Source organism: Streptomyces sp. NPDC021224, assembly GCF_044332905.1.
Taxonomy (GTDB): domain Bacteria; phylum Actinomycetota; class Actinomycetes; order Streptomycetales; family Streptomycetaceae; genus Actinacidiphila.
Window position 1 is genome coordinate 168476 of sequence record NZ_JBIRPW010000008.1, and the last position, 56949, is coordinate 225424.

48 protein-coding genes and 1 riboswitch (2 of these 49 only partly in view) are annotated in these 56949 nt (G+C 73.5%); of the genes, 23 read left to right on the forward strand and 25 right to left on the reverse strand.

Going from position 1 to position 56949, the window contains the following annotated elements:
• A protein-coding gene (locus tag ACH4PY_RS21675) for an SWIM zinc finger family protein (protein WP_398185131.1) crosses the window boundary here: on the forward strand, positions 1–562 show its final stretch. 785 nt of this gene lie to the left of the window's left edge; the window shows 562 of its 1347 coding nt (coding positions 786–1347); its start codon lies off the left edge, out of view; it ends in the stop codon at positions 560–562.
• Between the two features lie 71 nt (positions 563–633).
• Positions 634–2232, forward strand: a complete 1599-nt coding sequence (locus tag ACH4PY_RS21680) for a DUF5691 domain-containing protein (protein WP_398185133.1) — start codon at positions 634–636, stop codon at positions 2230–2232.
• Positions 2233–2603: 371 nt separating this feature from the next.
• Here the strand turns inward: ACH4PY_RS21680 and ACH4PY_RS21685 are convergent, their stop codons facing one another.
• Together ACH4PY_RS21685 and ACH4PY_RS21690 are read right to left on the reverse strand one after the other, a co-directional pair.
• Positions 2604–4085, reverse strand: coding sequence for an FAD-dependent monooxygenase (locus tag ACH4PY_RS21685; RefSeq protein WP_398185136.1), 1482 nt, complete (start codon positions 4083–4085; stop codon positions 2604–2606).
• Between the two features lie 236 nt (positions 4086–4321).
• Entirely contained in the window at positions 4322–4732 is a 411-nt protein-coding gene (locus ACH4PY_RS21690; RefSeq protein WP_398185139.1) for a cobalamin B12-binding domain-containing protein, read from the reverse strand.
• 402 nt (positions 4733–5134) lie between these two features.
• Here ACH4PY_RS21690 and ACH4PY_RS21695 point away from each other — a divergent pair, with 402 nt between their 5' ends.
• Complete coding sequence (locus tag ACH4PY_RS21695) at positions 5135–6097, forward strand: esterase/lipase family protein (protein ID WP_398185143.1); 963 nt, start codon at positions 5135–5137, stop codon at positions 6095–6097.
• 139 nt (positions 6098–6236) lie between these two features.
• The gene (locus ACH4PY_RS21700) at positions 6237–7685 is read left to right on the forward strand and encodes a M23 family metallopeptidase (RefSeq protein WP_398185146.1); all 1449 of its coding nucleotides are present in this window, start codon (positions 6237–6239) and stop codon (positions 7683–7685) included.
• Between the two features lie 46 nt (positions 7686–7731).
• Here the strand turns inward: ACH4PY_RS21700 and pcrA are convergent, their stop codons facing one another.
• A complete protein-coding gene (pcrA, locus tag ACH4PY_RS21705) occupies positions 7732–10185 on the reverse strand; it encodes a DNA helicase PcrA (protein ID WP_398185149.1) in 2454 nt (817 codons plus the stop codon).
• 199 nt (positions 10186–10384) lie between these two features.
• Here pcrA and ACH4PY_RS21710 point away from each other — a divergent pair, with 199 nt between their 5' ends.
• The 3 genes from ACH4PY_RS21710 to ACH4PY_RS21720 all read left to right on the forward strand — a co-directional run bounded on the left by ACH4PY_RS21710 (position 10385) and on the right by ACH4PY_RS21720 (position 14325).
• Positions 10385–11515, forward strand: coding sequence for an NlpC/P60 family protein (locus ACH4PY_RS21710; RefSeq protein ID WP_398185152.1), 1131 nt, complete (start codon positions 10385–10387; stop codon positions 11513–11515).
• Between the two features lie 140 nt (positions 11516–11655).
• Positions 11656–11814, forward strand: a riboswitch (cyclic di-AMP (ydaO/yuaA leader).
• Positions 11815–11820: 6 nt separating this feature from the next.
• On the forward strand, positions 11821–12861 hold the full coding sequence (locus ACH4PY_RS21715) for an NlpC/P60 family protein (RefSeq protein WP_398185155.1): 1041 nt from the start codon (positions 11821–11823) through the stop codon (positions 12859–12861).
• A gap of 354 nt (positions 12862–13215) precedes the next feature.
• A complete protein-coding gene (locus tag ACH4PY_RS21720) occupies positions 13216–14325 on the forward strand; it encodes an NlpC/P60 family protein (protein ID WP_398185158.1) in 1110 nt (369 codons plus the stop codon).
• A 63-nt stretch (positions 14326–14388) separates the two neighbouring features.
• On the opposite strand, the gene ACH4PY_RS21725 is transcribed toward ACH4PY_RS21720, so the two are convergent.
• Both ACH4PY_RS21725 and ACH4PY_RS21730 read right to left on the reverse strand, forming a co-directional pair.
• Positions 14389–14973: a hypothetical protein gene (locus ACH4PY_RS21725; RefSeq protein ID WP_398185161.1), complete on the reverse strand. Its 585-nt coding sequence runs from the start codon at positions 14971–14973 to the stop codon at positions 14389–14391.
• A gap of 94 nt (positions 14974–15067) precedes the next feature.
• Complete coding sequence (locus ACH4PY_RS21730; protein ID WP_398185163.1) at positions 15068–15562, reverse strand: hypothetical protein; 495 nt, start codon at positions 15560–15562, stop codon at positions 15068–15070.
• A gap of 103 nt (positions 15563–15665) precedes the next feature.
• Here ACH4PY_RS21730 and ACH4PY_RS21735 point away from each other — a divergent pair, with 103 nt between their 5' ends.
• The gene (locus ACH4PY_RS21735) at positions 15666–15887 is read left to right on the forward strand and encodes a hypothetical protein (protein WP_398185166.1); all 222 of its coding nucleotides are present in this window, start codon (positions 15666–15668) and stop codon (positions 15885–15887) included.
• A 139-nt stretch (positions 15888–16026) separates the two neighbouring features.
• Here the strand turns inward: ACH4PY_RS21735 and ACH4PY_RS21740 are convergent, their stop codons facing one another.
• Positions 16027–16956, reverse strand: coding sequence for a transglutaminase-like domain-containing protein (locus tag ACH4PY_RS21740; RefSeq protein ID WP_398185169.1), 930 nt, complete (start codon positions 16954–16956; stop codon positions 16027–16029).
• Positions 16957–17095: 139 nt separating this feature from the next.
• On the reverse strand, positions 17096–17752 hold the full coding sequence (locus ACH4PY_RS21745) for a TetR/AcrR family transcriptional regulator (protein ID WP_398185172.1): 657 nt from the start codon (positions 17750–17752) through the stop codon (positions 17096–17098).
• 112 nt (positions 17753–17864) lie between these two features.
• Here ACH4PY_RS21745 and ACH4PY_RS21750 point away from each other — a divergent pair, with 112 nt between their 5' ends.
• Entirely contained in the window at positions 17865–18650 is a 786-nt protein-coding gene (locus tag ACH4PY_RS21750) for an SDR family oxidoreductase (protein ID WP_398185175.1), read from the forward strand.
• 87 nt (positions 18651–18737) lie between these two features.
• On the opposite strand, the gene ACH4PY_RS21755 is transcribed toward ACH4PY_RS21750, so the two are convergent.
• Positions 18738–19424 carry a LuxR C-terminal-related transcriptional regulator gene (locus ACH4PY_RS21755; protein ID WP_398185178.1) on the reverse strand — a complete coding sequence of 229 codons (687 nt, stop codon included), beginning with the start codon at positions 19422–19424 and terminating at the stop codon, positions 18738–18740.
• Positions 19421–20821, reverse strand: a complete 1401-nt coding sequence (locus ACH4PY_RS21760; protein ID WP_398185181.1) for a PspC domain-containing protein — start codon at positions 20819–20821, stop codon at positions 19421–19423. The genes ACH4PY_RS21755 and ACH4PY_RS21760 overlap by 4 nt, the downstream gene beginning before the upstream one ends.
• 168 nt (positions 20822–20989) lie before the next feature.
• On the opposite strand from ACH4PY_RS21760, the gene ACH4PY_RS21765 reads away from it, so the two are divergent.
• A complete protein-coding gene (locus tag ACH4PY_RS21765) occupies positions 20990–22342 on the forward strand; it encodes a PspC domain-containing protein (RefSeq protein WP_398185184.1) in 1353 nt (450 codons plus the stop codon).
• Positions 22339–22557, forward strand: a complete 219-nt coding sequence (locus ACH4PY_RS21770) for a hypothetical protein (RefSeq protein ID WP_398185187.1) — start codon at positions 22339–22341, stop codon at positions 22555–22557. Before ACH4PY_RS21765 ends, ACH4PY_RS21770 begins: the two co-directional genes overlap by 4 nt.
• Here ACH4PY_RS21770 and ACH4PY_RS21775 read toward each other — a convergent pair.
• Complete coding sequence (locus tag ACH4PY_RS21775; protein WP_398185189.1) at positions 22505–23059, reverse strand: DoxX family protein; 555 nt, start codon at positions 23057–23059, stop codon at positions 22505–22507. The genes ACH4PY_RS21770 and ACH4PY_RS21775 overlap by 53 nt on opposite strands.
• A gap of 164 nt (positions 23060–23223) precedes the next feature.
• Positions 23224–24840: a glutamine-hydrolyzing GMP synthase gene (guaA, locus tag ACH4PY_RS21780; RefSeq protein ID WP_398185192.1), complete on the reverse strand. Its 1617-nt coding sequence runs from the start codon at positions 24838–24840 to the stop codon at positions 23224–23226.
• Positions 24841–25097: 257 nt separating this feature from the next.
• Between guaA and ACH4PY_RS21785 the strand changes: the two genes are divergently transcribed.
• Positions 25098–25379, forward strand: coding sequence for a chorismate mutase (locus ACH4PY_RS21785; protein WP_398185195.1), 282 nt, complete (start codon positions 25098–25100; stop codon positions 25377–25379).
• A gap of 434 nt (positions 25380–25813) precedes the next feature.
• Here the strand turns inward: ACH4PY_RS21785 and ACH4PY_RS21790 are convergent, their stop codons facing one another.
• Together ACH4PY_RS21790 and ACH4PY_RS21795 are read right to left on the reverse strand one after the other, a co-directional pair.
• Complete coding sequence (locus ACH4PY_RS21790; protein ID WP_398185198.1) at positions 25814–27709, reverse strand: GMC oxidoreductase; 1896 nt, start codon at positions 27707–27709, stop codon at positions 25814–25816.
• Between the two features lie 10 nt (positions 27710–27719).
• Positions 27720–29384: a succinic semialdehyde dehydrogenase gene (locus ACH4PY_RS21795; protein WP_398185201.1), complete on the reverse strand. Its 1665-nt coding sequence runs from the start codon at positions 29382–29384 to the stop codon at positions 27720–27722.
• Between the two features lie 212 nt (positions 29385–29596).
• Between ACH4PY_RS21795 and ACH4PY_RS21800 the strand changes: the two genes are divergently transcribed.
• Together ACH4PY_RS21800 and ACH4PY_RS21805 are read left to right on the forward strand one after the other, a co-directional pair.
• Positions 29597–30577, forward strand: a complete 981-nt coding sequence (locus ACH4PY_RS21800) for a quinone oxidoreductase family protein (RefSeq protein ID WP_398185203.1) — start codon at positions 29597–29599, stop codon at positions 30575–30577.
• A gap of 9 nt (positions 30578–30586) precedes the next feature.
• Positions 30587–31189 carry a TetR/AcrR family transcriptional regulator gene (locus tag ACH4PY_RS21805; RefSeq protein ID WP_398185206.1) on the forward strand — a complete coding sequence of 201 codons (603 nt, stop codon included), beginning with the start codon at positions 30587–30589 and terminating at the stop codon, positions 31187–31189.
• Here the strand turns inward: ACH4PY_RS21805 and ACH4PY_RS21810 are convergent.
• The 5 genes from ACH4PY_RS21810 to ACH4PY_RS21830 form a co-directional block, all read right to left on the reverse strand.
• Positions 31179–32684 (reverse strand): serine/threonine-protein kinase, encoded by a 1506-nt coding sequence (locus ACH4PY_RS21810; RefSeq protein WP_398185209.1) that lies wholly within the window; start codon positions 32682–32684, stop codon positions 31179–31181. The genes ACH4PY_RS21805 and ACH4PY_RS21810 overlap by 11 nt on opposite strands.
• 454 nt (positions 32685–33138) lie before the next feature.
• Entirely contained in the window at positions 33139–35232 is a 2094-nt protein-coding gene (locus ACH4PY_RS21815) for a protein tyrosine kinase (protein ID WP_398185212.1), read from the reverse strand.
• Positions 35233–35349: 117 nt separating this feature from the next.
• Entirely contained in the window at positions 35350–37215 is a 1866-nt protein-coding gene (locus ACH4PY_RS21820) for a serine/threonine-protein kinase (protein ID WP_398185215.1), read from the reverse strand.
• A gap of 121 nt (positions 37216–37336) precedes the next feature.
• Positions 37337–39112: a serine/threonine-protein kinase gene (locus ACH4PY_RS21825; protein WP_398185218.1), complete on the reverse strand. Its 1776-nt coding sequence runs from the start codon at positions 39110–39112 to the stop codon at positions 37337–37339.
• A gap of 60 nt (positions 39113–39172) precedes the next feature.
• Positions 39173–40879 (reverse strand): glycerol-3-phosphate dehydrogenase/oxidase, encoded by a 1707-nt coding sequence (locus tag ACH4PY_RS21830; protein WP_398185221.1) that lies wholly within the window; start codon positions 40877–40879, stop codon positions 39173–39175.
• Between the two features lie 289 nt (positions 40880–41168).
• On the opposite strand from ACH4PY_RS21830, the gene ACH4PY_RS21835 reads away from it, so the two are divergent.
• Positions 41169–42440 (forward strand): nucleotide sugar dehydrogenase, encoded by a 1272-nt coding sequence (locus tag ACH4PY_RS21835; RefSeq protein ID WP_398185224.1) that lies wholly within the window; start codon positions 41169–41171, stop codon positions 42438–42440.
• A gap of 318 nt (positions 42441–42758) precedes the next feature.
• Complete coding sequence (locus tag ACH4PY_RS21840; protein ID WP_398185227.1) at positions 42759–43388, forward strand: hypothetical protein; 630 nt, start codon at positions 42759–42761, stop codon at positions 43386–43388.
• A 75-nt stretch (positions 43389–43463) separates the two neighbouring features.
• On the opposite strand, the gene ACH4PY_RS21845 is transcribed toward ACH4PY_RS21840, so the two are convergent.
• From ACH4PY_RS21845 to ACH4PY_RS21860, 4 genes are all read right to left on the reverse strand, one after another.
• Positions 43464–44585, reverse strand: a complete 1122-nt coding sequence (locus tag ACH4PY_RS21845) for a GuaB3 family IMP dehydrogenase-related protein (RefSeq protein WP_398185231.1) — start codon at positions 44583–44585, stop codon at positions 43464–43466.
• A gap of 138 nt (positions 44586–44723) precedes the next feature.
• Positions 44724–46223 carry an IMP dehydrogenase gene (gene guaB, locus ACH4PY_RS21850; protein WP_398185234.1) on the reverse strand — a complete coding sequence of 500 codons (1500 nt, stop codon included), beginning with the start codon at positions 46221–46223 and terminating at the stop codon, positions 44724–44726.
• Positions 46224–46373: 150 nt separating this feature from the next.
• Positions 46374–47000 carry an RNA polymerase sigma factor ShbA gene (gene shbA, locus ACH4PY_RS21855; RefSeq protein WP_398185858.1) on the reverse strand — a complete coding sequence of 209 codons (627 nt, stop codon included), beginning with the start codon at positions 46998–47000 and terminating at the stop codon, positions 46374–46376.
• Between the two features lie 350 nt (positions 47001–47350).
• Positions 47351–47962 (reverse strand): response regulator transcription factor, encoded by a 612-nt coding sequence (locus ACH4PY_RS21860; RefSeq protein WP_003948568.1) that lies wholly within the window; start codon positions 47960–47962, stop codon positions 47351–47353.
• Between the two features lie 421 nt (positions 47963–48383).
• On the opposite strand from ACH4PY_RS21860, the gene ACH4PY_RS21865 reads away from it, so the two are divergent.
• Positions 48384–48686 (forward strand): WhiB family transcriptional regulator, encoded by a 303-nt coding sequence (locus ACH4PY_RS21865; protein WP_398185237.1) that lies wholly within the window; start codon positions 48384–48386, stop codon positions 48684–48686.
• A 36-nt stretch (positions 48687–48722) separates the two neighbouring features.
• On the opposite strand, the gene ACH4PY_RS21870 is transcribed toward ACH4PY_RS21865, so the two are convergent.
• Entirely contained in the window at positions 48723–49640 is a 918-nt protein-coding gene (locus ACH4PY_RS21870) for a LysR family transcriptional regulator (RefSeq protein ID WP_398185240.1), read from the reverse strand.
• An 84-nt stretch (positions 49641–49724) separates the two neighbouring features.
• On the opposite strand from ACH4PY_RS21870, the gene ACH4PY_RS21875 reads away from it, so the two are divergent.
• The 6 genes from ACH4PY_RS21875 (at position 49725) to groL (ending at position 55645) form a co-directional block, all read left to right on the forward strand.
• A complete protein-coding gene (locus ACH4PY_RS21875) occupies positions 49725–50804 on the forward strand; it encodes an aminotransferase class V-fold PLP-dependent enzyme (RefSeq protein ID WP_398185243.1) in 1080 nt (359 codons plus the stop codon).
• A 218-nt stretch (positions 50805–51022) separates the two neighbouring features.
• Positions 51023–51826, forward strand: coding sequence for a GNAT family N-acetyltransferase (locus tag ACH4PY_RS21880; protein WP_398185247.1), 804 nt, complete (start codon positions 51023–51025; stop codon positions 51824–51826).
• Positions 51827–51893: 67 nt separating this feature from the next.
• Entirely contained in the window at positions 51894–52550 is a 657-nt protein-coding gene (locus ACH4PY_RS21885; protein WP_398185250.1) for an MOSC domain-containing protein, read from the forward strand.
• 29 nt (positions 52551–52579) lie between these two features.
• Entirely contained in the window at positions 52580–53362 is a 783-nt protein-coding gene (locus tag ACH4PY_RS21890; protein ID WP_398185254.1) for an SDR family NAD(P)-dependent oxidoreductase, read from the forward strand.
• A 213-nt stretch (positions 53363–53575) separates the two neighbouring features.
• Complete coding sequence (groES, locus tag ACH4PY_RS21895; protein WP_031516465.1) at positions 53576–53884, forward strand: co-chaperone GroES; 309 nt, start codon at positions 53576–53578, stop codon at positions 53882–53884.
• Between the two features lie 135 nt (positions 53885–54019).
• Complete coding sequence (groL, locus tag ACH4PY_RS21900; RefSeq protein WP_398185258.1) at positions 54020–55645, forward strand: chaperonin GroEL; 1626 nt, start codon at positions 54020–54022, stop codon at positions 55643–55645.
• Positions 55646–55753: 108 nt separating this feature from the next.
• Here the strand turns inward: groL and ACH4PY_RS21905 are convergent, their stop codons facing one another.
• The gene (locus tag ACH4PY_RS21905) at positions 55754–56371 is read right to left on the reverse strand and encodes an NYN domain-containing protein (protein WP_398185261.1); all 618 of its coding nucleotides are present in this window, start codon (positions 56369–56371) and stop codon (positions 55754–55756) included.
• A gap of 217 nt (positions 56372–56588) precedes the next feature.
• Positions 56589–56949, reverse strand: the end of a protein-coding gene (locus ACH4PY_RS21910) for an SAM-dependent methyltransferase (RefSeq protein ID WP_398185264.1). Its footprint extends 821 nt past the window's final position; 361 of the gene's 1182 nt are visible here — the last part of the coding sequence; its start codon lies off the right edge, out of view; the stop codon is at positions 56589–56591.

Genomic DNA, 56949 nt, shown 5'->3' on the forward strand with positions numbered 1-56949 from the left:
GCGGATCCGCGGGCAGTGGCTGGTCCTCGCGCAGTACGACACGCCGGACGAACGGCTGACCACCCGCCGGGTCTGGCTCCATGACGCCGCGTCGGGCCGCTTCGCCCTGCTCCTCTCCTTCGGCGCCGCGGGCCGCGCCCCCGAACTGACGCTGCCCGTCGGCTCGGTCCTCGACGCGGAGCTGGCCTACCACCCGGCCGCGGTCCCGCTGCGCGCGGTGCTCGGCGAGGTGTTCGCGACGACCGCCCCCGACGGCACCCCGCCGGGCACCTCGGTGGCCGCCGCCCTCGACGCGTACGGCACCGCGCTCGCGGACGACCCCTGGCTGGACGCCTTCCCCGTCGTCCTCGCCGACGTCGTGCCGCTTCCCGGCCAGGACCACTGGCAGGTCGCCGACGCGGCGTCCGACGCCGCCGCCCCGCTCACGAGCCCCACCCCGCTGTGGCGGCTGGCCGCCATATCCGGCGGCCACCCCGTCACCCTCTTCGCCGAGGCCACCCCGGCCGGCCTCCACCCGCTGGCCGCCTGGCCACCGGAATCACCCGTCCCGCTGCCCGTGTAAGAGGACGGCCCGTCAGACGACCACGCAAGGCGAGGAGCCAGGCCCGCGGCCGGCTCACGGAGGGAGGCCTCATGGACATGAGGTGGGACGACCTCGTCGGCATCGCACTGCTCGGCACCGAGCGGCGCCGCCCGGCCGGAGTCATAGGCGACGCCGCCGACGCCGCGTCGAGCCTGCTGGACGCCGCGGCGACCGGCGTCGTCCGGCGACGCGCCGGGCTGCTGCCCGGCACCGCCGGACCACGGCCGAGACCCGCCGCCCCCGACCGGCGGCCCGAACTGCCGCCCGCCGCCCGCCGACGGCTCGCCGCCCTCCTCGCCGACCGCTCCGGCTCCGGCTCCGGCGGCGGCAACCGGCGCGGCGCCGCCCCGAACCTGGCCGAGCTGCTCCCCCAATGGCTCGCGGCCGCCCGCCACGAGGGCTACGCCGTACCCCCCGAACTGCTCCCCGCGCTGCTGGACGTGGCCCGTGCCCGTACCGACCTGCGCGCCGACGCCCTCGCCTTCGCCGGTCGGCGCGGACGGTGGCTCGCCCGGCTCAACCCCGACTGGGCCTACGCCCTGCGGGCCGGCGCGGCAGCGGTCCCCGAACCCGGCACCCCCGGCGCCACGCCTGACCAGGACCAGGAGGAAGCCGCCCGGCTCTGGGAGGAAGGGCTCTTCGCCGAACGCGTCGCCCTGCTCACCCGTCTGCGGATGAGCACCCCCGACACCGGGCTCGCCCTGCTCGCCGCGACCTGGAAGAGCGAACGCGCCGAGGACCGGCTCATGTTCCTCGACTCCCTGCGCACGGGCCTGTCCGCCGCGGACGAGACCTTCCTCGAACAGGCCCTCTCCGACCGCAGCCGCAACGTCCGGGCGACCGCGGCCGAACTGCTCTCCGCCCTCCCCGGATCCGCGCTCGCCGCACGCATGGCCGTACGCGCCCGCACCTGCGTCTCCCTCGGCCCCGACGGCATCGTCGTGGAAGCCCCCTACGAATGCGACGCCGCCATGGAACGCGACGGAGTCGCCCCCCGCCCCCCGAACGGCCGCGGCGAACGTGCCTGGTGGCTCGGCCAACTCGTGGACGCCGCACCCCTCGCCATGTGGCCCGCACGCTTCGGCGGCCGCACCCCCGAGCAGATCATCGCCCTCCCCGTCCTGGACGACTGGCAGCCCGACCTGCACGCCGCATGGTGCCGGGCCGCCGTCCGCCAACGCGACGCGCCCTGGGCCCGCGCCCTCCTCGGCCCCCCGCCCGCACCCACCGCACCCGTCGTCGCCATCGGCGACCCCGCCAAACTCCTCTCCATCCTCCCCGCGGGCGAACGCGCCGACTGGGTCGCGGCATTCGTCGCCGCACACGGCCTCTCCGAGGCCTTCCAGATGCTCGGGGTCTGCGCCGTTCCCTGGGCGCCGCCCCTCGGACGGGCGGTCGTCGACGCGCTCGACATCGCGCGGGACGCGGGCAGCTACCCCTGGAGCTTCAGCGGCGTCATGGGACTCGCCGAACGCTGCCTCGACCCTGCGGGGGCCGAGCAGGTCGCCCTCCTCGCCGCAGCCGGCGAGGACACGGCCAACAGCGCGCCCGGCGCCTCCGCGTACTGGTCCGAGGCCTTCCAACGCCTCGCCGGCACCCTCCGCCTCCGGGCCACCATGCTCACCGAACTCCGCCCGCCCAACTCCTGACCCCGCCGGGGCCACACCCGTCCTTCGCCAGAAGCTGCCACTTGCGGTGGCGTTCGCGCCTGGGGCCCCACGCAGCCCCTCAAGAACGAGACCCCCCACCGGCAGGCAGCCGCTAGTCCGGCCGGAGGGGGACGGTGCGGGGTGCCCCCGCAGGAATGCGCTGGGAGTGCCTCACCAACCAGGTAAGAGGGCGAACGCGCATTCCGAGGAGGTGCCCCGTGGCGGCCCCCGCCCCACCGGCGGCGGCGCCGCGTAAGGGGCGCGTGGGGGCACCTCCCAGGCGAAGCTCTGGGGGAGAACGGCGCGAGCAACCACCCACCGGCAGAAGGTCGCACGACAAACCGAACCACCCACCCCGAAGCGCCCCCGCCTCACCCCAAACCCGCACCGAACCACCGCCCCAGCGCCCCTGCCAGCCCCGACGGAGTGGCCCCCGCCCACGCCACATGCCCGTCGGGACGCAAAAGCACCGCCGGTGCGGGAAGGTCCGCGGCCCCCGCCGGGAGAACGTCGACGCGGTCGGACCAGCCCGTGGCGTCCAGCGCGTCCGTGGAGTCGAGCAGGATTCCGCGTCCCGACCGCATCCGCTCGTACAGGCGGGCGCCCCCGGGGAGCGGGATGTCCCGCAGCCTCCGGCCGAGCAGGCCGGATCCGTCGTCCTCGCCGCCGAGGTCGTACCGTACCCCCACCCCCGTGGCGACGCCCGTCATGTACGCGTTGACGTCCTCGAAGTCCATGAGCCGTGACAGCAGCGCCCGCAGGGCGACCGCGCCCGGTTCGGTGCCGAGGAGCATGATCTGGGCGCGGGTGTTGTCGAGGACGGCCGCGCCCACCGGGTGCCGTTCGGCCTCGTACGTGTCGAGCAATTCCTCGGGGGCCCGGCCCGCGAGCTGCGCGGCGAGTTTCCAGCCGAGGTTGAACGCGTCCTGGACGCCGATGTTGAGGCCCTGTCCGCCGGTCGGCGGGTGGATGTGCGCGGCGTCGCCCGCAAGGAACACGCGGCCGACCCGGTAGTGCTCGGCCTGTCGGGTGGCGTCGGTGAAGCGGGAGAGGAAGGTCGGGGTGTGTGCCCCGAAGTCCGTTCCGGCGTAGGCGCGCAGCCGGGTGCGGAATTCGTCGAGGGTGGGAGCGGCCCGGTCTTCCGAGACGGCCTCGGCGGGCACGATGATGCGGTAGATGCCGTCCCCGAGGGGGTGCGCCCCGAAGCGCAGTTGGGTCTTGCGCACCTCGGCCACGACCGCGGCGATCGTCTCCGGCTCCTCCGTGAGCGTCATGTGGCCGAGCAGTGTCTCGACGGTGGCGGGCTCGCCGGGGAAGCCGATGCCGACGGCCTTGCGGACGGCGCTGCGCCCGCCGTCGCAACCGACGGCGTACCGCGACCGCAGCCGGGTGCCGTCCGCGAGCCCGACGGTGACGCCGTCCGCGTCCTGGTCGACGGCGGCGACCTCGCTGCCGAAGCGGATCCGGGCGCCGAGCCGCTCCGCGTGCTCGCGCAGCAGCCGCTCGGTGGCGGGCTGCGAGACGGCGAGGCCGTAGGGGTGTGCGGTGTCGAGGGTCGCGGGCCAGTCCTTGTGGATGCCGCCGAAGAAGCCGCCGACCTGGAATTTCTCGCTGATGGCGAGGAAGCGGTCGAGCAGGCCGCGCTGGTCCATGATCTCGACGCTGCGGGTGTGCAGGCCCTGCCCGCGGGGCTGGTCGACCGGTTGGGGCGTCTTCTCCAGGACGAGCACGTCCACGCCGTGCAGCCGCAGTTCACCGGCGAGCATGAGGCCGGTGGGCCCGGCACCGATCACGATCACGTCGGCGGTGGGGTGGGCGGTACGGGGGGAGTCCGTCACGTCAGTCATCACCATGGCCCGTTCGAAGAGGGTGTGTTTCCGACCGCGGCGCCGACCGGGAATGCGCGTTTCCGCAGCCCAGAGCACCTCGGGCCGGTCATTGTGCGGTATCGAACGGGCCTTGCCGCAAGCCCCCCTGTGCGCTATAAGTTAAGAGTGGCAAGGAGAGCGTGACGTCCTTGCCGTTCTTTTTTTGCCGAGACGGCCGCTCGCCCGCCGGCGCGAGCGACGGCCACCCCGCCGCGCGGCGCCTACGCCGCGGTCGTCGCGACGTTCGCGGTGACCCACTGGACGACGTCACCGGTGGGCGTTCCGGGGGTGAAGATCGCGGCGACGCCGAGCGCCTTGAGCGGGGCGATGTCGGCCTCGGGGATGATGCCGCCGCCGAAGACGGTGATGTCGGCGGCGTCGCGCTCCTTGAGGAGTTCCACGACCTTCGCGAAGAGCGTCATGTGGGCGCCGGAGAGGATGGACAGGCCGATCGCGTCGGCGTCCTCCTGGATGGCGGTGTCGACGACCTGCTCGGGTGTCTGGTGCAGGCCCGTGTAGATGACCTCCATACCGGCGTCCCGGAGGGCGCGGGCGATGACCTTGGCCCCGCGGTCATGGCCGTCGAGCCCCGGCTTGGCGACCACCACGCGGATCGGACCGGACACACCCATCTCTGCCTCCATGCGTACGCGGCCCCCGTGCCGACCCTTCCGGCCGCCCGTGGACCGCACTGTGCGCGAACCGTGTGAACGAACGTTATCTCCACCCTCCGCCGGGCGTCAGTTTTACGGACGGCACCGAGGGGGAAATCACACAGTGGGACACATTCCCCGCAAGGTCGGGCCGGTGGGGCCGCCCCCGGGCACGGGACACGCCCGAGCGGTACGCCGACTCGTCTGGTTCTGAGGAGCCGCTGTCAGGACGCCGCATTGCCGCGCTCACAGCCGCAGAGCGCGGCGGTGCGGCATCCGCGGCAGCGCCCGCGGGCACACCGCGGACGCCCCGCCCGAGCGGCGGTTTCTCCGGTGCGCGCCCGGGTCGGTGCGGATTCGGGCCGCGACGGGAGGTGGGCCATGGCCGGCCCCGACGGCACGGACCGCTCTGACCGCCCGAACAGCCCCGACACGCCCGGCAGCCCCGATTCCCCCGGCCCGTCGGTGAGCCGCCTGTGGCACAGCGTGGGCCTGGCCAGGGCCACCGCGGCCGACCTCGCGGTGCTGGCCCGCCACCTGGTGCTCTACCCCACCGGCATCCTCCCCGAGCACGAGCACGAGCACGAGACCGAGACCGAAAACGGCCGCGAGCGCGAACGCGGAGGCGGCCAGGGCCACCGGCACGGCCCCCCGCCCGTCCGGGAGGGCGATCCCGCGGGCACGCACGGGCGGCGATCCGGCGGGGCGGCGGCCCGCGGGCGCCCGCCCGTCCTCCTCCTGCACGGCTTCGTCGACAACCGCTCCGCGTTCTCCGTCCTGCGCCGCTCGCTGCACGAGAACGGCTGGCCGCAGGTCCAGGCGCTGAACTACTCGCCGCTCATCGGCGACATCCGCACCGCGGCCGAGATGCTGGGCCGCCATGTGGAGGAGGTGTGCGCGCAGAGCCACCGCCGCCGGGTGGACGTCGTGGGGCACAGCCTCGGCGGCCTGATCGCCCGCTACTACGTCCAGCGGCTCGGCGGTGACCACCGGGTCCGCACGCTGGTCACCCTGGGGACCCCGCACACCGGCACCCGCGCGGTGCCGGTGCTCGCGCCGCACCCGATCGTCCGGCAGATGCGGCCGGGCTCGGAGGTGCTGCGGGAGCTGGCCGCGCCGTCACCCGGGTGCCGGACGCGGTTCGTGGCTTTCTGGAGCGATCTGGACCAGCTGATGATCCCCGCGGAGGCGGCCCAACTGGTCCATCCGGATCTGCCGGCGGAAAATGTCAAGGTCAGCGGCGTGGGCCATCTGGCCCTGCCGGTGCACGGCACGGTGGTGGCGGAGATCCGCAGGGCGCTGCTGGGCGCCGGTCCGCTGCGCCCGGCGATCGACGCCGCATAACGGACACATAACGGTCGAATATCGACCGAACACCGGGCAAGGCGGACGTCACGTTCCGGGCAGAGATTGTCCCCGTCCCCTACCGGCAGCTACAGTCACCGCTAATTCTCCTGCTGCCGAGGCGAAAGAGAAGCTGGCGGTGAACGAACGTCACCTGTCGGGTCACACCCCCGACTACGACGCCTACGCGTACGACGCCTATTCCACGGGTGCCTACCAGGCTGTCGGCACCGCCTTCGCGGAGGACACCGCGACCGGCACGTACGGCTACGTCCCACAGCAGCCCGCTGGCTACGGCTACGACCCGTCACCGGCCCAGGACGTGAGCTACGGCACGGGCTACGGGTACGGCTACGACCCGGCCGCCCAGCAGCAGAGCTACGACCCGTACGCGTACCCCTCCGGGACGACGTACTACGACACGGGCACCTTCGACGCCGGCCAGTTCGCGTCGTACGAGTCCCAGCCGCAGGCCCAGGCCCAGCCCCAGCAGCAGGCCCAGCCCGGCTACCCGTCGCAGGAGTGGGACTCCGGCGGCTACCCCGCGTACGGCTACGGCTACGACGCGAGCGGCGACACCGGGATCTTCGAGCAGTTCCCGCCCCAGCAGCAGGCCCACGACCCGTACGCGGGAAGCGGCTACGACCCGTACGCCCCGCAGCACTACGGCTACGGCGAGCCCCCCGCGCACGAAGCCCAGCAGCAGCCGCAGCATCAGCCTCAGGACGCGCCCGAGCCCGACCCCGCAGCGGACCTCGGCCTCGATCTCGACCTCGGCCTGGATCTCGACACCGCCGCCGCCTCCCGCACCGACGAGCGGCACGACTTCGCCGCCGACGGCCCCGACCCCGAGATGCCCGCCGCCCGCAGCCGCCGCCGCAAGCCCGCGCGGCGCTCCGCGCTGCTCACCGTCGCGGTGCCGTCGGTCGCCGTCATGGGCGTGGCGGCGGTCGGCGCCGCGGCCGTGACCGGCGTGGGCGTGGCCCAGGACAGCGGCTCGGCGAAGGCCGACGCGAGCAGCGGCAAGGCGCCCACCACGCAGCTCGACCGGCAGCTCGCCGGGGTGAGCGCGGACGCCAACGACTTCGCCGACCGCGCCAGCCGCACCCAGGAGCGCATCGACCTCAAGGACCGGCAGGCCGCGGCGAAGAAGGCGGCGGACGCCGAGGCGGCCCGCAAGGAGGCGCTGCGGCCGAAGTTCGTGCTGCCGGTCAAGCAGCACGGGCTCAGCGCGTACTTCGGGCAGGCGGGCGTGAACTGGATGTCGGTGCACACCGGCATCGACTTCCCCGTCATGGTCGGCACCCCGGTGATGGCGGTGACCGACGGCACGGTCCGTACGCAGTGGAACAGCTCCTACGGCAACATGGCCATCGTCACCGCGCCGGACGGCACCGAGACCTGGTACTGCCATCTGAGCAGCACGAAGATCCGCAGCGGCAAGGTGAAGGCGGGCACGGTGATCGCCTACTCCGGCAACACCGGCAACACCACGGGCCCGCATCTGCACCTGGAGGTCCGCCCGAACGGCGGCTCCCCCATCGACCCGCTGGCCTGGCTCCTCAAGCACGGCCTCGACCCGCGCTGACCCGCCGGGCCCGAGGCGGCTGCCCCGGGCCCGCGGCGCCCTACGCCTACAGCTTCTCCACCGGCGCGAACCGCAGCAGCAGCTTCTTGGGCCGCTCGTCGCCGAAGTCGATCGTCGCCTTCTCGTCGCCCGGCTGGCCGGTCACCTCGATGACCGTGCCGAGCCCGAACTTGTCGTGCGTGACGCGGTCACCGACCGAGAGCGAGATGACCGGGCGGTCGCCCGCCCCGCGCCGTGTCGCGAAGCCGCCCGCGCCGCGCCGCCCCGCGCCCGTACCCGCGCCGAGGGTGGAGGACAGGGACGCGGCCGCCTTGGATGCCGGGGTGCCGCCCCCGCCGCCGGGGCCCTTCGCGTCGGAGCCGGTGCGCCGCCACTGGACGAGGGTGTCCGGGATCTCCTCCAGGAAGCGCGAGGGCGGGTTGTACGCGGGCTGGCCCCAGGCACTGCGCATCATCGACCGGGTCAGGTAGAGCCGCTCACGGGCGCGCGTGATGCCGACGTACGCGAGCCGCCGCTCCTCCTCCAGCTCCTTGACCTGGCCCAGCGCCCGCATGTGCGGGAAGACGCCGTCCTCCATGCCGGTGAGGAAGACGACCGGGAATTCCAGACCCTTGGCGGTGTGCAGGGTCATGAGGGTGATGACGCCGCCGGACTCGTCGTCGTCCGGGATCTGGTCGGAGTCGGCGACGAGGGCGACGCGCTCCAGGAACTCCGCCAGCGAGCCGGGCTGCTCCTCGCCGCGCTCCTGCTCGAACTCCAGCGCCACCGCGGCCAGCTCCTGGAGGTTCTCCACCCGGGTCTCGTCCTGCGGGTCGGTGGAGGCCTGGAGCTCGGCCAGGTAGCCCGTGCGCTCCAGCACGGCCTCCAGGACGACGGCGGGGCCCGCCCCGGACTCGGCGACGGTGCGCAGCTCGTCCATCAGCGTGGTGAAGCGCTTGACGGCGTTGGCGGAGCGCGCGGCCATGCCGTACGCCTCGTCGACCCGGCGCAGCGCGGCGGCGAAGGAGATCTTCTCGCGGGCCGCGAGCGCCTCGATCATCGCCTCGGCGCGCTCGCCGATGCCGCGCTTGGGCACGTTGAGGATCCGCCGCAGCGGGACGCCGTCCTCGGGGTTGGCGAGGACGCGTAGGTACGCGAGGACGTCCCGGACCTCGCGCCGCTCGTAGAAGCGCACGCCGCCGACGACCTTGTAGGGCAGGCCGACGCGGATGAAGACCTCTTCGAAGACCCGGGACTGCGCGTTGGTGCGGTAGAAGACGGCGACGTCGCCGGGGCGGGCGTCACCGGCGTCGGTGAGGCGGTCTATCTCGTCGGCGACGAACTGGGCCTCGTCGTGCTCCTGGTCAGCGGTGTAGCCGGTGATGACGGGGCCGTCGCCGGCCTGCGTCCACAGGTTCTTTGCGCGGCGGCCGGCGTTGCGCTCGATGACGGCGTTGGCGGCGGACAGGATCGTCTGGGTGGAGCGGTAGTTCTGCTCCAGCAGGATCGTGCGGGCCTGCGGGTAGTCCTCCTCGAACTGGAGGATGTTGCGGATGGTGGCGCCGCGGAAGGCGTAGATCGACTGGTCCGCGTCACCGACGACGCACAGCTCCCCCGCCTCCTCGCCGGTCCCGACCAGCTCGCGGACCAGGGTGTACTGCGCGTGGTTGGTGTCCTGGTACTCGTCGACGAGGACGTGCCGGAAGCGCCGCCGGTAGTGCTCGGCGACGTCCGGGAAGGCCTGGAGCAGGTTGACCGTGGTCATGATGATGTCGTCGAAGTCGAGCGCGTTGGCCTCGCGCAGCCGCGCCTGGTAGAGCGCGTACGCCTCGGCGAGCTTCTTCTCGAAGCTGTTCTCCGCCTGCCCGGCGAAGGTCTCCTCGTCGACCAGCTCGTTCTTGAGGCCCGAGATCTTCGCGCTGAAGGACTTCGGCGGGAACTGCTTCGGATCGAGGTCCAGGTCGCGGCAGACCAGGGCCATCAGCCGCTTGGAGTCGGCGGCGTCGTAGATGGAGAAGGACGACGTGAAGCCGAGCACCTTGGACTCGCGGCGCAGGATCCGCACGCACGCGCTGTGGAAGGTCGACACCCACATCGCCTTGGCGCGCGGGCCCACCAGCTCCTCGACGCGCTCCTTCATCTCGCCCGCGGCCTTGTTGGTGAAGGTGATCGCGAGGACGGAGCCGGGGTGGACGTCCCGGGCGGCGAGCAGGTGGGCGATGCGGTGGGTGAGCACCCGGGTCTTGCCGGAGCCGGCGCCGGCGACGATGAGCAGCGGCCCGCCGGAGTGCTCGACGGCGGCGCGCTGCTGCTCGTTGAGCCCCTCCAGGAGCTGCGCGGGATCGGTCGCGGGGCGCGGGGCGCCGTTGCGGTAGTACGCGTCGCGCTCACCGCCCGGGGCGCCGCCGCCGAACTCGTGGTCCTCCGGGGGCGGCGGGGCGTCCGGGTCGGCGGGCTCGGGGGCCACGTGCAGACCGGACTGGAGGCCGGCGAGGAAGTCGTCGTCAAAGAGGCTGCTCATCGCCTCCCGAGTCTAGGCGGTGGCAGCGACAGCGCGGTCCGGTTCGGCCCCCTTTCCCCGTAGCTCGCGAATCACACACCGTGAGAATCGGAATTGATTACGAAAAGGTATCGGGGCCAACCGGACACCGGCCTTCCCCTGGCTGCGCCACTTGGTTACGGTGCCGCACCAGGCAGCGTCCGAAAGGAGTCCGTCGGGCATGGCGACACACCGCAAGTCCCGCACCGCGATACTCAGCACCCCGGGGCCGCGCACGGCCGTGGGGCTGACGACCGCCGCGCTGGCCACCATGACCATCTTCGCGGAGGCGGCGGCCGCCGCTCCCGGGGCTCCTTCCCCGCAGCCGTCGATCGCCGAGGTCAAGGCGAAGGTGGACACCCTCCAGCACGACGCGGAGGTGGCCACCGAGAGCTACAACGGCATCAAGGAAGCCACCAGCCAGCAGAACACGAAGGTCAACACGCTGCTGGCGCAGGCCGCCCAGAAGACGCAGACGCTGAACGAGTCCCGCCGCCAGCTGGGCATCTACGCCTCCGCCCAGTACCGCAGCGGCGGCGACGACTCGACCGCCACCTACCTGCTGGCGGCCAGCCCGCAGGATCTGCTCGACCAGCGGCATCTGACCGACCTGTTCGGCAAGCGGCAGAAGGCCGCCGTCGAGAACTTCCGGGTGCAGCAGGCCGACGCGACACAGAAGCGCATCCAGGCCGCGCAGGCGCTCCAGACGCTCACCGCGAAGCAGGCGCAGCTCAAGGCCGCCAAGGCGGACGTGGCGAAGAAGCTGGGCGCGGCGCAGAAGCTCCTCAACAGCCTGACCGCGCAGGAGAAGGCGCGGCTGGCGGAACTGGAGAAGAAGCAGGCGGAGGAGGCCGCGAAGAAGGCCGCCGCCATCGCGAAGGCGGAGGAGGCGAAGAAGGCGGCCGCGGCCAAGCAGGCCCAGCAGGCCGGTTCCACGACCACCACGTCCTCCGCCGCGAACTCCTCGATCGCCGACAAGGCCATCGCCTTCGCGCGCGACCAGATCGGCGAGCCGTACGTGTGGGGCGCGACCGGGCCCAGTTCGTGGGACTGCTCGGGCCTGACGCAGGCGGCGTACAAGGCGGCGGGGGTGACGCTGCCGCGCACCACCGGTGAGCAGGTCACCGTCGGCACCCGGGTGTCGCAGTCCGACATGGAGCCCGGCGACCTGGTCTTCTTCTACAGCGACCACAGCCACGTCGGCATCTACATCGGCGGCGGCAACATGATCCACGCGCCGCACACGGGCACGGTCGTGAAAATCGCGCCGATCACCGAAATGCCCATCTACGGGGTGGTCCGCCCCTACTGACACGGGAGCGAGCGGTCACCAACCGTAAGATCACAAAGCGATTTCGGTCACGTTCCGATCCAAACTTCCCAGACTCGGGGGAGTTTGACTACCGTAACCCGCTAGGTGATGCGTTCTCCGCCGGTGACGGCACCGGCAGCGCATCGCCTCCGCTCAATCCGGCCCCAGGCCGGAACCGGGGACCCACCAAGCACACTTGGGGTGAATCGGACACGGTGCCGCACGGCACCGCACCGTAGGGCCAGCCTTCCCGGCCCGAACCCGTCAGCTAACCCGGTCGGCGGTTCACGGAAGGAGTCGCCTTCGTGGCGTCGCACCGCAAGCCGCGTCAGAGCCTGCTGGCCCTCACCGCCCCCCGCGCGGCGGTCGGGGTCACCGCCGCGGCCCTTGCCTCGGTCACCCTGCTCAGCGAGAGCGCCAGCGCCGCGCCCGCCAAGCCGAAGCCGTCGATCGCCGAGGTCAAGAAGCAGATCGACACCCTCAACGAGCAGGCCGAGGTGGCGACGGAGGCCTACAACCAGGCGGTGGAGAACACCAAGGCGCAGCGCACCAAGACCAACACGCTACTGGCCGAGGTCGCCGAGAAGACCGAGCAGATGAACGCCACCCGGCGGCTGCTGGGCCAGTTCGCGAGCGCGCAGTACCGCGACGGCGGCATCGACCCGACCGTCCAGCTGCTCCTGTCCAGCGACCCGGCGGGCTTCCTGGACCAGTCGCACACGCTCAGCCAGCTGTCGGCGAGCCAGACCGCGGCGCTGAAGAACTTCCGGACGCAGCAGGAGCAGGCCTCCATCCAGCGGTCGCAGGCCACCGCGAGCCTCGCGCAGCTCACCACCGCGCAGCAGCAGCTCGCGACGCAGAAGAAGACCATGGAGGACAAGCTCGCCGCGGCGCAGAAGCTGCTCAACAGCCTCACCGCCCAGCAGCGCACCCAGGTCGCCAACATCCACAAGGGCTCGTCGTCCAAGACGGACTACACCTACTCCGGCCCCGCGAGCGGCCGGGCCGCCGCCGCCATCCAGTTCGCGCTCGCGCAGCGCGGCAAGCCGTACGTGCGCGGCGCGACCGGCCCCGGCTCGTACGACTGCTCCGGGCTCACCCAGGCCGCCTTCCGCGCGGCGGGCGTGACGATCGGGCGCACCACGCAGGACCAGATCCACTACGGGGTGCCCGTCTCCAAGGCCGACCTCCAGCCGGGCGACCTGGTCTTCTTCTACTCCGGCAACTCGCATGTCGGCATCTACCTCGGCAACGGCCAGATCGTGCACGCCCCGCACACCGGCGCGGTCGTCGAGGTCGCCCCGATGAGCTGGATGCCCTTCTCGACCGCGCGCCGGGTCGCCTGACCCCCCGGCACCGCGCCGCCCGCCTCCGCAGCCTGACCGCGCCCCCTGCCCCGTACCGTACGTCGGTCGTACGGAACCGGTTCCGGGGGATCCGGTCAGGCTGCGGGCATATGCGGGCGGGTCACCCGTCGAACAGCGGTCGGAAGCGGGCAGAGCCGACCGGATGAGGTCAGTCCCGGTCAGCGCGCCCCTTTTCCGCCCCCGGCGGGTCTAGCGTCGCTCCTCAGGTGGCCGACACCCCACTGCCGTCCCGGCTCGTGGACGGCATCGGCCACCCCCGCCGAAGGCCCGGCGGCGTCCTGCTCCCCCGTGCAGGCGCCGCCGGGCCGTTCCCTGGAAGGAGTGACGGCCGCGATGGCCTCACACAGTCCCGCCGGCAGTCCCACCGGCCCCGCCGCGCACCGCAAACGCCCCCCTTTAGCCGGCGGCCCCGCCGCGACCACCAAGCGGGTCGGCGTCACCCTGGCCCTCGCCTCGGCCGCCTCCGTGTCCCTGCTCGGCGAGACCGCCCACGCCGAGCCCACGCTCACCCCCGACCAGGTGCGCGCCCAGGTCGCGACGCTCTATCAGCAGGCGGAGCAGGCCACGCAGGAGTACGACGGCGCCAAGGAGCAGGCCGACCGGGCGGACACCCAGGTCACCGCCCTCCAGGACGAGCTGGCCCGCAAGACCGCGGCGCTGAACACCACCCGGGACGCGCTCGGCAGCCTCGCCGCCGCCCAGTACCGCACCGGCGGCCTCGACCCGCTGCTGCAGCTCGCGCTCAGCTCCACGCCCGGCAGCTACCTGGAACGCGCCGCCTTCCTCGCCCAGGCCGGCACCCGGCAGTCCGTGACGCTGCGGCAGCTCGCCGCCCAGCAGCGCGACATCGCCGGCACCCGCGCGCAGGCCGCCGACAAGCTCGCCGCGCTGCGCGGCGCGCAGGCCGCCGTCGCCGCGCACCGCCGCACCGTCACCGGCAAGCTCGCCGCCGCACAAGCGCTGCTCGACCGGTTGACCGCCGCCCAGCGCGCGGCCCTCGCGGCGGACGAGGACCCCCCGGCGCAGGCCGCCCCCGCCTCCCCCGGCCCGCACGGCGCCGCCACCGCGCCGCTCCCCTCCGTCGCGGCGCCCTCGGCGCGCGCCGCCCGGGCCGTGGCGTTCGCGTACCGCGCGCTCGGCCTGCCGTACGTGTGGGGCGCCACGGGCCCGCGCGCGTACGACTGCTCGGGCCTGACGCAGGCGGCGTACAAGGCGGCGGGCGTGTCCCTGCCGCGCACCACCTACACCCAGATCAACGCGGGGCAGCGGATCTCCCGCGACCAGCTCCAGCCCGGCGACCTGGTCTTCTTCTACTCGGGTGTGAGCCATGTCGGGATCTACATCGGCGGCGGCCGGATGATCCACGCCCCGCATCCCGGTTCGACGGTGCGGATAGCGCCGATCAGCGAGATGCCCTTCGCGGGCGCGGTGCGGCCGAGCTGACACGGCGGGACACGGGACTGCCGGCCCGGTCGCGTCGCGACCGGGCCGGCAGGGGTCCGCGTGCTAGGGCGTGTCCACGGGTGTCACGTACAGCCCCGCGGCCGTTCCGCGGGATCTTGCCCGGCCGAGCGCCGGCCGCCACAGGACGACGCCGTGCTCGCGCTCCCATCCCCGGGCGGCGCGGGTCTGCACCGCGAACACCGCGAAGAGCAGCGGCAGCAGCAGTACCAGGAACGGCACGTGCAGCCGCCAGACGCCGAACAGCGCGAACAGCGCGCTGCCCAGGCCCACCGCCACGGCGTCCAGGGCGAGCCGCCGCCGGACGGCGTCACGCCCTCCCCGGTCCTGCCGCCCGTCCGGCAGCCCTTCGGCGGGGACGGCCGCCGCGTAGCCCTCGGCCGTGCGGCGCCGCGCCCCCGCGCGGAACTGCGCGAACGGCATGATCACCAGGTAGAGCCCCAGCACGACGAGTTGCCCCGTCAGGTTGAAGGCGTCCCAGTCCTGGTCGCGGCTGCCGACCGGCAGTGCCACGGCGAGGCCCGCCGCGGTGCCGGCCACGCACCCGGCGGTGATCCACCGGGTGTGCGCCACCAGCGGCACCAGGAAGCCCGGTTGCCTTTGCGGGCGTTCCGCAGCGGAAACCGTCATCGGTCCCCCTCCTCCGTTCTCGTCCCGTGCCCGGTCTGCTCGGTCTTCTCGGTCTGCTCGGTCTTCTCCGTTGTCGTCGGTGTCATTGTCCTGCTCATCCGAAGAGACCACCGAGTCTCTTGAATCCCTTCGCGACACCGCCGACCCCCTTGACGATGCCGCCGGCGACCGAGGTCCCCATCTTGTTCGCCACCTTCCCGACGGGTGACGCCGCCAGTTCGGGGGCGAATCCGATGCCGGTGAAGATGAGCAGCGCCTGCACGGAGGACTTCACGCACGCGGTGCCGAACCCGTTGCGGCAGTTGTAGTACGCCTGGTAGCCGTTGGCCACGATCTGGATCCCGGTGTAGACGGCGATGGCCGCCCCACCGCACACCGCGCCGCCCTCGGGGCCGACGACCGAGCAGAAGAGCAGCCCCGCGGCGGCTCCCGCGATGGCCACGTTGGCCGCCGAGTTGAGCTTGTCCGCGACGTCGTTCTTGTGCGGCATCTTGACGGCGTCCTTGCACTGCGCCGCCGAGCTGCCGCCGTCCAGGCACTTGCCGAACTGCTGGATCTGCGCCGAGTACTTGCCGCCCGCGGTGTCCATCCAGTTCCTGAACGTCTTGTCGTCCAGGTTGCCGCCGCCGGTGTACCCGAGGTCCTTGCTCAGCCAGTCCTGCGTCTTGCTGTCGACGGAGTTGCCGCCGCTGTTGCCGCTCTTGGTGTGGTACGAGGCGGAGGTGGCGGTGTGGCTCGCGCCCGAGTGGTGCCGGGCGTCCTGCTCCTTCTCCTTCTGGGTGCGGTGGTCGCCGCCGTCGCCCTTGCCCTTGCTGGGGGTGTGCGGGCAGGCCGGCTCGTCGCCGAAGCCGCAGGCCAGGCCGTCGCCGGTGGGGTCGGCGAAGGTGACGGGGTTGTCCGCGCCGTACGCGTAGCCGTTGAGGGTCTGCGGTTTGTGACCTCGACCCGCTTGCCGCTCTGCGCGGCCCGCTGCGAGGCGGTCTCCGCCGCGGCGAGCACCGCGACCACCGGTCTGAGCAGAGAAGGGGACGCTGCGGCGAAATCCGCCGGCCTTCAGCGCAGGGTGACCGTGGCGGGTCCGCGCAGCGGGGCGAGGGAGCGCACGGTCCGCGGGGTACGGAGGCGGTCCTCCGTGACGAAGAGGGCGCGGACGGCCGCGAAGTCCGGGTCGGGGCCGGCCGTCACGGCGGCGGCGTGGTCGTAGAGCGCGTACAGCTCGTCCGACAGCCCGCCGTCCGCACCGACGTCGGTGCTGGACTCCGAGCCCGCGCCCCAGACGTCCCACAGCAGCGTCTCGACCTTGTTGAGCGCCGAGAGGTCGTAGCGGATGTTGCCCGCGACGAAGCGCTCGCCGAGCAACGGGGTGTCCTCCAGGTCGAGGCCGAAGCGCATCGGGTCGGCGTCGCCCGCGCGGATCGCCTGCCAGGCCTGGCCCGCGACGATGAACCGGTCGCGCGGGACGTCGATCGGGTCGAAGCCGTACGCGTAGTGCTCGGGGTCGGCGATCTGCGCGTCGGCGAGCAGCCAGCCGCGTTCGGCGTCCCAGTACTCGGTGGCGACGTGGTCCCAGTGGAAGCCCTTGTCGGAGAAGTACGTGGCGAAGCCGGAGCGCAGCCGCGCCGGTATGCCGAAGTGGCGCAGCAGGGCGACGTGCAGCAGCGTGAAGTCCCGGCAGATGCCGACGAAGCGGTCCGACCACGCGCGGCGGGCGGTGAGCGGCCCGGGGTCACGGGCGGCGACGAGCCCGAGGATGTCGTCGATGTAGCGCGTCTCGGCGTCGTCGCGCATCCGGTCGTCGGCGATCGGGATGTCCCACTGGCCGCCCTCGACCCGGTGGATCATCAGCCCCCGTACGACCCGGGCGAGGCCGCCGGGGTCGCGCGGCAGGTCCGCGAGGAGTCCGGCGTACGCGCCGGGGTCGGACGTCGGGCTCTGTGCGGCGTAGTACGCGGCAGCCTCGGGGGTGAGACGGGGAGCGGGCACGGTGGGGCCTCCGAACGGCGCAAGGGAATGACGCAAGGGTGCGGCAGCCCCACCGACGCGCTCGGAACGCGGCCGACCGCGCCCACCGTGCCAAATTTCGCCGGGAGATGTCCAGGACATTGATTCCGCGACCGCGGTCTCAACTCCCGCCCGCCGCACCCGCCTTCCCCGCGGCGGCCTCCGGCCAGGCGGCGAGGGCCAGTTCGGCGGTCGCGGCCAGCTCCTGCGCGGTGGCGCCGTCCCGGGCGCGCTGCGACATGCCCTGGAGGACGGCGGCGAAGTAGGCGGCGAGCGACCGGGCGTCGGTCCCCGCGGGCAGCTCACCGGCCTGCTCGGCGGTACGCAGCCGGGCCTCGAAGGCGTCGATGTTGGCGGTGCGCAGCCCGCACAGGAAGGTCTGCACCTCGGCGTCCTGCGGGCTGACGTTGGTGGCGGCGCTGATCGTCAGGCAGCCCGCGGGGTGGCTCGTGCAGGCGTAGTTGGCCGCGGCCTCGCGCAGCATACGGGCGACGGCGTCGCGGGCCGTGGGCTCCTCGGCGAGGGCGCGGCCGAGGAAGGCGCCGGTGGGGGTGTCCCCGTACACCCGGACGACCTCGTGGAAGAGCGACTTCTTGTCGCCGAAGGCGGCGTAGAGGCTGCCCGGCCGGATGCCCATGGCCTCCGTCAGGTCGCCGATGGAGGTGGCCTCGTAGCCGCGTTCCCAGAACAGCCGGGTCGCGGTGGCGAGCGCCTCGTCGCGGTCGAAGCCGCGGGGGCGGCCGCGTCTGGGGGGTGTCGTCTCGCTCACGCCACCCATTCTAGAGCGTTCGCTCAAAAAGCGTGCTAGCGTCAGCGTCGTCGATTTGTTGAGTAATCGCTCAACAAATCGCTCCTGTCATGTCGCACACCTTGGAAGGGGTCGGACAGCCATGGCCACCACGGCAGTCGAAGGCAAGCTCGCAGGGAAGACCGCGCTGGTCACAGGCGGCAGCAGGGGGATCGGCCGGGCCATCGCGGAGCGGCTCGGCCGGGACGGCGCCACCGTCGCGGTCGGCTACGCCCGCGACGACTCGGCGGCGCGCGAGGTGGTCGCGCGCATCACGAAGGACGGCGGCCGGGCGTTCGCCCTGCACGCAGAACTGGGCACGCACGGCGACGCGGCCCGGCTGTGGGCGGCCTTCGACGAGGAGACGCGCGCGTACGGGGACGGCGGCAGGGTCGACATCATCGTCAACAACGCGGGGGTCGGCTACGACAGCGAGCTGGCCGGCATCGACGAGGAGACCTTCGACAAGGTCTACGCGGTGAACGTCCGCGCGCCCTTCTTCATCGTCAAGGAAGGCCTGGCGCGGCTGCGCGACGGCGGCCGCATCGTCAACGTCTCCAGCGGCGCCTCCCGGATCGCCCTGCCGCGCATCGTCGCCTACGCGGCCACGAAGGGCGCCCTCGACGTCTTCACCCTCAACCTCGCCAAGGAACTGGGCCCGCGCGGCATCACCGCCAACTCCGTCGCGCCCGGCATCATCGACACCGACATCAACGCGTCCTGGCTGCGCGGCAATCCGGAGGCCGAGGCGGAGGCCGCGGCCCTGTCGGCGCTCGGCCGCGTCGGCCGCCCCGAGGACGTCGCGGACGTCGTCGCCTTCCTCGCCTCCGACGACGCCCGCTGGGTCACCGGCCGCGTCATCGACGCGACGGGCGGCTCGGGCCTGTAAGGACGGCCGCCTGCCGGGGAGACGGCCGCCCGCACCGAGGCCGGTGACGCCTTCGCGCTCGCGCAGACGGAGCCGGGGCGACGGTCCTCACACCAGCCGGCGGGCGGTCGCCCAGCGGGTGAGTTCGTGGCGGTTGGAGAGCTGGAGTTTGCGGAGGACCGCGGAGACGTGGGATTCGACGGTCTTCACCGAGATGAAGAGCTGCTTGGCGATCTCCTTGTACGCGTAGCCGCGGGCGATGAGGCGGAGGACCTCGCGTTCGCGCTGGGTGAGGCGGTCGAGGTCCTCGTCGACGGGCGGGGCGTCGGTGGAGGCGAAGGCGTCGAGGACGAAGCCGGCCAGACGGGGGGAGAAGACGGCGTCGCCGTCGCGGACCCGGAAGATGGAGTCGATCAGGTCGGGGCCGGTGATGGTCTTGGTGACGTAGCCGCGCGCGCCGCCGCGGATGACGCCGATGACGTCCTCGGCCGCGTCGGACACGGACAGGGCGAGGAAGCGCACGGGCTGCTCGGGGTCCGCGGCGAGGGTCGCGCAGCGGCGCAGCACCTCGACGCCGCCGCCGCCGGGCAGGTGGACGTCGAGCAGGACGACCTCCGGGCGGGTCGCGGTGACGACGGTGACCGCCTGGTCGACGTCGGCCGCCTCGCCGACGACCTCCACGCCCGTCTCGTCCGTCGCGCCGATCTCCGCCTGCACGCCGGTGCGGAACATCCGGTGGTCGTCCACCAGCACCACCCGTACGTGGCGGCGCCCGCCGCCTTCGGTGTCCGTCATGTCGTGGCCCTCTCCATCTCCAGTTCGACTTCCGTGCCGCCGCCCGGCGCGGGGCGCAGCCGCGCCTCGCCGCCGTTGCGCCGCATCCGGCCGATGATCGATTCCCTGACGCCCATCCGGTCCTCCGGCACGGCGTCGATGTCGAAGCCCGGCCCGTGGTCGCGCACCGACACGAAGACCTTGCCGTCCTCGACCTCGGCGTAGACCTGCACCGCCCCGCCGCCACCGTACTTGGCCGCGTTGACCATGGCCTCCCGCGCGGCCTGCATCGTCGCGACGAGGCGGTCGTCGAGCGGGCAGTCGCCGACGCACACCACCTCGACGGGCACCCCGTGCGCGTCCTCGACCTCGGCGGCGGCCGCGCGCACCGCGTCTGCGAGCGTCGTCGGCTCGTCGTCGCGGCCGGTGCCCTCGGGGCGGTAGAGCCACGCGCGCAGCTCGCGTTCCTGGGCGCGGGCCAGCCGGGAGACCTCGCGCGGATCGTCGGCGTTGCGCTGGATCAGCGTCAGCGTGTGCAGCACCGAGTCATGGACGTGCGCGGCGACCTCGGCCCGCTCCTGGGCGCGGATGCGGGCCAGCCGCTCCGCCGACAGGTCCTGCGTCATCCGCACCAGGTAGGGGCCCGCGATGAGCGCGACGCCGACCAGGACGGCGAGCGCGGCCTGGAGGATCGCGCCGAGGTGGCTGCCGGAGCCGCGCACCACGATGAAGCCCGTGACACCCGCGACGACCAGGGCGATGCCGCCCGCGGCCCGCACCAGCGGCCAGAACCGCTTGCCCTGGCTCATCTCGACCCAGCGGGCCTTGCGCGCGTTGTCCGCCTGCCGCCACACCAGAGCGGCGCCCAGCCCGATGACCAGCAGCGGCCACACCGCCCGGTTGGCGACGCCCAGGTTGAGGTTGTCGATGAGGACGACCGTGCCGACGGCGAGCGCGACGAGCGCGATGACCTGGCCCTTGTCGGGGCGGCGCCCGGCCAGCCAGGAACGGGCGTCGCGCGGCTCCTTGGCCTCCGCGACGCCGCCGACACCGAGCGGGACGAAGAACCAGAAGACGGCGTAGAGCAGCACGCCGATGCCGTTGAAGGAGGTGAGCGTCAGGAAGAGCACCCGCACCCACAGCACCGGCAGCGCGAGGTGCCCGGCCAGGCCGCGTGCGACGCCGCCGACCCAGCGGCCCTCGGAACTGCGGTAGAGGCGGCGCGGACCGGCGGCGGGGTCGGGCGGGTTGAGGAAGGACGCGCCCGTGGGGCCTCCGCCCGCGCCGCGCGCGCCCTTGCCCGCGGGCGCGCCGGACACGCCGGGCGCGCCGCGCTCGCCGCCGGCGGAGCCCGCGCTGCGCGCGGCGCCGCCCGGGGGTCGGGTGTGCGCCCCGGCCGGGGCGCTGCTCGCTGACATACCCCCGATCGTCACACGTCCGGCCCCCGCCGGGCATCAGGGTTGACCCCCCAAGGGTCGCCGCCGCCCGCCGGGGGCGGCCCCGGGGAGGGCCCCAGGGTCGGATCAGGGTCCTACCAGGGTCGGACCGGGTGCCGGGGCGTGCCGCGAACGGCCACCATGGTGGCTATGACGGACGAGCCGACCGACGAGCCCCCCGCCGCCCGCACGGAGGCGGGCGCCACCCGTGCCCCGGCGCCGGAGGAGGCGCCCCCCGGCACCGGCACCGGCACCCGCACCGACAGCGGTGAGCGGGCCGACCGCCCCGCCCGCCCGCGGATCACCCGCGGCCGGGAGCGGCGCGTCGTCGCGGGCGTGTGCGACGGGGCAGGGCGGTACTTCGGGCTCGATCCGGTGATCTTCCGCATCGTGCTCGCCGTGCTCGCCCTCACCGGCGGCATAGGCCTGATCGTGTACGGGATGGGCTGGCTCGTCATCCCGCAGGAGGACGAGGAGCAGAGCGAGGCGCACCGGCTGATGTCGGGACGCATCGAGGGGGCGCCGCTCACCGCCGTGCTCATGACGCTCGTCGGCTGCGGCCTGTACGCCTCGATGCTCGGCAACGCCACCAACCAGGCCTTCTCGCTCGTGCTGCTCTTCGCGACCGCGGGCGCCGTGTACTGGTCGCAGCGCCGCCAGTCCCCCGCGCCTCCGGTCTCCCCGGCGGCCGCGGCGGCGGTGGTGGACGCGCCGCCCGCGGTGGCGCCGCCGCCGGAGCCGGGGCGGCCCTCGTGGTGGCGGGACCCGCTGACGAAGGAGCTGCCGCGGTATCTGTGGGGCCCGGACGACGGGCCGTACGGCGACGAGGACCGGCAGGCGTGGCGGGACCGGAAGAAGGCGGTGCGGCAGGGGCAGGAGCGCTCGTGGCCGTTCGCGCTCGCCGTGCTGCTGCTGACGGTGACGGCGCTCGGCGTCGGCACGGGGGTGTCCTGGCCCTACCAACCCGCGGCGGTCAGCGCGGAGATCGGGCTGGCGTCGGCGCTGGCCGTACTGGGCGCGGCCTTCGTGGTGGCGTCGTTCGCGGGGCGGGCCCGCGGCGGCACGGCCTTCTTCGCCGTCCTGACGCTGGGCGCGCTGGTCGGTGTGACGGCGCTGCCCACGGCGGGCGGCCCCGGTGTCGGCACCACGACGTGGCGCCCGGCGGACGCGGGCCAGGTGCGGACGCTGTACGAGCGCGGCACCGGCCGCGGGCTGCTGGACCTGTCGGTCCTGGAGCTGCCCGCGGGCACGACGGTCGGCTCGCACGTCAAGGTGGGCGCGGGCCTGGCGGAGGTGCGGCTGCCGAAGGACGCGACGGTGGTGCTCGACTACGACCTGGGTCTGGCCGAGCTGGTGCTGCCGGACAAGGTCAACGACGGGGTGCGTATCCAGTCGGACAAGCACGGCACGGTGACGCTGCGCCCGGCGGCGGGCGTCCCCGCGCACGGAACGGTCGATCTCCACGTCGAGGTGGGCGTGGGCCAGCTGAAGGTGGTCAGGTGAACAGGCACCGGTTCGAACCCGCGGCCCTGGTGATGGGCCTGGTGCTGTGCACCCTGGCGGTGTTCTTCCTGCTGGACGCGGGCGGCGTGTGGCACCTGGGGTGGCGCACGGCCTCCTGGCTGGCGGGCGGCGGCCTGGTGCTGGCCGCCGTCACGGGGGTGCTCACGCAGGCGGTGCGGTCCGTACGGGCGCGCTCGCGCCGGGCGCGCGGGTGACGTCGGGGGCGTCCGGCGCACCGGCCGCGCGCTCCCGGCGTACGGCGAGCAGCCGGTCGGCCGACAGCAGCGGCGTCCCGGCGAGCACCAGCGGCAGCCAGGCCATCAGGTAGGCGAGGTCGTTGCCGTAGTAGTACGGCGTGGTGGGCCAGCTCACGGTGAGCCACAGGCTCAGCGAGATCAGCGCCCCGCCCGCGGCGGCGAGGCGCCCGAAGAGCCCGGCGAGCGTCCCGAGCCCGACGGCGATCTCCCCCAGCGCGATCGCGTAGCCGAAGCCGTGCGGCGCCTTGAGCGCGAGGTCCACCAGGCCGGGGATCGCGGCGGTGTCGTGCGAGGCGTGCAGGATCTGCAGCAGCGAGCCGTTGGCGCTGTCGGTGAAGAAGCTGTCGCTGGTCAGCTTGTCCAGCCCGGCGTAGACGAACGTCACCCCGAGGAACACCCGCAGCGGCAGCAGTGCGTACCGCCCGGCGACCGCCCGCCACTTCTCGACCGTCTCGCGCATCGTCCTCCGCCTCTCCCGCCGCCGGTCGCCGTCGCGGAAGCGTCCCCTCCGCCCTGCCGGTGTCGGACAGTCATACGTACACCAGCGAGCTGTGTCTCACCGCGGGCGCAAAAAAGATCCCGGCGGCCGTGCGGCCGCCGGGATCTTCCGGTGTGTGCGGGAGATCACTCCCACTCGATGGTGCCCGGGGGCTTGCTGGTGATGTCGAGGACGACCCGGTTGACGTCGCGGACCTCGTTGGTGATGCGGGTGGAGATCCGGGCCAGGACGTCGTAGGGCAGGCGCGACCAGTCGGCGGTCATCGCGTCCTCGGACGAGACGGGGCGCAGCACGACCGGGTGGCCGTAGGTGCGGCCGTCGCCCTGGACGCCGACCGAGCGGACGTCGGCGAGCAGCACGACCGGGCACTGCCAGATCTCCCGGTCCAGCCCGGCCGCCGTCAGCTCCTCGCGGGCGATCGCGTCGGCCTCGCGCAGCAGCTCCAGCCGCTCGCGGGTGACCTCGCCGACGATGCGGATGCCCAGGCCGGGGCCGGGGAACGGCTGGCGCTGCACGATCTCCTCGGGCAGGCCCAGCTCCTGGCCGACCATCCGGACCTCGTCCTTGAACAGCTGGCGCAGCGGCTCGACGAGCCGGAACTCCAGATCTTCGGGGAGGCCGCCGACGTTGTGGTGCGACTTGATGTTCGCGGTGCCGGTGCCGCCGCCGGACTCGACGATGTCGGGGTAGAGGGTGCCCTGCACCAGGAACTCCACCGGGTGGTCACCGGGCGCCTCGGCGACGATCTCGGCCTGCGCCTGCTCGAAGACCCGGATGAACTCCCGCCCGATGATCTTGCGCTTCTGCTCCGGGTCGGACACCCCGGCCAGCGCGTTCAGGAAGCGCTCGGAGGCGTCGACGACCTTCAGCTGCACGCCGGTCGCGGCGACGAAGTCCTTCTCGACCTGCTCCGTCTCGCCCTTGCGCATCAGGCCGTGGTCGACGTAGACGCAGGTCAGCTGGCTGCCGATGGCGCGCTGGACGAGGGCCGCGGCGACCGCGGAGTCCACCCCGCCGGACAGCCCGCAGATCGCCCGGCTGCTGCCGACCTGCGCGCGGATCGCGGCGACCTGCTCCTCGACGACGTTCTCCGCCGTCCACGTCGGGGCCAGGCCCGCGCCGCGGTAGAGGAAGTGCTCCAGGATCTGCTGGCCGTGCGTACTGTGCAGCACCTCGGGGTGGTACTGGACGCCGTAGAGCCGCTTCTCGTCGTTCTCGAACGCGGCGACCGGCACCAGGTCGGTGGACGCGGTGACGGTGAAGCCCTCGGGCGCGGCCGAGCACGCGTCGCCGTGCGACATCCACACCGACTGCTCGGCCGGGGTGCCCTCGAAGAGCGTGGAGCCGGGCCGCGACACGCTCAGCGCGGTACGGCCGTACTCGCGCGCGCCGGTGTTGTCGACCGTGCCGCCCAGCGTGGTGGCCATGATCTGGAAGCCGTAGCACATGCCGAAGACGGGGACACCGGCCTCGAACAGCGCCGGGTCCAGCGTCGGCGCGCCCGGCTCGTAGACGGACGAGGGGCCGCCGGAGAGTATGACGGCCTTGGGGCGCTTGGCCAGCATCTCCTCGACCGGCATGGTCGAGGGGACGATCTCGCTGTAGACCCTGGCCTCGCGCACCCGTCGGGCGATGAGCTGGGCGTACTGCGCCCCGAAGTCGACGACGAGGACCGTGTCGTTCTCGGGCGTCAGTTCGTCGGTCCTGGGCGTCTCGGTGTTCGCGGGGGTCGCTGGTGCCACGTGCTGCCTTCCGGCGGTCTGCGAAGGGGGGTCGATCTCCGATTCTACCGCCGCTACACTCAACCCCATGACCGCGCACACCTTCGCGTTTACCTATGGCAACCGGCCCGGCCGGCTGCCATGGTCGCGTCGCGTGTGCCGCTGACACCGCGACTTCCAGGCGCCCCGGGCTCACCGCCCGGGGCGTCTGCCGTTTCCCGGGCGGGACGGCACCGCGGCTCCCGGAGGTCCACCACCGACCGGACCGAGGAGCAGACATGACGACACCGGCACCGCAGCAGCAGGACGCGCCCACCCCCGACGAGGTGATCGCGGCGAACCGGGCGCGGATCGACGACCTGGACACCCGCATCATCGCCCTGGTCGAGGAGCGCGTGGCGGCGTCGCGGGCCGTCCAGCAGGCACGGATGGGGGCCGGCGGGCGGCGCGTGCACCTGGCCCGCGAGATGGAGATCCTGCGCACGTACGGGGACGCGCTCGGGCGGCCGGGCACCTCGGTCGCGATGACGCTGCTGGAGCTGTGCCGCGGCACGGTGTGACACGGCCGGGCACGGTGGGTCGCGTCCGGGCGTGGCGGGACAACGCGGCGCGCGGGCGCGACCCTTTCGGGGGGCATCACCCGAACGGCACGTGACCGCCCCGCGGTGCCTTCGTTGGAGGTGGTGTCCGTGCCAGCCAGGGGCGGTCGCCAACACCACGCGTGGAAGTGGACACCGCCCAGACGCAGCTGGGCGGGGTGTGGGCCGGTGCGATGAGGCGGCGCAGCGATGCGCCGCCGTGGGACCTCGCAGCGGCAGCCAGTGACCGGACGGCAGGGGACAGCAGCCCGGTCACGACTCCAAGAGGCGGTCGGCTCCGGGGACGCCCGGGCCCGGCCGCTCTGCGGCACCTCTCACGGCACCCGCTGCCGCAATTGCACCGAGAGCACCGTAACGCACACATTACCGTGCGTACAGGCGCGTTCGGTGCTCTTTCACCGGGAAGAGGAGTCCTCCGCGTCCTGTGCGGCGGCTCCGGGAGCCCCCTCGTCCCCCGGAGCCGTGGCTCCCGCTGCCTGTCCGCGGGCCGGCGGCACCGCGGGGACGGGCAGCAGCGGCAGCCGCAGCGCGCCGAACGCGCTCTCGGGCACCGCCGGTTCGGCCGGCGGCACGGCCGGGATCTCGCGGTAGGGCTCACCCTGGGCCGGACGCGGGTCCTGCTCGCCCTTGTTGGGCCACAGCGACATGGCGCGTTCGGCCTGGGCGGTGATGGTGAGCGACGGGTTGACACCGAGGTTCGCCGACACCGCGGCGCCGTCCACGACATGGATGCCCGGGTGCCCGTAGAGCCGGTGGTAGGGGTCGATGACGCCGTGCTCGGCGTCCTCGCCGATCGGGCAGCCGCCGAGGAAGTGCGCGGTCATCGGGCGGTTGACGGCCTCGCCGATGTTGCTGCCCGCGAAGCCGTTGATCTGCTCGGCGATGAGCTGCGCGGCCCGCGCGCCCTCGGGGATGTGCACGGGGTTGGGCTCGCCGTGGCCCTGCCGGGCGGTCAGCAGGCCCTTGCCGGGGCCGCGCTTCTTGCGGTACGTGGCCAGGGAGTTGTCGCTGGTCTGCATGACCAGGCCGATGATGGTGCGCTCCGACCAGCGCCGGTTGGACAGCGACAGCACCGCGAGCAGCGGGTGCCGCAGGTAGGCACCGGCGAACTCCGCCCAGCGCGGCAGCCTTCCGCGGTACGGCGCGGCCAGGATCGAGAACGAGCCCATGGAGTTGGAGCCGCGGCCGTAGCGGACCGGCTCGATGTGGGTGTGGTCGTTGGGGTGCACGGACGAGGTGATCGCCACCCCGCGGGTGAAGTCCGGGGCGCGGCCCGGGTTCTTCTTCCGGTAGCGGCGCGGCGAGGTCTGGGCGCCCACCAGGGCCTCGGAGTTGGTGCGGGTCAGCTCGCCGAGCCGGGGCGACAGGGCGGGCAGCCGGCCGCTGTCGCGCATGGTGTGCAGCAGCGTCTGCGTCCCGTACGTGCCCGCGGCGACGACGACCTGGCGGGCGCGCAGGGTGGTGCGGGCGCCCTTGCGGCGGCGGTCGGTGGGCACGGTCGTGACCCGGTAGCCTCCGCCGGCGTCCTCGGTGAGGTCCACGACGGTGGTCATGGGGTGGACGGTGGCACCGGCCCGTTCGGCCAGGTGCAGGTAGTTCTCGTTGAGGGTGTTCTTCGCGCCGTGCCGGCAGCCGGTCATGCACTCCCCGCACTCGGTGCAGGCCCGCCGGGAGGGCCCCGCGCCGCCGAAGTACGGGTCGGGCACCTCCTCGCCGGGGGCGGCCTTGACGGCGCCGTCGGAGTCGCCGCCGTCACCGAAGAAGACACCGACCGGGGCGAGGTGGAAGGTGTCGCCGACGCCCATCTCCTGGGCCGCGGCCTTCAGATGCTCGTCGGAGGGTGTGGTGGTCGGGTTGAGCCGCACCCCGAGCATGCGCTTGGCCTGGTCGTAGTACGGCGTCAACTCCCGCTGCCAGTCGGTGATGTGGCCCCACTGGCGGTCCTGGAAGAAGGCGGCGGGCGGTACGTAGAGGGTGTTGGCGTAGTTGAGCGAGCCGCCGCCGACGCCCGCACCGGCGAGGACCAGGACGTTGCCGAGGACGTGGATGCGCTGGATGCCGTAGAGGCCGAGCGCGGGCGCCCACAGGTAGTTGCGCAGGTCCCAGGAGTTCCTGGGCAGCTCACCGCGGGCGAAGCGGCGGCCGGCCTCCAGCACGCCGACGGTGTAGCCCTTCTCGGTCAGCCGCAGCGCGGCGACCGAACCGCCGAAACCGGAGCCGATCACGAGGACGTCGTAGTCGAAGCCGTCCTCCGCCCCGCGAGAGCCGCGGGGTTCGCCTTCCGCTGTCACAAGCGCCTCCTCAGCGCATCCGGAGCGTCTTCATCAGCCGCAGCGAACGGCTCAGGAAAGCCGCGTACTTCTCGTCGTCCATGCCGAGGGAGGGACCGAGCGGCAGCAGCCGCTGAGTGGCGACGGTCTGCGCCTCGGTGTACTTGAGGATGCCCTCCGAGCCGTGCCGGCGGCCCAGCCCGGAGTCCTTCATGCCGCCCATCGGGGCGCGCACGCTGCCGTACGCGGCGGCGTACGCCTCGTTGACGTTGACCGTGCCGGAGCGCAGCCGCGCGGCGATCCGGGCGCCGCGCCGCACGTCCTTGGTCCACACGCTCGCGTTGAGGCCGTAGGGCGTGGCGTTGGCGCGTTCGACGGCCTCGTCCTCGTCCCGGAAGCGGTAGACGGAGACGACCGGGCCGAAGGTCTCCTCGGTGCAGACGGCCATCGGCGGCTCCACGCCGTCCAGGATCGTCGGCTCGTAGACGTACGGGCCGACGTCCGGGCGGGCCCGGCCACCGGCGAGCACCCGGGCGCCCTTGTCCTTCGCCTCCTCCACGTGCCGGGTGACGACGTCGAGCTGGGCCGGGCCGACGAGCGAGCCCATGCCCGCGCCGTAGGCGAGCGCGGTGCCGAGCTTGAGCGCCCGGGTCCGGGCGGCGAACCGCTCCAGGAAGGCGTCGGCGACCGAGGCGTCCACGAACAGCCGCTCGATGGAGATGCACAGCTGGCCCGCGGAGGCGAAGCACGCGCGCACCGCGCCCTCGGCGGCCTTGTCGAGGTCGGCGTCGCGCAGCACCAGCAGGGCGTTCTTGCCGCCGAGTTCGAGGCTCGCGCCGACCAGCCGGGCGGCGGCGCGCTGGGCGACCTCGCGGCCGGTGCGGGTGGAGCCGGTGAAGGACACGTAGTCGGCGTGGTCGACGACGGCGGGCCCGACGACCGGGCCCTCACCGATCACGATCTGCCACACGCCCTCCGGCAGCCCCGCCTCGATCAGCTGCTCGCGCGCCCACAGGGCGGTCAGCGCGGTCTCGGTGTCGGGCTTGGTGACCAGCGCGTTGCCCGCGACGAGGGCGGGCAGCGCGTCGCCGACGGACAGCTCCAGCGGGTAGTTCCAGGGCGAGATCTGCCCGACGACCCCGCGCGGCTGGCGCAGCTCCACCGTGCGGGTCAGGGCCGGGATCGCGCCCTGGTGGCGCCGGGCGGCGAGGTAGGACGGCGCCTTGAGCCCGTAGTGCCGGGCCGCCATCGCGACGACCTGCACCTCCTCGTGGGCGTGCAGCCGGGCCTTGCCGGTCTCGACCTGGATGAGGTCGAGCACCTCGGCCTGCCGGGCGAGGACGAGGTCGTGGAAGCGCAGCAGGACCGCGGCCCGGCGCTTCGCCGGGAGGGCCGCCCACTGCGGCTGGGCCGCGCGCGCCCGGCGGAAGGCCTCGGCGACGTCGTCGGGCGTGGCCTCGGGGAGGGAGGCCAGCTCGGCGCCGGTGAGCGGGGTGTGGCTGGTGGTGCGGCCGGTGCCGGGCAGGCCGCGGGTGAGCCGGGCGACGAGGTCGGGCGTGACGACGTCGGCGGGGCCGCGGGCACCGCCGGGCAGCGCCGGGTTGCCGCCCTCGGGGGCCGCGGGGGCGTCGGCGGTGGCGGTGGCGGCCGCGGGGGCGTCGTCGCGACTGGGGGTCGGCTGCGGCGAATCCGTCATGCCGGTGAGATTACGACGCGGGGCCCGGTGTGGCTACCCATGAGTAGCCACTTTCTACCGGCGGTAACACCTTTGGCGGCAGCTTCGCCGCCCGCCGGGTGCTCCCGACAGAACTGGACTTGCCGGTCCATTTTTCACTTCCTACCGTCGAAGACGTCCCCTCAAGCGGGCCCCCGGACCTCCCCCGGGCCCCTCCGGAAAGGAAACAGCCCATGCGCGCGATCCGCGTCGAGCAGCACGGCGGCCCCGAGGTCATGGACGTCGCCGACATCCCCGAGCCCGCCCCCGGCCCCGGCCAGGCCCTGGTCGAGGTGGCCGTGGCGGGCGTGAACTACATGGACGTCGGCGCCCGGCAGATCGGCGGCCCCGGCTGGACCCCGCCCTTCGGCCTCGGCGTCGAGGGCGCGGGCACCGTCGTCGCGCTCGGCGAGGGCGCCGCCGAGGCCGACGGGCCCGAGGGCCTCGCGGTCGGCGACCGGGTCGCCTGGTTCTACCACCCCGGCAGCTACGCCGAACGCGCCGCGATCCCCGTCACGTCCCTCGTCCGGGTGCCCGACGGCATCGACGACGGGACCGCCGCCGCCGTCATGATGCAGGGCCTGACCGCCAACCACTTCACGACCGAGACCTACGCCGTACGCCCCGGCGACACCGCCGTCGTGCACGCCGCGGCCGGCGGCGTCGGCCTCATGCTCACCCAGATGATCAAGGCCCGCGGCGGCACCGTCATCGGCCTGGTCTCCCGCGAGGACAAGGTCCCCGTCGCGAAGGAGGCCGGCGCCGACCACGTCCTGGTGTGGTCCGGCGGCGGCTTCGAGGACCGGATCCGGGAGCTGACCGGCGGCGAGGGCGCGGACGTCGTCTACGACGGCGGCGGCACCGCGACCTTCCGCTCCTCCCAGCTCGCCCTGCGCCCGCACGGCACACACGCCTACTACGGGCCCTTCATGGGCGTCCCGTCCTTCTCCGTGACGGACCTGCCCAACAGCATCCTGTTCAGCTACCCCATGGTGCAGCACCACGTCCGCACCCCCGAGGCGCTGCGGCGGCGCAGCGCGGAGGTCTTCGCGATGCTCGCGCAGGGCAAGATCGGGGTACGCGTCGGCGGGCGCTACCCGCTCACCGAGGCCGCGACCGCGCACACCGACCTGGAGTCGCGCCGCACCACCGGCAAGCTGCTGCTCATCCCGTAGAGGAGACCCATGACGCTCACCAGCAGGGGTGCGGCCACCCGCGACCGCATCCTGGAGGGCGCCGCCGCCGAGATCCGCCGCCAGGGCGTCTTCTCGGTGACGCTGGACGACGTGCTCGCCGCCACCTCCACCAGCAAGAGCCAGCTCTTCCACTACTTCCCCGGTGGCAAGGAGGAGCTGTTCCTCGCCGTCGCACGGCACGAGGCCGACCGCGTCCTCGCCGACCAGCAGCCGGAACTGGGCACGCTCACCTCCTGGGAGGCGTGGCGGGCCTGGCGGGAGAAGGTCGTCGGCCACTACCGGGCGCAGGGCCAGGACTGCCCGCTGAGCATCGCCGTCTCCCAGGCGGGCCGCTCCACGCCCGCGACCCGGGCCGTCGTCGCCGAGCTGATGCAGCACTGGCAGTCCGCGCTCGCCGAAGGCGTCGCCCACATGCGGGCGGCCGGCCGCACCGCACCCGACATCGACCCGGAACGCGTCGCCGCCGCGCTGCTCGCCGCGATCCAGGGCGGTGTGCTCATCCTCATGTCCACCGGCAGCACCGCGCACCTGGAGGCCGCGCTCGACGAGGGCATCGCCGCGCTGCGCCGCGGCGCCCCCGTCACGGTGTGAACGTCCGCCGGGCGGTGTCGAACAGGGCCCTGGTCTCCTCGGTCCGGTCCAGCGGCCCGGACAGCCACACGTCGTACATCCGCCCGCCCTGCACCCAGCACAGGTCGAAGGTGCGCCGCGCGCCCTTCCCGTCACCGAAACCGTCGTAGGTGAACTCCCACAGCGCCGCGTCCGCCCCCTGCTGCGCGGTCCGCGTCACTACCCCGTCCCGGTAGCCCCGGTACGGGCCCTTCGCCCCGCGCGCCTGCACGTCCTGACCGTGCATCACGTCGTACGCCGTGCCCTTGCCCGGCGGCTGTATCCGCTCCCCGAACCGGAAGGCGTGATCCGCCGACCAGTAGTACACCCGCGGCGGAACCTCCTGCCGGTCCCACCCGTCCGGCAGGGCGACCGACCAGCCGTGCGGGTCGGCGACCGTACGGAAGCCCGCCGGGAGCGGGGACGCGGTGGGCGTCGGGCGCGGGGCCGCGGTCGTCGTGGCGGGCGCCTGCGTGGTGACCGCCGGGGACGGGGCGGCGCCACCCCCGTCCCTGCCCCTGAGCACGACAACAGCGGCGGTCCCGCCCGCCACCACCGCGATCAGCACCGCAGCGGCGAGCCCCGCCAGCAACCGGCGCCGCCGCCCCTTCCGCCCACGCCCCGGCCCCGGCCCCGGCTCCGGCACGGCCCGCGGCACGGTGGGCGGCGTCGGCGGCTCGATGCCCGCCTCCGCGTACGCGACCAGCACCGTCCGCACGTCCGCCGCCGCCATCCGGCGCGCCGGATCCCGCTCCAGCAGCCCCCGCACGACCGGCAGCAGCGGACCCACCGCCTCCGGCGGTCGGATGTCCGCGAACGCCACGGCGTGCACGATCTCCGCCACCGACTCGCCCCGGAACGGCGAATGCCCCTCCACCGCCGCGCACAGCAGCGCCCCCAGCGACCACAGGTCCGACTCCGGCCCGGCAGCCTGGTTCGGATCCATCCGCTCCGGCGCGGTGTACTCGGGCGAGCCCACGAAGGCGCCCGTCTCACTGACCGTGTCGCTGCCCGGCACCCGCGCGATACCGAAGTCCGTGAGCACGACGCGGCCGGTCGTACGGTCGAGCAGCACGTTCGCTGGCTTCACGTCACGGTGCTGGATGCCGTGCTCATGGGCCGCGAGCAGCGCGCCCGCGACCGCCGCGCCCACCCGCGCGGCCTCGCGCGGCGGGAGCGGGCCGTCCTCGCGCAGCACCTCCGCGAGCGAGCGGCCGTCCACCAGCTCCATCACGATCCACGGCCGGCCGTCCTGCTCCACGACGTCGTACACGACGACCACGTTCGGATGCCGGATCCGCGCGAGGCCCCGCGCCTCGCGCAGCGCGCGCTGCTCGCCGTCGGCAAGGTGCAGTTCCTTGACGGCGACGGTGCGGTGCAGCAGTTCGTCCGTCGCGGCCCAGACGGTGCCCATGCCGCCGCGGCCCAGGCGCGCGCCCAGCCGATACCTCTCCGCGACAACCCGGTCCGTCCCCATACCGCCTCCGGGCGCTCCCCGTCCCCGACCCCCGGACCCTATCGGGTCCCGCCCCCCGAGCGACCGGCTTCCCGCCGCGGGAGGTGCCCGCGCAAAAGTTGCGGTCTCCCTGTGGGGCGCATTCGCCGTCGGGGCGAACCGCATCCGCCCCCACCGGCAGGCAGCCGCCGACGAAACGCCGGGAGGGGGACGGTGCGGGGTGCCCCCGCAGGAATGCGCTGTCGGTGGCTCACCAACCAGGTAAGAGGCCGAACGCGCATTCCGAGGAGGTGCCCCGTGGCGGCCCCCGACCCACCCCGCGGCGCGCCGCGAAAGGGGCGCGTGGGGGCACCTCCCAGGCGGAGCCTGGGGGAGAACGGCGCGCCCAGCCCCCCACCGGGGGAAGGTCGCGCGGCGCACCGCACCACGCAGAACGAAGCGCCCCACCCTCAAAGCAAGAGCACCCGGCGGCCCGCTAGCCCGCGGTGTACGTCTCGACCACCTTGTCGAAAGCCCGCTGCACAGCGGCCCGCTGCACGTCCGGCCCGTACACGAGCACGACGTGATACCGCCCGCCGATCTGGATCGCCAGATTCCGCGCGTACACGGACTGCTGGTTCGCGTCGCGCCACGTGTACTCCCCCTCCGCCGCGGTGTGGCCGTGGACGGTCACGGTCTGGAGGCCCGACGCCGAGGACCAGGAAGACGCGCGGAAGTCCGCGAGTTCGGGTTCGACGAGCTGGTAGGCCAGCGGGTCCTGCGCGTCGCCGGTGGCCTTGTCGCGGCCGGGGACGACGGTCATCGTGAGGTCGCTGCCGGTGTAGCGGACCTGGTCCTTGCCGTTCTTGCCCGCGCGCTGCCACCCCGTGTGGACGGCGACGGTGAAGCCCGCGGGGTCGGTGCGCAGGGCGAAGTCGGGGCCGAGGTCGGGGGGCGCGGAGGGCGGCGGGGCCGCGCTGGTGGGCGCCTTGGTGGCGGGCGCGGAGTGCGAGGGGGCGGCGGGGGCCGAGGAGGGCGCCGCGTGCGTGCCGCCGGAGCCGCCGGAGTGGGACCCCGGCATCTGCGCGGGCACCGTGCGGTCGCCGTTGGAGCCGTCGGAGGACGTGTCGCGGTGCGGCATGAGCAGGACCACCGCGACCGCGGCGACGACGAGCAGCGCGAGCAGCACGACGAGCAGCCGCAGGCCGAGGCGGCGCGGCGCGGCGCCGCCGTCCTGGGCGGGGCCGCGGGAGGAGACCACCTGCTCGTGCAGGAAGTGCTCCTGCTCCGCGCGGGGGGCGCGTTCGCGGGGCGCGCGTGGGGGGCGGGCCGGGCGCGCGGGCCGTGCCGCCCTGGCCTGCTTGCCGCGGGCGTGCCTGCGGTGCTGGAGCCCGCCGGGGTCGGCGGATTCGCGGCGGCGGCGCCGTACGAGTTCGCCCTTGCGGCGTTTGACGGGCAGTTTCGCGGGGTCGGCCTCGACGAAGACGGTGTGCTCGCCGAGGTCGGGTTCGGGGGCGGAGCGGATGAGGGAGCGCAGCCAGCCGCCCAGTTCCTCGGCCTCGGGGCGTTCCTCGGGGTCGGGGCGCAGCAGTGATTCGACGAGCGGGCGCAGCGCCCCGCACTCCTCGGCGAAGGCGGGCGGTTCGGAGCAGACCATCTGGACGAGTTCGGCCGCGTTCTCCTCGGGGTAGGGCGGGTGGCCCTGGACGGAGCGGAAGAGGAGCGCGCCGAGCGCCCAGAGGTCGGCGGGCGGGCCGACGGGCGGCGAGAGCTGCCATTTCTCGTGGACGGGGTGGGCCTGTTCGGGGGCCCAGCGTTCGGTGACGGCGCCGACGACGGTGATGCGGTTCTGCCTGGCCCGTTCGGCTTCCAGCGCGGAGCGCGGCCCGTGCCAGGCGGCGGCGTCGGGCGCGGCACCGTCGGGCGGGCCGGCGGGCTCGTCGGAGCCTTCCTCGGCGGGGCCGGTCATGGCGGGGACGGGTTCGGAGTCGCCCTCGGGCAGCGGGTCGTAGCCGCACAGCGCTTCCTGGGCGGCGCCCGCGGCGAGGCCGCCGAGCATGGCGCGGCCGTCGTCGCACACCAGCACGGTGCTGGCGGTGACGTTGCGGTGCGTCCAGCCGTCGGCGTGCAGCGCGCGCAGTGCGGTGAGGACGTCGGAGGCGATCTCGGCGGCGCGGTAGGCGTCGATGGGGCGTTCGGCGAGTAACGCGGCGAGCGGCCGTCCGGACACCAGTTCGCTCGCGATCCAGAGGCTGCCGCCCTCGACGAAGATGTCGAAGACCTGCACCAGGCGGGGGTGGTCGGGGATCGCGGCGGCGGCGCGGGCGGCGTCCAGGGCGCGCCGGGCGCTCTCGCCGAGCGCGCCGGGCCCGTCGCCGAAGCCATGGCCGTCGCCGAAGCCGTCGTGGCTGTCGTAGCCGCCGTACTCGTCGTCGTCGCCGACGACCTCGGGCAGCAGCACCTGGCGGACCAGGACCTCCTGGCCGCTGTAGGTGTCGAAGGCGCGGGTCTCGACGAGTTCGAACTCGTCGGCGGGCGGCCGGGGCAGCCGGTAGCGGTCGGCGAGCACCCGCCCTGCGTATTCGTCCACGGCGCCCCCTCCCTGGCCCGGTCGACTGCGGTCCTTCCGCGTACCGAACCGGTCGCGTCCGGTTCTCATCCGGCTGCGGACGGTTCGTGCACCCTTACCATACGTGCTGCCTCGCACTCATCCGGCCGGTTTGAAGGTGGCGAAGGCGACCTCGCGCATCTGCCGGTTCTCCGGGCTGTTCCAGTCGTCCACGGGGGTGGTGAAGAGCAGCGCGTAGCCGTGGTGCTTGTCCGTCACCATGCCGCGGTTCAGGACGTGCACTTGCTTACCCTCGGAGGTGCGCTTGTACTCCCAGTCCGCCGCGTCGTACGTGCGATACGGGACGCTCTTCACGGCGATCTGCTGGTAGCCGGTGATGGTGTTGTGGGCGGCGCTCTTCTGCCACTCCGCGAGCGCGCTGGGCTTGGGCGAGTTGGTGTAGTCGACCATCAGGCGCGCGCCGTTCGGCCCGCTGTAGTACGTGCCCGTGCGGTAGCCGGCCCGGTCCGGCAGGCGCTTCCAGCCGTCGGGGAGGGCGACGGCAGCGCCGCCGTTGGCGGTGACGAGCTGGAAGCCCTGGGGGGCGGCGCCGGGGGCCGCCGCCGCGTCGCCGTCCTCGGCGTCGTCGCCACCTTTGCCCTTGCCCTTGCCCTTGTTGCCGCCGTGGTCGTCGCCCTGGCCGTCGCCGTCGCCGGGCTGCGTGGTGGGGGCGGAGGTCTGCGCGGTGTCCTTGCCGGCGGTGCCGGCCGTACTGCTCGTGGTGCCCGGCTTCGTGCCGTCGCCCTTCTTGTCACCGCTGCCGCCACCGGAGTTGGCGACCAGGACGCCGATGATCGCGGCGATCACCGCGAGGACGGCGACGACCACGACGAAGAGCGTGCGGCGCGGTACGACGTCGGTGAGCGGGGCGCGCGCCGGGCGCGGCGCGGCGTCGGCGGGTGCGCCGGGCGCGCCCGCCGGGTGGGCGGCGGCGGCCTTCGGCTTGGGCTTCGCGGCGGCGCGGCGCACCGCGGCGAGCGCCTCGCGGGCCCGGTCGAGGTCGGGCACGGCGGCGGAGGCCGCGGCGGGCTCGCCGGCCGGGGCGGGGGACGCGGGTGCCTGCTCCGGCACGGGCGGGAGCACGCTGGTGCGGGTCTCGCCGCTGGATATGCGCGGGGCGTCCGCGGGCGGCTCCGGCGCGTCGACGACCTCCCGGAGCAGGGTGCGGGCCGCGTGCTCGTCGAGGCGCTTGTCGGGGTCCTTGGTGAGCAGCCCGGAGATGACGCGGGCGAGCGGTCCGGCGTTGGGCATCGGGCCGACCGGCTCGGTCATCACCGCGGTGAGGGTCGCGATGGCCGACCCCTTGTCGTACGGCGGGCGGCCCTCGACGGCGGCGAAGAGCAGCGCGCCGAGCGACCACAGGTCGGCGGGCGGGCCGGGCTTCTGGCCGCGGGCGCGTTCGGGCGAGATGTAGGAGGGGGCGCCGACGAGCATGCCGGTGGAGGTGACGGACGGGTCGCCGTCGATCTGGGCGATGCCGAAGTCGCTGAGCACGACGCGGGTGTCGTCGGCGATGAGGACGTTGGAGGGTTTGACGTCGCGGTGCAGGATGCCCTCGCGGTGCGCGGCGGACAGCACGTCCAGCACGACGAGGCCGACCTCGGCGGCGCGGCGCGGGGTGAGCGGGCCGTCGTCGCGGATCCGGTCGGACAGCGAGCGGCCCTCGATCAGCTCCATCACGATCCACGGCCGGTCGTCCTCCTTGACGACGTCGTAGACGGTGATCGCGCCGGTGCCGCGTATCCGCGCGGTCGCCTTGGCCTCGCGCAGGGTGCGGGTGACGAGGCGGCGCTTCTCCTCCTCGTCGACGTTTCCGGGGAAGCGCAGTTCCTTGACGGCGACGGTACGGCCCAGGGTCTCGTCGGTCGCGCGCCAGACCGTGCCCATGCCGCCCTTGCCGAGCACGCCGTCGAGCCGGTACCGGTCGGCGAGCAGACGTCCGTCGGTACCTTCGACCTCGCTCATGGCTTCCCTCTGTGGTCGTACGGGTGAATCCCCATCATCCCCGAAGCGGGCACTCACAGGCCAATACGCAGGAAGGGCCCCGGTGGTTCGGCGAACGGCGGTGCGAACCGGCCGGCCGGTGTCAGCCGGTCTCCCGGAATCCGGCGACGGCGTTGTCGAACACCGGCTTGTAGTCCGACCACTGCGCCTTGGGCGCCGACAGGTACACCGCGTACTCCCGGCCGCCCGGCTTGCCGAAACCGAGGTCGAGGGCGCGGAAGGGCTTGGTGGTGCCCTGGAAGGTGAACTGCCACAGCGCGGCCTCCTGGCCGTCCGCGGTCTTCGTCCGCTCCATCCGCTCGCGGTGGTAGTCCTTGACCTGCCCCTGCGTCTGCGGCTCCAGGTCGATCCAGTGCTGGTACGGGTCGAGGCCGGCGAAGTCCAGCGCGCTGATCTTGAGGGCCACGGTGTCGGTGGGGTCTATGTAGCTGACCTGGTCGCCGCCGTCGTAGACCTTCTTGTGCCAGCCGTCGGGCACCGGGACCCGGTAGCCGCGGTTGGCCTGCTCGGCCAGGTGGTAGCCGTCGGGGACGGGCGGCGGCTCGTAGGTCGGGGCCCCGGTGGTGGGCGGCGGCGCCGTCGTCGGGTCCTGCGTCGGGGTGCCGCTCGTGGGGGCGGCCGTGCCGGTGGCGGTCGGGGACGGGTCGGGGCTCGCGGCGTCGGAGCTGTGGGCCCGGTCGACGGCGACCGCGACAGCCGCGGCCACCACGGCGACCGCGACGGCGGCGGCGACCCAGGGCCAGGGGCGGCGCCGCCGGTCGCCGGACGGCGGACCGTGGTGCTGCGACCCCAGCTGCGGCTCGCGCGGCGGCGGCACGCTGCCGGTGTACGCGGGCTGCCCCGGCCCGGTGTGCGGGCCCGTCCCGGGCGGCGCGGTCATCGTGACCTGCCGTACCGGCCCGGCCGGGGGCGGCGGCACGGGCCGGGTCAGGCCGGTGCGCTCGACGAACGCGGTGTCGGGTTCGGCCGCGGGTATCCGCAGCATCCGCTCGGCCTGCTCGGCGGACAGCCGCTCGGTGGGCTCCTTGGCCAGCAGTCCGGCGATCACCTCGGTGAGCGCGCCCGCGCCGGGCGGCGGTTCGATCGTCTCCTCGGCGATGGCGTAGGCGGTCTCGATCGCGGTGGGGCGGCGGAAGGGCGAGCGGCCGTCGACGGCCTGGTAGAGCGTGGCGCCCAGCGCCCACAGGTCGGCCTCGGGGCCGGGCGGGGCGCCGCGCAGCCGCTCGGGCGACAGGAAGTCGATGGAGCCGATGATCTCGCCGGTGCGGGTCAGGGTGGAGGTGCCGGAGGACTGGGCGATGCCGAAATCGGTGAGCACGATACGGCTGCCCAGCGGCACCCGCCCGGTGCCGGTCCCGGTACCCGTATCGGTGTCGGCGCGGGGCGGGCCGCCGGCGGGGTGGCCGAGCAGCACGTTGCCGGGCTTGACGTCGCGGTGCAGCACTCCGGCGCGGTGGGCGGCGATGAGCGCGGCGACCATGCCGCGGCCGATCCGGGCGGCGTCGCCGGGGGCCAGCGCGCCGTGCTCCTTGACCAGGTCGCCGAGCGTCATGGAGGGGACGTACTCCATGACGATCGACGGCAGCCCCGCGTCGTCCACGACGTCGTGCACGACGATGACGTTGGGGTGGCTGATGCGGGCGGCGGCGCGGGCCTCCCGCCGGGTGCGCTCGAAGAGCGTGGCCAGCTCGTCGTCGTCCATGTCCGGCTGCGGCGGGTGCAGCTTCTTGACGGCGACCTGACGGTCGAGCAGCTCGTCCTGCGCCCGCCAGACCGTGCCCATCCCGCCGCGGCCGATGCGTTCGAGCAGCCGGTAGCGGCCCGCGACCAACCGCCCCTGGTCCGCCGGTCCCACCATCTCGCGCCCCTCCACCGTCCCCCGTTTTGCGCGGATTTGCCGCGCCCAGACGTCCCGCGTCTAGAGTGGCACGATATCCGGCGCCCCCAGCCGCGCGGCATCCGCGGTCAAGTCGTCGGGCTGGCGCTGGGATTCTCGCTCGGCCTCGACGCGCTTCTCGTAGTACGTCACTTCCTTGTCGATCTGCGCGGCGTCCCAGCCCAGGACGGGTGCCATCAGCTCGGCGGCCTCGCGCGCGCAGCGGGTGCCGCGGTCGAAGGTCTCGATCGAGATACGCGTCCTGCGGGCCAGCACGTCGTCCAGGTGCCGTGCGCCCTCGGCCGAGGCCGCGTAGACGACCTCGGCGCGCAGGTAGTCGTCGGCGCCGCCGAGCGGGGCGGCCAGCGACGGGTCGGCGGCGATCAGCTCCAGCAGCTCCTCGGTCAGCCCGCCGTAACGGCCCAGCAGGTGCTCGACGCGTGCGACGTGCACCCCGGTACGTGCCGCCGTCCTGGCGCGGGCGTTCCACTGCGCCTGGTAGCCCTCGGCCCCGGCGAGCGGGATCTCCTCGGTGCAGCAGGGCGCGACCCGGTGGTCCAGGCCGTGCACCGCCTCGTCCACCGCGTCCTTGGCCATGACCCGGTACGTCGTGTACTTGCCGCCCGCGACCACCACCAGGCCGGGCACCGGGTGCGCGACGGTGTGCTCGCGCGACAGCTTGCTGGTCGCGTCGGACTCGCCCGCCAGCAGGGGCCGCAGGCCCGCGTAGACGCCCTGGACGTCGTCGCGGGTGAGCGGGGTGGCCAGTACGGAGTTGACGTGGTCCAGCAGGTAGTCGATGTCGGCGCTGGAGGCCGCCGGGTGGGCCTTGTCGAGGTCCCAGTCGGTGTCGGTGGTGCCGACGATCCAGTGCCGCTCCCACGGGATGACGAACAGCACGGACTTCTCGGTGCGCAGGATCAGCCCGGTGGTCGAGTGGATCCGGTCCTTGGGCACCACCAGGTGGATGCCCTTGGACGCCCGCACGTGGAACTGCCCGCGCTCGCCGATCAGCGCCTGTGTGTCGTCCGTCCACACCCCGGTCGCGTTGACGACCTGCCGGGCGCGGATCTCGTACTCGCCGCCCGCCTCGCCGTCGTGCACGCGGGCGCCGACGACACGCTCGCCCTCCCGCAGGAAGCCGGTCACCCGCACCCCGTTGGCCACGTGCGCGCCGTAGGAGGCGGCGGTACGCGCCAGGGTCGCCACGAAGCGCGCGTCGTCCACCTGGGCGTCGTAGTACTGGAGCGCGCCGACCAGCGCGTCCTTGCGCAGCGCGGGGGCGACCCTCAGCGCGTGCCGGCGGGTGAGGTGGCGGTGCATGGGCAGTCCGCGGCCGTGGCCGGAGGAGACCGACATGGTGTCGTAGAGGGCCACGCCGGTGCCCGCGTAGAGCCGCTCCCAGCCCTTGTGCTGGAGCGGGTAGAGGAAGGGCACCGGGCGGACCAGGTGCGGGGCGAGGCGTTCCAGCAGCAGCCCGCGCTCCTTGAGGGCCTCGCGGACCAGCGCGAAGTCCAGCATCTCCAGGTAGCGCAGCCCGCCGTGGATGAGCTTGCTGGAGCGGCTGGAGGTGCCCGCGGCCCAGTCGCGGGCCTCGACCAGGCCGGTCGACAGGCCGCGGGTCACGGCGTCCAGCGCGGTCCCGGCGCCGACGACGCCGCCGCCCACCACCAGGATGTCGAGCTCCTGCTCCGCCATCCGGGCGATGGCCGCGGCCCGCTGGTCGGGTCCGAGTGTCGTGGTACGCATCCGTGCCTCCGTGCCTTCCGGCGGTCGTCGGGCTGAGCGGGTCGTGCGGTCGTACGGGACCCCCGGGTCGTCCCGGGGTCCGGGCGGGACGGCGGGCGGACCCGTCCCCTCGATAGTGACCGGACGCGCCGGGCGCTGCCAGGGCAGCCCGTACGGCTGAGGTGGGGGCGTGTCATCGCCCTGACCGGCGCGGCGAGTGGTCATATCAGTCATTTGTCTGGTTAGCCTGCTTTGACGCCATGTGTGAGCCATTCGAGGTGGTTCGTGGTGGTCGCCAGGGAGGACACCCATGCCCGCAGACCTCGCCGTGCTCGGACTCGGCCCCACCGGGCTGTCGCTCGCCCAGGCGGCGACCGCCGCGGGCATCGGCGTCATCGGCTACGACCCCGACCCGGCGGCGGTCGCGGACATCACCGCGGGCCGCGTACCGCCCGGCTCGCTGGCCGCCGCCGACCTGCGCCGCATGCTCTCCTGCGGCTTCCGCGCGACCGGCGACCCCAAGGTGCTCGGCCGGGTGCGCACCGCGGTCGTCTGCGCGCCCACCCCGCCCGGCGAGGACCACGCGCTGGACCTGTCCGCGGTCGCCGCCGCCGCCCGCGCGCTCGCCCCGCACCTGCGGCCGCACACCACCGTCGTCCTCGAATCGGCGGTCTACCCCGGAACCACCGACGGCTTCCTGCGCCCGCTGCTCGAAGCGCACGGCCTGCGGGCCGGCCGCGACTTCCACCTCGCCTACTCCCCCGGCCGCCTCGACCCGGGCAACCGCGCCGTCCACTTCGCCACCACCCCCAAGGTCGTCGGCGGCGCCACCCCGGCCTGTACCGAGGCCGCCGCCGCCTTCTACGGCCGGCTCACCGAGCGCGTGGTGCGCGCCCGCGGCATCCGCGAGGCCGAGACCGTCAAACTGCTGGAGACCAACTACCGGCACGTCAACATCGCCTTCGCCAACGAGATGGCCGTCTTCTGCCACGACCTCGGCGTCGACCTGTGGGACGTCATCCGCTGCGCCGAGACCAAGCCCTTCGGCTTCCAGGCCTTCCGCCCCGGACCCGGCGTCGGCGGACCCGCCCACCCCCTGGACCCCAACGCAGCACCGCACTTCACCCCGCCTGCCCACCCGCGGCTGCCCGGACACCCCCTGCGGATGGTCGAACTCGCCGCCGAGGTCAACGGCCGCATGCCGCGCTACGTCGTCCAGCGCGCAGCGGCCCTGCTCAACGAGCACGGCAAGTCGCTGCGCGGCGCCCGCGTCCTGCTGCTCGGCGTCACGTACAAGGCGGACCTCGCCGACCAGCAGGGCGCGCCCGCCCGCGAGATCGCCACCCGGCTGCTCGAACTCGGCGCCCAGCTCTGCTACCACGACCCTTACGTACCCCAGTGGCGCGTCATGGACCGCCCCGTGCCGCGCGCCGACTCGCTGTGGGAGGCCGCCGCCGAGGCCGACCTCACCCTGCTGCTCCAGCACCACCGCACGTACGACCTCCAGGGCCTCGCGGTCAAGGCCCAACTGCTGCTCGACACCCGGGGCGCGACCCCCGCGGGCGCCGCCGCCCGGCTCTGAGATCCCGTCAACTCCCGCACGGGATCCGCACCTTCCCGCACACGACCCTCACCTGCACGGATGCCGGAAAGCCGGCCGCGACCGCGCCCCGGGGGCCGGCCGGCGTCCCCTGTCCGGCTTCCGGACACTCCCGGACAACGGTCCAGGTCGGGCCATACGTACGGGTCGTGTAACGACCGGACGAATCGTCTTGTCCGATTGTCACCTCCCCCTGCTAGATTTCGCTGTCACCACTCGTGCGCGGGCATGTGCGCATCAAGCCCACAGCGCGCCGCGCCACGAAAACCCGCAGCACGTCCGTCCCCGGGGGAAGTCCTCATGAGCGCCAACTACCCGCCGCCGCAGCAGCCCGGCGGCCAGAACCCGTACGGCCAGCCGCAGCCCGGCCAGCCGCAGTCGCCCTACGGCGCGTCGCCGTACGCCGGCGGCCAGCCCGGCCAGCCCGCACCCGGCGGCTTCAACGCAGGCGCCTACGCCCCGCCCGCCCCGGTCGGCATGGCCCCGCAGCAGAAGAACCCGGGCCTCGGTGTCGTCGTCGGTGTCCTCGCCATGATCGTCGGCGCGTTCGTGTACGCCGGCATCATGCGCGCGCTGGCCAAGGACGACGGCCACTACACGCGGGTCTGGTACGTCGCCGTGGCCGTCGGTGTGCTCGTGGGCATCGCCGTCGGCAAGGTCGGCGGCCGCAACACCTCGCTGCCGATCGTCAGCGCCGTGCTGGGCGTCCTCGCCGTCTTCCTCGGCCAGTTCATGGGCTTCGCCATGTGCATCTCGCACTGGGAGTCCGTCGCCAGCGGTGGCGGCGGCGACTCGTGGACGCACATCCTCTTCTCGCAGACCAGCGACCTGTGGAAGTTCTACAAGCACGAGTTCGACTTCGTGGACTTCCTCTTCCTCGCCGTCGCCGGCATCGAGGGCTTCGTCCTCGCCCGCCGCTCCGCGAGCTGACCCGCACCCATACGGTTACGACGAAGAGGGGCGGCCCCGCGGGGCCGCCCCTCTTCGTCGTACGCGCCGCAGGCGTCAGCGGTGGTGGGTCGGGGAGACCGTCACCTCGACGCGCTGGAACTCCTTCAGGTCCGAGTAGCCGGTCGTGGCCATCGAGCGGCGCAGCGCGCCGAAGAGGTTCATCGAGCCGTCGGGCGCGTGCGAGGGGCCGAGGAGGATCTCCTCGGTGGTGCCCGCCGTGCCCAGGTTCATCCGCTTGCCGCGCGGCAGCTCGGTGTTCACCGCCTCCATGCCCCAGTGGAAGCCGCGGCCCGGCGCGTCCGTCGCCCGCGCCAGCGGCGAGCCCATCATCACCGCGTCCGCACCGCATGCCACGGCCTTCGGCAGATCGCCGCTGGAGCCGAAGCCGCCGTCCGCGATGACGTGCACGTACCGGCCGCCGGACTCGTCCATGTAGTCCCGGCGGGCCGCCGCCACGTCCGCGACCGCCGTCGCCATCGGCACCTGGATGCCCAGCACGTTGCGCGTGGTGTGCGCGGCGCCGCCGCCGAAGCCCACCAGCACGCCCGCCGCGCCCGTCCGCATCAGGTGCAGCGCCGCGGTGTACGTCGCGCAGCCGCCGACGATGACCGGGACGTCCAGCTCGTAGATGAACTGCTTCAGGTTCAGCGGCTCGTGCGACCCGCTCACGTGCTCCGCCGACACGGTGGTGCCGCGGATCACGAACAGATCCACCCCCGCGTCCACGACCGTCTTCGAGAACTGCGCGGTGCGCTGCGGCGACAGCGCCGCCGCCGTCACCACCCCGGCGTCCCTGACCTCCTTGATGCGCTGCCCGATCAGCTCCTCACGGATCGGCGCCGCGTAGATCTCCTGGAGCCGCGCGGTCGCCCGCGCGTCGTCCAGCTCCGCGATCTCCGCGAGCAGCGGCTCCGGGTCGTCGTAGCGCGTCCACAGCCCTTCGAGGTTCAGCACCCCGAGCCCGCCCAGGTTGCCGATCCGGATCGCCGTCTCCGGCGACACGACGGAATCCATCGGCGCGGCGAGGAACGGCAGCTCGAAGCGGTAGGCGTCGATCTGCCAGGCGATCGAGACTTCTTTGGGGTCACGCGTGCGGCGGCTCGGCACCACGGCGATGTCGTCGAAGCTGTACGCCCTGCGGCCGCGCTTGCCCCGCCCGATCTCGATCTCTGTCACGTCCTGTGCCTCTCTCCTTGGCCTGCGGCCCCAGTATCCCGCACCCCGCGTGCGGCGCCGCGCCCCGGCCCGGGGTCCGCGCGTACCGCGCCGGGCACCCGTTTGTCAGGGGCGCGGGGCCCCGCGCGGCAGGGGGCGTCAGCCGTGGTAGTTGGGGGCCTCGACCGTCATCTGGATGTCGTGGGGGTGGGACTCCTTGAGGCCCGCCGCGGTGATGCGGACGAACCGGCCCTTCGTCGCCATCTCGGCGACATTCGCCGCGCCGACGTAGCCCATGGTCTGCCGCAGGCCGCCGACGAGCTGGTGGAGGACCGCCGCGAGCGGGCCCCGGTAGGCGACCTGGCCCTCGACGCCCTCGGGCACGAGCTTGTCGTCGGAGGAGACCTCGCCCTGGAAGTAGCGGTCCTTGGAGTACGAGCGGCCCTGGCCGCGCGACTGCATCGCGCCGAGCGAGCCCATGCCGCGGTAGGACTTGAACTGCTTGCCGTTGATGAAGAGCAGCTCGCCGGGGGACTCCTCGCAGCCCGCGAGCAGGCTGCCGAGCATGACGCTCTGCGCGCCCGCGGCCAGCGCCTTGCCGATGTCGCCGGAGTACTGGAGGCCGCCGTCGCCGATGACGGGGATGCCCGCGTCCTGGCAGGCGACCGCGGCCTCGTAGATCGCGGTGACCTGCGGGACGCCGATGCCGGCGACGACGCGGGTGGTGCAGATGGAGCCGGGGCCGACACCGACCTTGACGCCGTCCACGCCCGCGTCGATGAGCGCGCGGGCGCCGTCGCGGGTGGCGACGTTGCCGCCGACGACGTCGATGCCGACGGCGGACTTGATCTTGGCCATCCAGTTCAGCGCGTTGCTGTTGTGGCCGTGCGAGGTGTCGACGACGAGGAAGTCCACGCCCGCGCCGACCAGCGCCTGCGCGCGGTCCAGGGCCTCGGGTCCGGCGCCGACGGCGGCGCCGACGACGAGCCGGCCCTCGGAGTCCTTCGCGGCGTTCGGGTACTGCTCGGCCTTGACGAAGTCCTTGACGGTGATGAGGCCGCGCAGCCGGCCGTCCTCGTCGACGAGCGGCAGCTTCTCGATCTTGTGGCGGCGCAGCAGCGCCATCGCGTCCACACCGGAGATGCCGACCTTGCCGGTGACCAGCGGCATCGGCGTCATGACTTCGCGGACCTGGCGGCTGCGGTCGGTCTCGAAGGCCATGTCGCGGTTGGTGACGATGCCGAGCAGCTTGCCGGCCTCGTCGGTGACCGGGACGCCGCTGATGCGGAACTTCGCGCACAGGCCGTCGGCCTCGGCGAGCGTCGCGTCCGGGCGGACGGTGATCGGGTCGGTGACCATGCCGGACTCGGACCGCTTGACCAGGTCGACCTGGTTGACCTGGTCCTCGATGGACAGGTTGCGGTGCAGCACGCCGACGCCGCCCTGGCGGGCCATGGCGATGGCCATCCGCGCCTCGGTGACCTTGTCCATGGCCGCGGACAGCAGCGGGATGTTCACCCGGACATTGCGGGAGATCAGCGACGAGGTGTCGACCTGGTTGGGCAGTACGTCCGACGCGCCCGGCAGCAGCAGCACATCGTCGTAGGTCAGCCCCAGGGCGGCGAACTTCTCGGCTACTCCGTCGGCGTTCAGCGTCATGACACCTTCTCGAATGGTCTTGCCCGGCGAGTTGTTCAATGGTAGTGGGTTCGCCGGTATTCCCCGGACCACCCGCCCCGGCGTCACCCGCGCGGGGCGCTCACCAGCCGGGACGCGCGCAGGGTGACGGACCCGTCACCCGCGGGCGGCTCAAGCGCTGAGGCCTCGGGCGCGCGGCGGGTGGGCGGCGGCCGACTCCTCGGCGATGGCCCGCAGCCGGCTCAGCGCGCGGTGCTGCGCGACGCGTACGGCGCCCGGCGACATGCCCAGCACCTGTCCGGTCTCCTCGGCGCTCAGCCCGACCGCGACCCGCAGCAGCACCAGTTCGCGCAGGTGGCCGGGCAGCCGGTCGAGCAGGCCGCGGGCCCAGGCCGCGTCGCTGTTGAGCAGCGCGCGCTCCTCGGGGCCGAGCGAGTCGTCGGGCTTCTCCGGCATCTCGTCGGACGGTACTGCGGTGCTGCCGGGGTGGCGCATCGCGGCGCGTTGCAGGTCGGCGACCTTGTGGGCGGCGATGGACACCACGAAGGCCTCGAAGGGCCGCCCGAGGTCGCGGTAGCGCGGCAGCGCGCACAGCACCGCGAGGCAGACCTCCTGGGCGAGGTCGTCCACGAAGTGCCGGGCGTCGCCGGGCAGCCGGCTCAGCCGGGTCCGGCAGTAGCGTTCGGCGAGCGGGTGGACGTGCGCGAGCAGTTCGTGGGTCGCCCGCTGGTCGCCCGCGGCGGCGCGGCGGACGAGGGCACCGATGGCCGTGCCGGCCTGAGTGTCGTCGTCGCGCATCCACCCATGGTGCCTCGCCGCCGGAGCTTCCGCCGCATCGCGGGGGTACTTCTGCACCGAAGCGTTATGAGCCGCCGCGCCCGTACCGGTGGCCGGTTCGGCTCCCGGGTCGGCGGCCGGGGCCGTCATCTGCACGGTCCGGTCCGCCGCGTGCTCCGCCTCGTCCTGCGCTGTCCGCTCTGCCATCCGGTGCCCCCGCCGATCCCCGAGGAAGTCCATACGTCAAGCATGCGTCCTCCCCCGGGAAAGCGCGGACTCGTGCGGGGCTTCACCGTACGGCGTAATGCGTACGGCGTACGGCGTAGCGCGCCGGGTGACCCGCACGGCGGACCCGGTGGGCTCGGCCGACCTCAGCGGACCAGGCCCCAGCGGAAGCCGAGGGCGACGGCGTGCGCGCGGTCGGAGGCGCCCAGTTTCTTGAACAGCCGCCGGGCGTGCGTCTTGACGGTGTCCTCCGACAGGAACAGCTCGCGGCCGATCTCGGCGTTGGACCGCCCGTGGCTCATACCCTCCAGGACCTGGATCTCCCGGGCCGTGAGGGTCGGCGCGGCGCCCATCTCGGCGGACCGCAGCCGGCGCGGGGCGAGCCGCCAGGTGGGGTCGGCGAGCGCCTGCGTGACGGTGGCCCGCAGTTCGGCGCGCGAGGCGTCCTTGTGCAGGTAGCCGCGGGCGCCGGCGGCGACCGCGAGCGCGACCCCGTCGAGATCCTCGGCGACGGTGAGCATGATGATCCGGGCGCCGGGGTCGGCGGACAGCAGCCGCCGCACCGTCTCCACCCCGCCGAGGCCGGGCATCCGGACGTCCATGAGGATCAGGTCGGACCGGTCGGCCCCCCAGCGGCGGAGCACTTCCTCGCCGTTGGCCGCGGTCGTTACGCGCTCGACACCGGGTACGGTCGCGACCGCGCGGCGCAGGGCCTCTCGGGCGAGCGGGGAGTCGTCGCAGACGAGGACGGAAGTCATGACCGCCCCCCGCAGCTGAACCGCGTCACGTTGTGCCTCCAGGCTGTACGAAGTAACCACTTCCGCCACACTCAACGACCCTCACCCGAAAGAGTTACGAGGTTTGGTCGTCGCGATCGGCACTCTACGTGATCATGCGCCTACGGATCCGCCACGCCGCAGGTCAGAACGGGTGAGCCGGGAAAATTCCGCGGGGCGTCCGGCAGAGGAGACGGGACGGGCGGGGCGTCGAATACTGCTGAACGGGCGGTGATGCCGCTTTTGCGGCGTCTTTGCACCCTTTGGCCGCTCTTTCCTGATGCATGGGCTAATCGCCGTTAGATTGGCGATGAGTCATATTTACATCTACTACGACAGTAGATGTACGGTCGAAGACACCGAGGTCGTCTTGGCCGTCACGCACCCGTCGAGGGGATGAGCAATGGCAGACTTCTCCCGCCTACCCGGCCCTAACGCCGATCTCTGGGACTGGCAGCTCGTGGCAGCCTGCCGCGGCGTCGACAGCTCGCTGTTCTTCCACCCCGAGGGTGAGCGCGGTGCCGCCCGCAGTGCGCGCGAGGCCGCCGCCAAGGAGGTGTGCAGCCGCTGCCCGGTGCGTGCCGAATGCGCGACGCACGCCCTCACCGTCCGCGAGCCGTACGGGGTGTGGGGAGGGCTCACCGAGGACGAGCGCGAGGAGATGATGGGCCGCTCCCGCAACCGGATGCCCGTCCCGCAGAACTGACCGGCCCCTCCCCTCCTCCCCGCGTTCGACCGCCCGTCACACGGCCCGCCGCCGCAGCCCCGCGCGCGCCAGCCGCCCCAGCATCACGTCCACCGCAGGCACCTGCGCGAGGTCGGGCAGCGTCAGCGCCACGACCTCGCGCCGCACCCCCTCCCCCAGGCCCACCGCCACGACGCCCCGCGCCCGCACCGACTCCAGCGCCAGCCGGGGCAGCACCGTCACGCCCAGCCCCGCCGCGACCAGGCCGACCACCGCCGGGTAGTCGTCGGTTGCGAAGTCGATCCGGGGCGTGAAGCCCGCGCGCTCGCACAGCTCGACCAGATGCCCGCGGCAGCGCGGGCAGCCCGCGATCCAGCGCTCGCCCGCGAGGTGCGACAGCTCCGCCGCCGCCTGCTCCCGCGCGAGCCGGTGGCCGGGCGGTACGACGCACACCAGCGGGTCGCTCAGCAGCGGGCGCACCACCAGGTCGTCCCACGACTCCTCCGCGGGCGTCGGCAGGTCGGCGTAGCGGAAGGCCAGCGCGATGTCGCAGTCCCCGGCGCGCAGCAGCTCCACCGAGCGCGGCGGTTCGGCCTCCACGAGCGAGATCTCGGTGCCCGGGTGCGCGGCCCGCATCTCCGCGACCGCGCCCGGCACCAGCGTCGCCGTGCCCGACGGGAAGGACGCCAGCCGCACCCGCCCGGCGCGCAGCCCGGCGATCGCGGCGATCTCCTCCTCCGCGGCGGTGAGCCCGGCGAGGATGCCGTCGGCGTGCCGGACGAGCGCCTCGCCCGCCTGTGTCAGCCGCATCTCGCGCGGGCCGCGCACCAGCAGCGGGGTGCCCGCGGACTGTTCCAGGGCCTTCATCTGCTGGCTGACCGCGGGCTGGGTGCAGCCCAGCGCGCGGGCCGCGGCCGAGAAGGACCCGCCGCGCGCCACCGCCCGCAGGACGCGCAGGTGCCGTGCCTCCATCATCGGTCCACCATAAGCATTGCTTAGGGGTGAGCCCAAGAGATCAGCGATGGACTTTGCCCCGGGCCCGGTCCAGGCTGAGGTGTCATGAGCTCCGACACCACCGCTCCCCTCGACCTCACCAGCCCCCTCGCCGCCGCCGAATACCCGGCGCTGGTCCCCGGCTACCTCAACACCGCGACCGTCGGCATCCCCCCGGCCCGCGCCGTCGCCGCCCTGCGCGACGCCCTCGGCCCGTGGGCCGCCGGGCACACCGGGAGCGACACCTTCGAGGCCGCGGTCACCGCGGCCCGCGCCGCCTTCGCCCGGCTCGCGCACGTGCCCGCCGACCGGGTCGCGCTCGCCGGGTCGGTCGCGGGCAGCGTCGGCCTGATCGCCACCGCCCTGCCGCCGGGCGCCGAAGTCGTCGCGTACGAGCGGGATTTCAGCGCCCTCGTGCACCCCTTCGCCGCCCGCCCCGACATCACACTGCGGCTCGTCCCGCTGGAGGAGCTGGCCGGGGCCGTACGTCCGGGCACCGCGCTGGTCGCCGTCAGCTCCGCGCAGTCGTCGGACGGCCGGGTCGCCGACCTGCCCGCGATCCGCGCCGCGGCGGCCGCGTACGGCGCCCGTACGCTCGTGGACGCCACACAGTCCGCGGGCTGGCTGCCGCTGGACGCGTCCCTGGACGACTACGTGGTCTGCCACACCTACAAGTGGCTGTGCGCCCCGCACGGCGCCGCCTTCCTCACCGTCCGCCCCGGCGCCGAGGACACCCTCGCGCCGACCTTCGCCGGCTGGTACGCCGCCGCCGACCGCAACGCCATCTACGGCCCCATCACCGAACTCGCGCCGGGCGCGCACCGCTTCGACACCCGCCCGGCCTACCTGCCGCACATCGCCGCCGCCGCGTCCTTCTCCCTCGTCGAGGAGCTGGGCATCGACCGCGTCCACGCCCACGACACCGCCCTCGCCCAGCGCCTGCGCGACGGCTTCACCGCACTGGGCTACTCCCCCGTGCCGGGGCCGTCCGCGATCGTGGCCGTGCCCGGGGTGCCGGCCGCGGTGACGGAGCGGCTGCGCGCCGCGGGCGCCGTCTTCGCCGCCCGCGCGGGGAACGTCCGGCTGGCGCCGCACTTCTACAACACCGCCGCCGACGTCGACCTCGTCCTGGCGGCGGCCGGCTGACCGGATCCGTCCGCATCCCTCCATATTCATCTGCATCCGTCCGAAAAAAACAGGCTCCCTGAGATGCGCTTCGCCGCGGCCCGCACCGACAAGCGCAGGCACACCTCCCGCACCGGCCGTACCTCCGGCGCGAGCTGACCGCGAGGCCCTCCCGTGCCGGCGGCGGTCGCCCGGAAATGCGGTTGGCCTGCCACGACGGCGGTGGTGGAATGCCGTCAATGGACAACAACCACGTACTCGCGCTCTTCGACCGCCAGATGCGCCGCGACGCCCCGCCGGAGAGCCCCACCACCCGGGTCGACCGCCTCGACGGGGTCGTACGGCAGGTCGGTGCCGGGCCCCACGAATGGTGCGGGGTCCTCTGGTCCGACCTGGACGAGGCGACCGCGGACGCCGCGATCGCCGCCCAGCTCGCCTGGCTGGGCACCGCCGAGGCGGCGGACCGGGAGTTCGAGTGGAAGACCTACGCGCACGACAGCCCCGCCGACCTCGGTGAGCGCCTGCGCGCGGCCGGTTTCACGCCCGAGCCGCCCGAGACGCTCATGATCGGCGACATCGCCGAGGTCATCGCGCACACGGAGGGCGCCGCGCTGCCCGCGGGCGTGCGGCTGGAGCCCGTCACCGACACCGCGGGCGTGGACCTGGCCGCGGCCGTCCACGAGCAGGCCTTCGGTACGAGCGCGGAACGGCTGCGGGCCCGCATGCTCGACCAGATCGCGGAGCGCGGCGACACCGTGAGCATCGTGGTCGCGATGGCCGGCGACGAGCCGGTGTGCGCGGCCCGGATGGAGTTCTGCCCCGGCACGGACTTCGCCGGGCTGTGGGGCGGCGGCACCGTCGAACGCTGGCGCGGCAAGGGCATCTACCGCGCACTGGTCGCCCACCGCGCCCGGCTCGCGCAGGCCGCGGGCTACGGCTACCTCCAGGTCGACGCGTCCGACCAGAGCCGCCCGATCCTCCAGCGCCTCGGCTTCGCGGCGCTCAGCGTGACGACCCCGTACCTGATCACCGCGCCCGCGTAGGCACCCACCGCACCCGTACCCACACACCCGCGACCGCGCCCGCGCTCGGGCGGAGGAGGCACACCCCGTGCACGTACTGAGCGTCAACGTCGGGCGGCCGCAGCCGAACCCCTGGAAGGGGCTGGAGGCGACCGGCATCGACAAGCAGCCCGTCACCGGGCCGGTCGCGGTCACCGCGCCGGGCCCCAAGGGCACGGGCGCGGTCGGTCTGGCCGGGGACCGGGTGTACGACGTCAAGCACCACGGCGGCACCCACCAGGCCGTCTACTGCTTCGCACGCGAGGACCTCGACCGCTGGGCGGCGGTGTTCGGCCGCGCCCTGCCCAGCGGTTCCTTCGGGGAGAACCTGACGACCACCGGCTACGACGTCAACGAGGCGCTGATCGGCGAGCGGTGGCGCATCGGCGGTCCCGGCGGGCCGCTGCTTGAGGTGTCCTGCCCGCGCATCCCGTGCGTGACGTTCGCCGGGTGGCTCGGGGAGCAGGGCTGGATGAAGCGCTTCACGCAGGACGCGCGGCCCGGCCCGTACCTGCGGGTCGTCGAGCCGGGCGAGCTGGCCTCGGGCGACGCGCTGGAGGTCGTCCACCGCCCGGCCCACCACGCCGTGACGGTGAGCCTCGCCTTCCGCGCCCTCACCACCGAACCCGGGCTGCTGCCCCGCCTGCTGGACGCCGACGCGCTCCCGCCGGAGGATCTGGCGGCGGTCCGCAAACGCCTGGGCTGAGGGCGGGGGCGGCCCCGTACGCTGCCCGCATGACGACTTCCCTCATCACGGGCGCGACGGCCGGCATCGGCGCGGCCTTCGCCCGCCGGCTCGCCGCCGACGGGCACGGCCTGGTGCTCGTCGCGCGCGACGCGGTACGGCTCGGCGAGCGCGCCGAGGAGCTGCGCGGGCGCTACGGCGTCGACGTCGAGATCCTGCAGGCCGACCTCGCCGGGGACGCCGGCATCGCTGCGGTCGAGGAGCGGCTGCGCAGCCCCGTCCTGCCGCCGGTGGACGTCCTGGTCAACAACGCGGGCTTCGGCCAGAGCGGGCGCTTCCCCGACGCCCCGATCGGCGACGAGCTGCGCATGCTCACACTGCACTGCGAGGCGGTGCTGCGGCTCACCGCGGCCGCCACCGAGGGCATGCGCGAGCGCGGGCGCGGCTTCGTGATCAACGTGTCGTCGGTCGCCGCGTTCATGCCGCGCGGCACGTACGCGGCGAGCAAGGCGTGGGTCGTCCGCTTCACCGAGGGCGCCGCCCTCGACCTGCGCGGCTCCGGCATCCGCTTCCTCGCGCTGTGTCCGGGCTTCGTCCGCACCGAATTCCACCAGCGGGCCGGCATGGACGCGAGCCGGCTGCCGCGGTTCGCCTGGCTCGACGCGGACGCGGTGGTCTCCGCCGCGCTGCGCGACCTGGCCCGCGGCCGCGTCGTGAGCGTCCCGGACGTCCGCTACAAGGCCGCGGTCGCGCTGGCCCGGCACGTCCCGTCGCGGCTGTTCGCCGCCGCCTCCACGACGGCGGGCCGCCGCTACGACCCCAAGCGCGGCTGAACGATCCTCGGTCGTACGTTCCTCCGCCACGCACACGGCTGGCACTCCGCTTGACCGAGTGCTAAGAGCGGCCTACGCTCACTTCTGGCACTCAGCGAGCCTGAGTGCCAGAACTCAGCGACGAGGCAGGTCCGGCACCCGCGACGACGGGCCTACCAGGTCGCCGACCCTGACAGACACTCCCGTGAGCCCTTTGAAGGGGGAGGTCGGATCGTGACGACCGCCAGCACCAAGGTTGCCATCAAGCCGCTTGAGGACCGCATCGTGGTCCAGCCGCTCGACGCCGAGCAGACCACGGCCTCCGGCCTGGTCATCCCGGACACCGCCAAGGAGAAGCCCCAGGAGGGCGTCGTCCTGGCCGTGGGTCCGGGCCGCTTCGAGGACGGCCAGCGGCTGCCCCTCGACGTCGCCGTCGGCGACGTCGTGCTGTACAGCAAGTACGGCGGCACCGAGGTGAAGTACAACGGCGAGGAGTACCTCGTCCTCTCGGCCCGCGACGTTCTCGCGATCGTCGAGAAGTAAGTCCCGGCTGCACAAGCCCTTGATCCCGCCCCGGGTGTCCGTGTCCTTGAGGCCGGGTCCCCGGGGCGGGGTTGTTCCGCCGTCCTTTTCGTCCGTGACGACGTGTTAGACGAGTAGACGAGGTAGTTCGCAGGCATGGCCAAGATTCTGAAGTTCGACGAGGACGCCCGTCGCGCCCTGGAGCGCGGCGTCAACAAGCTCGCCGACACCGTGAAGGTGACCATCGGCCCCAAGGGCCGCAATGTCGTCATCGACAAGAAGTTCGGCGCGCCGACCATCACCAACGACGGTGTGACGATCGCCCGCGAGGTCGAGCTGGAGGACCCGTACGAGAACCTGGGCGCCCAGCTCGTCAAGGAGGTGGCGACCAAGACCAACGACATCGCGGGTGACGGCACCACCACCGCGACCGTGCTGGCCCAGGCGCTGGTCCGCGAGGGCCTGCGCAACGTCGCCGCCGGTGCCTCCCCGGCCGCCCTCAAGAAGGGCATCGACGCCGCGGTCAAGGCCGTCTCCGACGAGCTGCTGGCCACCGCGCGTGCGATCGAGGGCAAGGACGACATCGCCGCCGTCGCCGCGCTGTCCGCGCAGGACAAGCAGGTCGGCGAGCTGATCGCCGAGGCGATGGACAAGGTCGGCAAGGACGGTGTCATCACCGTCGAGGAGTCCAACACCTTCGGGCTGGACCTGGAGTTCACCGAGGGCATGGCCTTCGACAAGGGCTACCTCTCGCCGTACTTCGTCACCGACCAGGAGCGGATGGAGGCCGTCCTCGACGACCCGTACATCCTCATCCACCAGGGCAAGATCTCCTCGATCCAGGACCTGCTGCCGCTGCTGGAGAAGGTCATCCAGGCCGGTGGCTCCAAGCCGCTGCTGATCATCGCCGAGGACGTCGAGGGCGAGGCCCTGTCCACCCTGGTCGTCAACAAGATCCGCGGCACGTTCAACGCCGTCGCGGTCAAGGCGCCCGGCTTCGGTGACCGCCGCAAGGCCATGCTCGGCGACATCGCCACCCTCACCGGTGCGACCGTCATCGCCGAGGAGGTCGGCCTCAAGCTCGACCAGGCCGGCCTGGACCTGCTCGGCTCCGCCCGCCGCGCCACCATCACCAAGGACGAGACCACCATCGTCGACGGTGCCGGCGACAAGTCCGAGATCGAGGGCCGCGTCTCCCAGATCAAGGCGGAGATCGCCACCACCGACTCCGACTGGGACCGCGAGAAGCTCCAGGAGCGCCTCGCGAAGCTCGCGGGCGGCGTGTGCGTCATCCGCGTCGGCGCGGCCACCGAGGTCGAGCTGAAGGAGAAGAAGCACCGCCTGGAGGACGCGATCTCCGCGACCCGCGCGGCCGTCGAGGAGGGCATCGTCTCCGGCGGTGGCTCCGCGCTCGTCCACGCCGTCAAGGTCCTCGAAGAGAACCTGGGCAAGGACGGCGACGAGGCCACCGGCGTCTCCGTCGTCCGCCGCGCCGCCGTCGAGCCGCTGCGCTGGATCGCCGAGAACGCCGGCCTGGAGGGCTACGTCATCACCTCCAAGGTCGCCGAGCTCGACAAGGGCCACGGCTTCAACGCCGCCACCGGCGAGTACGGCGACCTGGTCAAGGCCGGCGTCATCGACCCGGTCAAGGTCACCCGCTCCGCCCTGGAGAACGCCGCGTCGATCGCCTCCCTCCTGCTCACGACCGAGACCCTGGTCGTCGAGAAGAAGGAAGAGGAGCCCGAGGCGGCCGCCGGCCACAGCCACGGCCACTCCCACTGACCCCTCACCGGGCCACGACGCCCGCCACCCCCTCCCGGGGGGTGGCGGGCGTTCGCCGTTTCCGGGGTGGGCACCGGCTGGGGCGGAGGAGCCGCAGGGCACCGGCGGCTACTGCCAGTACGTGGGGCGTACGTACTTGGTCCCTGTCACGGGACTGATGACGACGGGAGGCAGTTGGGACTGCCGCAGCTTCGTCTCGCCGATGGTGAAGGCGGAGGGAAGCAGCGCCGCCAGCTCTCCCGAACGCCGGTGCGGCGGAAACGCGGGGACGACGGTCATGCCCGGGTTCACCCGGCGAGCGGCTCGGACCGCCGGGCAGAGGTCGCTGTCCGCGCTGACGACCAGCACGGTGTCGATGCTCGACGACGCCGCGATCTCCGTCAGCGCGACGGCTATGTTGACGTCGGTCTCCTTCTCCTCGTAAGTGGTCCAGGCCGCCCCGCAACCGCGGCACTGCCTGCGCTTGCGCTGGTAGCGACCGTGAACCACCGTCAGGACAGCCGGGTTCTGCGTCGTCAGAGCGTCCAGATACGTCTGCTGCCGCTGAGCGGCGCCGGCGTCGTCGAGGACGGCGGCGGTGAAGTAGCGGACATCGACGATCTCGTCCCGGGGCCGCAGCTTTCCGGCCAGGGCCACGTGGTCCAGCCACAGATAGCGCCGTCCGCGCTGCTTCTTCATGCCGTGGTACAGGTTGAAACCGTCGACGAGGACGGCCGTCCTCCCCATGCGCGCTCCCTCGCGTGACGTGACATGTCTCGCCGAGGAGGAACGTGATAGTGTGGCAGCCATACCCCCCCGAGGGCGCGAGCATCTCGGGTTGACGGCCCCGCAAGGGGCCGTTTTTGTTGTGCCCGCCCACGGTAGCAGAAGGCGGACACATAGCGGATTTGTTCGATTCCAGGGAGTGACATCCCGAGCCGGAGCCCCGCTCGGCGGTAGCCCGTCACCCGGCGGCCGGGTGCCCCAGGAGCATCGTGGGGGCCCCCGCCACGCGGGTCAGGAAGACCGTCGCGGAGTTCGGGCCCTGGGGGCGGACGCGGCGGCGGAGGTCTTCGGGGTCGACGGCAGAGCCGCGCTTCTTCACCGTCAGGATGCCGACCTCGCGTTCGCGCAGGAGGGCCTTGAGGCGCTTGAGGTGGAAGGGGAGGACGTCGGTGATCTCGTACGCGGTGGCGTACGGGGTCGGGCGCAGGTCGTCCGCGGTGACGTAGGCGATGGTCGGGTCGATGAGGGCGGCGTCCAGCTCCTGCGCGGCCTCGGCGACGAGGTGGGCGCGGATGACGGCGCCGTCGGGCTCGTAGAGG

Bases quoted from the DNA above. Each gene is read 5' to 3' on its own strand.
- ACH4PY_RS21720 (WP_398185158.1), top strand. From the start codon at position 13,216: ATGGCCTCACACAGTCCCGCCGGCAGTCCCACCGGCCCCGCCGCGCAC.
- ACH4PY_RS21820 (WP_398185215.1), bottom strand. From the start codon at position 37,215: ATGAGCGAGGTCGAAGGTACCGACGGACGTCTGCTCGCCGACCGGTAC.
- ACH4PY_RS21830 (WP_398185221.1), bottom strand. From the start codon at position 40,879: ATGCGTACCACGACACTCGGACCCGACCAGCGGGCCGCGGCCATCGCC.
- guaB (WP_398185234.1), bottom strand. From the start codon at position 46,223: ATGACGCTGAACGCCGACGGAGTAGCCGAGAAGTTCGCCGCCCTGGGG.
- ACH4PY_RS21875 (WP_398185243.1), top strand. From the start codon at position 49,725: ATGAGCTCCGACACCACCGCTCCCCTCGACCTCACCAGCCCCCTCGCC.
- ACH4PY_RS21870 (WP_398185240.1), bottom strand. From the start codon at position 49,640: ATGATGGAGGCACGGCACCTGCGCGTCCTGCGGGCGGTGGCGCGCGGC.
- ACH4PY_RS21805 (WP_398185206.1), top strand. From the start codon at position 30,587: ATGACGCTCACCAGCAGGGGTGCGGCCACCCGCGACCGCATCCTGGAG.
- pcrA (WP_398185149.1), bottom strand. From the start codon at position 10,185: ATGAGCAGCCTCTTTGACGACGACTTCCTCGCCGGCCTCCAGTCCGGT.
- ACH4PY_RS21695 (WP_398185143.1), top strand. From the start codon at position 5,135: ATGGCCGGCCCCGACGGCACGGACCGCTCTGACCGCCCGAACAGCCCC.
- ACH4PY_RS21835 (WP_398185224.1), top strand. From the start codon at position 41,169: ATGCCCGCAGACCTCGCCGTGCTCGGACTCGGCCCCACCGGGCTGTCG.
- ACH4PY_RS21905 (WP_398185261.1), bottom strand. From the start codon at position 56,371: ATGGGGAGGACGGCCGTCCTCGTCGACGGTTTCAACCTGTACCACGGC.
- ACH4PY_RS21745 (WP_398185172.1), bottom strand. From the start codon at position 17,752: ATGGGTGGCGTGAGCGAGACGACACCCCCCAGACGCGGCCGCCCCCGC.
- ACH4PY_RS21755 (WP_398185178.1), bottom strand. From the start codon at position 19,424: ATGACGGACACCGAAGGCGGCGGGCGCCGCCACGTACGGGTGGTGCTG.
- ACH4PY_RS21800 (WP_398185203.1), top strand. From the start codon at position 29,597: ATGCGCGCGATCCGCGTCGAGCAGCACGGCGGCCCCGAGGTCATGGAC.
- ACH4PY_RS21810 (WP_398185209.1), bottom strand. From the start codon at position 32,684: ATGGGGACGGACCGGGTTGTCGCGGAGAGGTATCGGCTGGGCGCGCGC.
- ACH4PY_RS21680 (WP_398185133.1), top strand. From the start codon at position 634: ATGGACATGAGGTGGGACGACCTCGTCGGCATCGCACTGCTCGGCACC.
- ACH4PY_RS21760 (WP_398185181.1), bottom strand. From the start codon at position 20,821: ATGTCAGCGAGCAGCGCCCCGGCCGGGGCGCACACCCGACCCCCGGGC.
- ACH4PY_RS21775 (WP_398185189.1), bottom strand. From the start codon at position 23,059: ATGCGCGAGACGGTCGAGAAGTGGCGGGCGGTCGCCGGGCGGTACGCA.
- ACH4PY_RS21710 (WP_398185152.1), top strand. From the start codon at position 10,385: ATGGCGACACACCGCAAGTCCCGCACCGCGATACTCAGCACCCCGGGG.
- ACH4PY_RS21765 (WP_398185184.1), top strand. From the start codon at position 20,990: ATGACGGACGAGCCGACCGACGAGCCCCCCGCCGCCCGCACGGAGGCG.
- ACH4PY_RS21685 (WP_398185136.1), bottom strand. From the start codon at position 4,085: ATGGTGATGACTGACGTGACGGACTCCCCCCGTACCGCCCACCCCACC.
- ACH4PY_RS21890 (WP_398185254.1), top strand. From the start codon at position 52,580: ATGACGACTTCCCTCATCACGGGCGCGACGGCCGGCATCGGCGCGGCC.
- ACH4PY_RS21795 (WP_398185201.1), bottom strand. From the start codon at position 29,384: ATGACGGATTCGCCGCAGCCGACCCCCAGTCGCGACGACGCCCCCGCG.
- ACH4PY_RS21730 (WP_398185163.1), bottom strand. From the start codon at position 15,562: ATGGACACCGCGGGCGGCAAGTACTCGGCGCAGATCCAGCAGTTCGGC.
- ACH4PY_RS21840 (WP_398185227.1), top strand. From the start codon at position 42,759: ATGAGCGCCAACTACCCGCCGCCGCAGCAGCCCGGCGGCCAGAACCCG.
- ACH4PY_RS21750 (WP_398185175.1), top strand. From the start codon at position 17,865: ATGGCCACCACGGCAGTCGAAGGCAAGCTCGCAGGGAAGACCGCGCTG.
- ACH4PY_RS21860 (WP_003948568.1), bottom strand. From the start codon at position 47,962: ATGACTTCCGTCCTCGTCTGCGACGACTCCCCGCTCGCCCGAGAGGCC.
- ACH4PY_RS21725 (WP_398185161.1), bottom strand. From the start codon at position 14,973: ATGACGGTTTCCGCTGCGGAACGCCCGCAAAGGCAACCGGGCTTCCTG.
- groL (WP_398185258.1), top strand. From the start codon at position 54,020: ATGGCCAAGATTCTGAAGTTCGACGAGGACGCCCGTCGCGCCCTGGAG.
- ACH4PY_RS21690 (WP_398185139.1), bottom strand. From the start codon at position 4,732: ATGGGTGTGTCCGGTCCGATCCGCGTGGTGGTCGCCAAGCCGGGGCTC.
- shbA (WP_398185858.1), bottom strand. From the start codon at position 47,000: ATGCGCGACGACGACACTCAGGCCGGCACGGCCATCGGTGCCCTCGTC.
- ACH4PY_RS21865 (WP_398185237.1), top strand. From the start codon at position 48,384: ATGGCAGACTTCTCCCGCCTACCCGGCCCTAACGCCGATCTCTGGGAC.
- ACH4PY_RS21880 (WP_398185247.1), top strand. From the start codon at position 51,023: ATGGACAACAACCACGTACTCGCGCTCTTCGACCGCCAGATGCGCCGC.
- ACH4PY_RS21785 (WP_398185195.1), top strand. From the start codon at position 25,098: ATGACGACACCGGCACCGCAGCAGCAGGACGCGCCCACCCCCGACGAG.
- ACH4PY_RS21825 (WP_398185218.1), bottom strand. From the start codon at position 39,112: ATGGTGGGACCGGCGGACCAGGGGCGGTTGGTCGCGGGCCGCTACCGG.